The sequence below is a fragment of the Hydrocarboniphaga sp. FW305-C-57 genome (assembly GCF_058783045.1).
This window is the reverse complement of sequence record NZ_JBYSYG010000018.1, coordinates 57,672-108,256: the sequence shown is the minus strand read 5'-3', so window position 1 is coordinate 108,256 and position 50,585 is coordinate 57,672. Positions and strand designations below refer to the sequence as shown.

General features: G+C 61.0%; 36 protein-coding genes (1 of these 36 only partly in view). 28 read left to right on the top strand and 8 right to left on the bottom strand.

The window, feature by feature from the left end; translation table 11 throughout:
- Positions 1 to 416: 416 nt before the first annotated feature.
- From AC3WUM_RS23990 to AC3WUM_RS23970, 5 genes are all read left to right on the top strand, one after another.
- Positions 417 to 4,304 (top strand): tetratricopeptide repeat protein, encoded by a 3,888-nt coding sequence (locus tag AC3WUM_RS23990; protein WP_492413677.1) that lies wholly within the window; start codon positions 417 to 419, stop codon positions 4,302 to 4,304.
- 366 nt (positions 4,305 to 4,670) lie between these two features.
- Positions 4,671 to 5,207 carry a hypothetical protein gene (locus AC3WUM_RS23985; RefSeq protein WP_492413676.1) on the top strand — a complete coding sequence of 179 codons (537 nt, stop codon included), beginning with the start codon at positions 4,671 to 4,673 and terminating at the stop codon, positions 5,205 to 5,207.
- A 552-nt stretch (positions 5,208 to 5,759) separates the two neighbouring features.
- Positions 5,760 to 7,004 carry a hypothetical protein gene (locus AC3WUM_RS23980; RefSeq protein WP_492413675.1) on the top strand — a complete coding sequence of 415 codons (1,245 nt, stop codon included), beginning with the start codon at positions 5,760 to 5,762 and terminating at the stop codon, positions 7,002 to 7,004.
- A 130-nt stretch (positions 7,005 to 7,134) separates the two neighbouring features.
- Positions 7,135 to 7,221, top strand: coding sequence for a type II toxin-antitoxin system ParD family antitoxin (locus tag AC3WUM_RS23975; protein ID WP_492413681.1), 87 nt, complete (start codon positions 7,135 to 7,137; stop codon positions 7,219 to 7,221).
- Positions 7,208 to 7,507, top strand: a complete 300-nt coding sequence (locus AC3WUM_RS23970) for a ribbon-helix-helix domain-containing protein (protein ID WP_492413673.1) — start codon at positions 7,208 to 7,210, stop codon at positions 7,505 to 7,507. Before AC3WUM_RS23975 ends, AC3WUM_RS23970 begins: the two co-directional genes overlap by 14 nt.
- Before the next feature lie 277 nt (positions 7,508 to 7,784).
- On the opposite strand, the gene AC3WUM_RS23965 is transcribed toward AC3WUM_RS23970, so the two are convergent.
- Positions 7,785 to 8,486: a TetR/AcrR family transcriptional regulator gene (locus AC3WUM_RS23965; protein ID WP_492413672.1), complete on the bottom strand. Its 702-nt coding sequence runs from the start codon at positions 8,484 to 8,486 to the stop codon at positions 7,785 to 7,787.
- Positions 8,487 to 8,561: 75 nt separating this feature from the next.
- On the opposite strand from AC3WUM_RS23965, the gene AC3WUM_RS23960 reads away from it, so the two are divergent.
- Genes AC3WUM_RS23960 through AC3WUM_RS23940 form a run of 5 tightly spaced genes read left to right on the top strand, consistent with a single transcriptional unit; the run spans position 8,562 to position 15,078 of the window.
- Positions 8,562 to 9,566 carry an HlyD family secretion protein gene (locus AC3WUM_RS23960; RefSeq protein WP_492413671.1) on the top strand — a complete coding sequence of 335 codons (1,005 nt, stop codon included), beginning with the start codon at positions 8,562 to 8,564 and terminating at the stop codon, positions 9,564 to 9,566.
- The gene (locus tag AC3WUM_RS23955) at positions 9,563 to 11,320 is read left to right on the top strand and encodes an ATP-binding cassette domain-containing protein (RefSeq protein ID WP_492413669.1); all 1,758 of its coding nucleotides are present in this window, start codon (positions 9,563 to 9,565) and stop codon (positions 11,318 to 11,320) included. Before AC3WUM_RS23960 ends, AC3WUM_RS23955 begins: the two co-directional genes overlap by 4 nt.
- The gene (locus AC3WUM_RS23950) at positions 11,317 to 12,447 is read left to right on the top strand and encodes an ABC transporter permease (RefSeq protein WP_492413666.1); all 1,131 of its coding nucleotides are present in this window, start codon (positions 11,317 to 11,319) and stop codon (positions 12,445 to 12,447) included. Before AC3WUM_RS23955 ends, AC3WUM_RS23950 begins: the two co-directional genes overlap by 4 nt.
- Before the next feature lie 3 nt (positions 12,448 to 12,450).
- Positions 12,451 to 13,566 (top strand): ABC transporter permease, encoded by a 1,116-nt coding sequence (locus AC3WUM_RS23945; protein WP_492413664.1) that lies wholly within the window; start codon positions 12,451 to 12,453, stop codon positions 13,564 to 13,566.
- 15 nt (positions 13,567 to 13,581) lie between these two features.
- Positions 13,582 to 15,078, top strand: a complete 1,497-nt coding sequence (locus AC3WUM_RS23940; protein WP_492413662.1) for an efflux transporter outer membrane subunit — start codon at positions 13,582 to 13,584, stop codon at positions 15,076 to 15,078.
- 86 nt (positions 15,079 to 15,164) lie between these two features.
- Here the strand turns inward: AC3WUM_RS23940 and AC3WUM_RS23935 are convergent, their stop codons facing one another.
- The 3 genes from AC3WUM_RS23935 to AC3WUM_RS23925 are packed head-to-tail and all read right to left on the bottom strand — an operon-like array spanning position 15,165 to position 18,479.
- Positions 15,165 to 16,265: a 3-hydroxyacyl-CoA dehydrogenase gene (locus tag AC3WUM_RS23935; RefSeq protein WP_492413660.1), complete on the bottom strand. Its 1,101-nt coding sequence runs from the start codon at positions 16,263 to 16,265 to the stop codon at positions 15,165 to 15,167.
- Complete coding sequence (locus AC3WUM_RS23930) at positions 16,235 to 17,008, bottom strand: alpha/beta hydrolase (RefSeq protein WP_492413658.1); 774 nt, start codon at positions 17,006 to 17,008, stop codon at positions 16,235 to 16,237. Before AC3WUM_RS23930 ends, AC3WUM_RS23935 begins: the two co-directional genes overlap by 31 nt.
- Positions 16,998 to 18,479 carry a flavin-containing monooxygenase gene (locus AC3WUM_RS23925; protein ID WP_492413656.1) on the bottom strand — a complete coding sequence of 494 codons (1,482 nt, stop codon included), beginning with the start codon at positions 18,477 to 18,479 and terminating at the stop codon, positions 16,998 to 17,000. Before AC3WUM_RS23925 ends, AC3WUM_RS23930 begins: the two co-directional genes overlap by 11 nt.
- Positions 18,480 to 18,595: 116 nt before the next feature.
- On the opposite strand from AC3WUM_RS23925, the gene AC3WUM_RS23920 reads away from it, so the two are divergent.
- Complete coding sequence (locus AC3WUM_RS23920) at positions 18,596 to 19,609, top strand: AraC family transcriptional regulator ligand-binding domain-containing protein (protein WP_492413655.1); 1,014 nt, start codon at positions 18,596 to 18,598, stop codon at positions 19,607 to 19,609.
- A gap of 10 nt (positions 19,610 to 19,619) precedes the next feature.
- Here AC3WUM_RS23920 and AC3WUM_RS23915 read toward each other — a convergent pair whose 3' ends face one another.
- The 3 genes from AC3WUM_RS23915 to AC3WUM_RS23905 all read right to left on the bottom strand — a co-directional run bounded on the left by AC3WUM_RS23915 (position 19,620) and on the right by AC3WUM_RS23905 (position 26,024).
- The gene (locus tag AC3WUM_RS23915; protein WP_492413653.1) at positions 19,620 to 22,274 is read right to left on the bottom strand and encodes a LuxR C-terminal-related transcriptional regulator; all 2,655 of its coding nucleotides are present in this window, start codon (positions 22,272 to 22,274) and stop codon (positions 19,620 to 19,622) included.
- 211 nt (positions 22,275 to 22,485) lie between these two features.
- Complete coding sequence (gene choxAB / locus AC3WUM_RS23910; protein ID WP_492413652.1) at positions 22,486 to 24,129, bottom strand: cholesterol oxidase; 1,644 nt, start codon at positions 24,127 to 24,129, stop codon at positions 22,486 to 22,488.
- Between the two features lie 278 nt (positions 24,130 to 24,407).
- Positions 24,408 to 26,024 carry a fatty acid--CoA ligase gene (locus tag AC3WUM_RS23905; RefSeq protein WP_492413651.1) on the bottom strand — a complete coding sequence of 539 codons (1,617 nt, stop codon included), beginning with the start codon at positions 26,022 to 26,024 and terminating at the stop codon, positions 24,408 to 24,410.
- Positions 26,025 to 26,316: 292 nt separating this feature from the next.
- On the opposite strand from AC3WUM_RS23905, the gene AC3WUM_RS23900 reads away from it, so the two are divergent.
- Positions 26,317 to 26,760 carry a hypothetical protein gene (locus tag AC3WUM_RS23900; protein WP_492413649.1) on the top strand — a complete coding sequence of 148 codons (444 nt, stop codon included), beginning with the start codon at positions 26,317 to 26,319 and terminating at the stop codon, positions 26,758 to 26,760.
- A gap of 21 nt (positions 26,761 to 26,781) precedes the next feature.
- Here the strand turns inward: AC3WUM_RS23900 and AC3WUM_RS23895 are convergent, their stop codons facing one another.
- Entirely contained in the window at positions 26,782 to 27,804 is a 1,023-nt protein-coding gene (locus AC3WUM_RS23895; RefSeq protein ID WP_492413647.1) for an AraC family transcriptional regulator, read from the bottom strand.
- Positions 27,805 to 27,928: 124 nt separating this feature from the next.
- On the opposite strand from AC3WUM_RS23895, the gene AC3WUM_RS23890 reads away from it, so the two are divergent.
- From AC3WUM_RS23890 to AC3WUM_RS23815, 16 genes are all read left to right on the top strand, one after another.
- Entirely contained in the window at positions 27,929 to 29,341 is a 1,413-nt protein-coding gene (locus AC3WUM_RS23890; RefSeq protein ID WP_007186520.1) for a fatty acid desaturase, read from the top strand.
- A 159-nt stretch (positions 29,342 to 29,500) separates the two neighbouring features.
- Positions 29,501 to 31,954: a DUF1302 domain-containing protein gene (locus AC3WUM_RS23885; RefSeq protein WP_492413645.1), complete on the top strand. Its 2,454-nt coding sequence runs from the start codon at positions 29,501 to 29,503 to the stop codon at positions 31,952 to 31,954.
- Between the two features lie 27 nt (positions 31,955 to 31,981).
- Positions 31,982 to 33,337, top strand: a complete 1,356-nt coding sequence (locus tag AC3WUM_RS23880; protein ID WP_492413643.1) for a DUF1329 domain-containing protein — start codon at positions 31,982 to 31,984, stop codon at positions 33,335 to 33,337.
- Between the two features lie 52 nt (positions 33,338 to 33,389).
- Positions 33,390 to 35,996 carry an efflux RND transporter permease subunit gene (locus tag AC3WUM_RS23875; RefSeq protein WP_492413641.1) on the top strand — a complete coding sequence of 869 codons (2,607 nt, stop codon included), beginning with the start codon at positions 33,390 to 33,392 and terminating at the stop codon, positions 35,994 to 35,996.
- On the top strand, positions 35,993 to 36,973 hold the full coding sequence (locus AC3WUM_RS23870) for a WD40/YVTN/BNR-like repeat-containing protein (protein ID WP_492413639.1): 981 nt from the start codon (positions 35,993 to 35,995) through the stop codon (positions 36,971 to 36,973). Before AC3WUM_RS23875 ends, AC3WUM_RS23870 begins: the two co-directional genes overlap by 4 nt.
- Before the next feature lie 101 nt (positions 36,974 to 37,074).
- The gene (locus AC3WUM_RS23865) at positions 37,075 to 37,278 is read left to right on the top strand and encodes a hypothetical protein (RefSeq protein WP_492413637.1); all 204 of its coding nucleotides are present in this window, start codon (positions 37,075 to 37,077) and stop codon (positions 37,276 to 37,278) included.
- A gap of 194 nt (positions 37,279 to 37,472) precedes the next feature.
- On the top strand, positions 37,473 to 38,543 hold the full coding sequence (locus AC3WUM_RS23860) for an HlyD family secretion protein (RefSeq protein WP_492413635.1): 1,071 nt from the start codon (positions 37,473 to 37,475) through the stop codon (positions 38,541 to 38,543).
- A 5-nt stretch (positions 38,544 to 38,548) separates the two neighbouring features.
- Entirely contained in the window at positions 38,549 to 40,714 is a 2,166-nt protein-coding gene (locus AC3WUM_RS23855) for a peptidase domain-containing ABC transporter (RefSeq protein ID WP_492413633.1), read from the top strand.
- On the top strand, positions 40,714 to 42,147 hold the full coding sequence (locus tag AC3WUM_RS23850) for a TolC family protein (RefSeq protein WP_492413680.1): 1,434 nt from the start codon (positions 40,714 to 40,716) through the stop codon (positions 42,145 to 42,147). Before AC3WUM_RS23855 ends, AC3WUM_RS23850 begins: the two co-directional genes overlap by 1 nt.
- A gap of 273 nt (positions 42,148 to 42,420) precedes the next feature.
- Positions 42,421 to 44,163, top strand: a complete 1,743-nt coding sequence (locus tag AC3WUM_RS23845; protein ID WP_492413631.1) for an acyl-CoA dehydrogenase family protein — start codon at positions 42,421 to 42,423, stop codon at positions 44,161 to 44,163.
- A 116-nt stretch (positions 44,164 to 44,279) separates the two neighbouring features.
- Complete coding sequence (locus AC3WUM_RS23840; protein WP_492413629.1) at positions 44,280 to 45,182, top strand: lysophospholipid acyltransferase family protein; 903 nt, start codon at positions 44,280 to 44,282, stop codon at positions 45,180 to 45,182.
- Positions 45,179 to 46,567: a wax ester/triacylglycerol synthase family O-acyltransferase gene (locus tag AC3WUM_RS23835; RefSeq protein ID WP_492413627.1), complete on the top strand. Its 1,389-nt coding sequence runs from the start codon at positions 45,179 to 45,181 to the stop codon at positions 46,565 to 46,567. The genes AC3WUM_RS23840 and AC3WUM_RS23835 overlap by 4 nt, the downstream gene beginning before the upstream one ends.
- 26 nt (positions 46,568 to 46,593) lie before the next feature.
- Positions 46,594 to 47,061 (top strand): MaoC family dehydratase, encoded by a 468-nt coding sequence (locus AC3WUM_RS23830; protein ID WP_492413625.1) that lies wholly within the window; start codon positions 46,594 to 46,596, stop codon positions 47,059 to 47,061.
- 8 nt (positions 47,062 to 47,069) lie between these two features.
- On the top strand, positions 47,070 to 48,749 hold the full coding sequence (locus tag AC3WUM_RS23825) for an alpha/beta fold hydrolase (protein ID WP_492413623.1): 1,680 nt from the start codon (positions 47,070 to 47,072) through the stop codon (positions 48,747 to 48,749).
- Positions 48,746 to 49,648 carry an alpha/beta fold hydrolase gene (locus AC3WUM_RS23820; RefSeq protein ID WP_492413621.1) on the top strand — a complete coding sequence of 301 codons (903 nt, stop codon included), beginning with the start codon at positions 48,746 to 48,748 and terminating at the stop codon, positions 49,646 to 49,648. The genes AC3WUM_RS23825 and AC3WUM_RS23820 overlap by 4 nt, the downstream gene beginning before the upstream one ends.
- Positions 49,649 to 49,700: 52 nt before the next feature.
- On the top strand, positions 49,701 to 50,585 hold the 5' portion of the coding sequence (locus AC3WUM_RS23815) for an AraC family transcriptional regulator (protein WP_492413619.1). It continues 117 nt past the right edge of the window; 885 of the gene's 1,002 nt are visible here — the first part of the coding sequence; the start codon lies at positions 49,701 to 49,703; its stop codon lies beyond the right edge, outside the window.

Genomic DNA, 50,585 nt, shown 5'->3' with positions numbered 1-50,585 from the left:
CGCCGAACTCATCAGGCGCTACAACCAAACAGCGATTGGCTGCATGACTGAGGCGACAACTATCTTGACGCGCGCCGCTGGTTGCGAAGGCCAGGCATGCTAAAAACTGGGACCGAGAGCAGCTTGCGATCAAGATTCGCATCAGCCCTGAGGTGCTGGCCGATTTCGAACAAGGAGTGGCTGATATCCCTTTGCAAACGGCTCTAGAGGTGCTTGCCGCAACAGGTCTAGTTGTTTCAATTCAGCCACATAGCCCGCCGACACAGACAGACATCCTGCAGGCAATCGCCAAAGAGGAATGGGCACCTGAGCCTAATGACCCTCTCAGTTGCAAAGCGTCTAGCGGGTGATAGGCCTCCTTCCCTGGATTTAAACTCAGGGAAAGGCGAGGCCTCTCTCGCGGGGTGGAGGTTCCTGTGGGAAATGTTGATGGAAAGGGCATTGATGTCCCAGCCAATGAACAAGTGTGGGAGAGCTGGATTCAGCATCTGCTGGGGAAGAAGTATGGCAACTCCGCGAAAGCCTACGGCAGCCGCGGGCACAAGCAGCATGGGATCGATTTCACTGTTTTTGACGGCAGTGTGCGCCTCGGAGTCCAGTGCAAGTTCGTCTCCCCTGATAGCAAGCTAAACGTCCCCAAGGTCGCGGAAGACATTGAGGCCTCGCGTGCTGTCAACCCTCGTATAGGTCGATTCCTTCTCTATAGCTCGGCGAAAAGCGAGCCGAAAACTTCAGATGCTCTAGATGCCCTGAAGATCGAGGCCGCTACTCGTGGAATTGAGTTCGAGTGGTTTCTCCGCCGGGAATTCGAGGAGGAGGTCCGAACGTATGACCTGTTCGATCGGCTGAATGGTCTGGGTGGTTTAGCGCCTGCTTCAACGCCGGCGCAGGCGCCCGGCCAAGCCGCGACTCGCCCCACCCAGGAGGCGACCAGTGTGGTGGTGCAATCAGCGGCGCCTGTTCAGGCGGCCGCGTCTGTCTTTTACTCGCAGATGTTGGACGAAGTGAAGGAGCTTCTCGGCGCCAGAGACAGTGCAGGCGCGATGGCACTGGTGGACGCGGTGTTGAAACGCGCAAGTCAGGTGCCCAGTACCGAGTTGGCTAGGGCTTACGCAACAAAAGCGATTCTCATCAGTCGGGCGGGGCAGATCAGCGAGTCCGCAAAATACTGGCGATTGGCCGCAGAAATCGAGCCTGACCCAAATTTGCGGCACGGTCGAAGGGCTCAGGCGTTCCTCAGTGAAGATCGATTTGAAGAAGCATTAGAGGCTGCGCTGCCAGGTCTGGGTGTTGATCCACCCTCCAGCTTGTCGGCACTCGCGGCTCTTTCGGCCGGACAACATCTAGGTCGGCGTGCAGAGATCGATGTTCGTCTCAATGCGCGACTAAAGGCAGAACGCGACATTGGCCTCATCAGAGCCCACGTTGCCTTGGCAGACGGTGAACTGGCAATTGCAGAAGATTTGGCTGATATCGTCGATAAAGCTTACCCAGATGATGCAGATATCACTTGCCTGCGAGCAGACATACTCCTGCACAAAGCTTTAGGTGGCTCAGGACGGCTTCGTGCCGAAGTGATAACCGGAGCTGAGTTGATCGCTCTCGAGTCCGCGTTGCCGTTGTATCGCCGATCTTTGGCGCAGCGCGATCCGCATCGAGATCGGGCTGGATGGGAGCCATCTGCACTGAACTATCTGTCAACCCTGAAATTACTCGAACGGCATGAAGAAGCTGGCGACCTTGCGCTTGAAATTACCAATGCGTTCGGAATCGATGCCGACGATATCGGGCGCGTCCTGTTGGCTCTGGCTGAAGGTGGAAAACAGGCGCGCGCGTTGGAACTAGCGGGTCAGTTGCCCGATGGCGGCGTGAAAGTTTCGATGGCACGCGCGAGTGCTTTTTTGCATCAGGAGCGCTTCGGTGAAGCCGAAAAGCTCCTAGAGGAAATACTGGGTGAAGCCAGTGGGCAGGACGCCGACAACATTGCCTGGATGCTCGTTGCCGCCCGAATGCAGACCCGCCCCGGTGCGAATCTCGCTGAACTCGCGAGTGTTTTCTACGATGCTGCGGACAACAAATTGGCTGCGTGCGCTCGGCTGGTAGAGAACGCAACGCGACTTGGCTATCCGCAACTCACCGAAGAGTATGCGGCGCGTGCCTTGGCGTTATATGAGATGGATCCTGTCACTACCTTTCTGCCACTCGTTGCCGACTCGCTATTAGCGCTAAAGCGTTACGACGACGCCATACAGCTTCTGCTTCCGCAGGTCGACCTTGAGAACCCCCAAGGTGGCCCCCTCGAGGAACGACTGGCTTTTTGCTTGTTGCATCGGCATCGCATCGAGTCGCTCGGCAAGCTTTTGGCGGGCTTGTCTCCTAGCGCTCCAGATGCCATTCGATTCGACCCGTACCGAATTGACTACGCATTCGCTCGCGGTGATCGCCTTGCGGCACTTGCAGCGATTCACGAGGCAATGAAGCGGAGACCGGGAGATCTCAAGTTAAATGCGCTCGAGATCGCACTGCTCCGAGAGCAGGACTGCCGTGAAGAGGCTGAGAAAAAGTTGCTGGCTGCGGAGTTTCAGCTAGATGCGCCGCTACGCGCAGTAGCACTCTTTGTGCATGAGGCACGAGAACTACACCAAGATGATCTGGCCGATGACTTCGCCTACCAGTGGATCCGAAAGCGCGGAAGTGACACTGAAAGCGCTGCATGGTTTCTTACTGATTTCCTTGCGAGTAGACGCAAGCGAGAGCCTCTCCAGCCTTTACCTGAAGTTAGCCAGCGCTGCGGGGTCTGCTTGGTGCCTAGCGACAGCTCACAGAAGTCACGATGGGTCGTAATTGATGATCGCTATCCTGAGAGCACAGCTGCTGGATGGTTCGCTCCGCATTCAGAGCGCATACCCGACCTCATCGGAAAGACGCCTTCTTCCGTCGTCGACTTCAGGGGATACCCCGGAGGGCCATTCACCATCGACGTCATTCTCTCGGTGGCTGACGGAGCTTTCAAACTAATACAAAGCCGCTACGGTAGTGAAGTACCTATGGCGGACTCTCTTCGCTACTTTTCGCTAAAAGGCGAAGGAGAAGAGATGGATCTCTCGCCGATATTCAAAATGCTGGATGACAGCAAAGAGGCGGCAAAGCGGGCGTTGTCGATATATGCGCAGGCGCCAATGCCGATTGGTGTCGTGGCCCACGCCATGCAACGTGACCCCATCGACTTCTGGGCTGGCTTGGTTGGGTCCGAGCACTCCGTGCGCGCGATGTCTGGTGACACTGCAACCGCATCAGTTTTTGCACGGCAGCTTGAAGGTGGCCCTCCCAATATTGTGCTGGACCCTGTGACGCTTATGGGCTGGGAGGCGTTCGGGCTTTTGCACACCGCGCGGCGAGCCGTAAGCACGATTTCAATGCCGGTGTCAGCCGTCGATTTGATCAAACGCAAGCGCGATGAGCACGAGCCCGGCGACTCGCCCAAAATGGTTCTGTCTGCGAGCGAAGAGGCGGGAAGATACCTGCGCACCGAAGTGACGCCCGAAATGCGAGCTGCGGAGCGGCAAGTATTCGATCGAGTAATTGAATGGATCGAAAACAATGTGCAAGTGGTGCCTACGCCATCGAGCGGGTTGCCCGAAGAAGTGTACTCAAGGATGAGCCAAGGATGGCCCGCCTACATCGCTGACTCGTTACAACTTGCTGCGTACGATGGGCGCGTTCTGGTCGCTGACGACATCGGGCTGGAAGCACTATCGGCGGCATCCCGCGTCATGCAGGTTCCCACGGCGGCATTATTGCGCGCGGCGTCTACAGCCAAAAGCATCACGCGTGCGGAGTTCTCTCATGCGTTGCGTGAGCTTGCCGCGGCGAATTATGAATTTATCTCCTTCAACGCAGATGACCTGTGGGCCGTAACCGATACGAAGGCCTTTACAGTCACGCCAGACGTGGCGGTGATGCTTCGCTATTTGCGAATCAAGTCGCTCAATGTCCCCAGTGGTCTGCATGTAGTCCGCCAGTATCTTAGGAAGCTTGCGGAGAGTGGTGTTGCAACAAGATTATTTGCAGGCTGTATGACTATCGCGTTGTCGTCCGTATCGCGTCATGCAACACGAGACACAGAGCTGGTCTTCTGTGCGTTGGCTCGAACTTGTTTGCTGGAGGTGCCGCAGATCTATTCTCAGGCAGCATTGACCTCGCTTCTTTGCTGGCTTCGGGGGCATTTTTTGACGCGAGCTGATGTCGGCATTGCTGCAAAAGCAGAGCCCCCCAAGAAGAGGCAGAAGAAGCGCCGGAGGTAGGGGGGCTGCATATCGGTGCTGTCGATAGGAACTCTCCTGTTTCGCTGCTTCATATTTGGCGTTGTGCAAACGTCTGAACGATCTAGTTGCCTCGAAATGGTTTAGCGCGAAAATTGTTAGTACTACACGGGGTGGCGAGACAAGGGGAAGCGAACGGCTGTACGCGTCCAGAAAGGATCTAGCTATCGATGTAAAGGCTGATTTTTATGTACGCGTGCGCGAGATGAAGTGTTCGCTAGGGGGAGTTTAAGATGCCGGGCGACGGGCATAACACGATGCTTGTTGAGCAAAACGCGACTGGCCGATCGGTAGCCACTGCATGACTAGGGAAGAATTTACTGCCGTTACTTCAAGGGAGCAGAGATAGTGAAACTTTCATCAGCGTCAACTCGAAAGTACAGCCGTTTACTTCTCGTATTGAGTTTCGTTTTGATTTTTAAACAGGCCGGCGCGAGCCAAGTTGGCGGCGAGTTGATGACGGGGCTAGCAATGGGGCGGTCAACGGAGCCACAGAAGGTTTTGGTGTCAACAAGCTTTGAGAGTTTTAAAGGGTGCATGACTGTTGGAACGGCCACCCTTGCAGATGGGCGTGTCCAAATCGCTCTGGAAGAGATGACATGTAGCGACGGCGCTAGCTACTACGTTTATTCGATCGATGGGTCGTACGTCATGGACAAAGAGCGTGCCGTTGGTATTAAGGCAAAGCATGTTGGGCCGAGTAAGCAGCTCCTTGCCTCACTAAAACCCGTCAAGAGAGCCTACGAACTCATCGGCGATGAGCATGGTCTCGAGACTATCCGCGACGCAGAGCTTGGTCACTGGGATATTGAGGCCGGTATAGGCGTTGCCATAGTCTTCAAGAATCGTCCGCTTCTGAAGCAAAAGGTTGATTCGGAGAACTGACCTGTTGAATTGCGCAGCTCAGAGCTGCTCTAACGAGCTGCTCAACCAGCCGGCCCCGAAATCCGGGGCCGCCGCTATCAGAGAATTTGCGATCAGCAGAGTCAAGGTCAGTGCCACTTGTGCTTCCTATCAAGGGCTAGCACTAGCGATTCATTCAAGCCGATGCCGCTTTGGGGCACGGCTTAGTTCATGTATTGAGGTATGAATGGCGCGCGCATCTACATCGCTTCGTAGAGCTCCGATAAGCATGCGCTGTGCTAACTGCCGCATAGAGCGGCGGCTATCAGTCTGGTCGGGTTTCGCCTCTCGAGATGTAAGTCCTAATTTGGTGCATCACACTCAGGACAGTTCATCAGAGTTTTACGGTATTCACTGCTCATGTGGGCACTACACTAGCTTCGGCCGCGATCCAATGCTCACCTGGGGGCTTTCAAAATGAAGCGCGTCACTCCAAACGAGGTACTCCAGCAGCCGGCTTAGCTGGGCGTTATGGATGTCGGTTCCATGCTGAAAGGTGAGCGGATAGACAATGTCCCCTAAAGAGAAATTTCCATGTCCTCGTCGGAACTCATCGCTTGGTACCAATCGAAAAACTGGGAGGTTGTCGGGCGGATGAAGGGGCTCACCGGCAAGCGATTCATAATCGCATCTGCCAGAGGGAGTTCAGATGGAGGCGATAAGCAGGAACGTTACTTCTTTGTCGGAAACATTGATGCACCCGATGACGACCTCACCAAGCTGGTTTTCTCCGTCTCCAATTCTGCTCTATCGACTGCGCACGTCAAAAGATTGGTCGGGGCGGACCGAGAAGCGTTTCTGCTGAAGGCAGGCCTTATGCGTGTGAGGGAGGCTCTTTCGGAGGATGAAACTCCCCGTAATATCGAGATTCAGTTGCATAGCCAGTCGCCGGCCGCCGAATTTCGTGTTCCAAGCACGAGCGAGCTTCGTGAAGAACGCAAGCAGGTCAGTAAGGAAATTTTGGAGGTACTGTCGAATCGCCAGTTTCGCGGACAATGGGATGCTGAGTGCTCGCGAGATGAATTGCTGGACGAGGTTTGCACTACCGATGCGATGCTTGATCTCGCGATAAACAATCTGATCGATCGCCGCTTCATAGAATTTGTCGACAAAGATGGGGGCATGCTCATCACGTCAGATGGCGAAGACGAACTCAGCCGGATTCAATCCGAAGAGGAAACTATGTCCGTATTCTCCCGCGTAAGAGACATTGTGGATGTCGTGAAACCGAATGGCGAACGCCATTCGAACCTGAAGGCTAGCGTCGATGGCAATCGCATCTACATGGAGGCGGGTTCGTTTCCCATCACTCGCGGCGACATGCTTGTTCGCCGGATGTCCAATGGGCAGGAAGAACGCTACGAAGTGCTTGATCCCGGATTTCAAGAGAAACATTCACGGATCCCCGCGCATTACCAAATGAAGATCAAGAACCTGGGCCTCCCCGAGGCAGCACCCACGGTTGCGAGCGTCACGAATAACTATCATCTCATCGGGAATAATTCGCGCGTCAATCATCATTCGACGGACAATTCAACGAATCTTGTTCATACCGACACGCGCGTGATCCAACATCTGGAGAGCTTGCGTTCGGTGATTCGGGAACTGTCGTTGCCGGAAGAACAAAGAACTGAAGCGCTGGCAACGGTTGATGACATCGAAACAGAGGTGAACTCTGGGTCGCCCAGAAAGCGAATGATCAACGCACTTCTGAAGTCATTGCCGCAACTAGAATCCGTGGCAAGTATTGCGGCTTCGCTGTCGGATATTTTTAAGTGAATGAGATATCGATGGTTCGTTCGCAGCTAGGCTCGAATCGTGTGCCTGTAGATATTCGTTTGCCTAGCTCATTGAAGCAGCTATCCGGAAAATCGGATTGATTCAACGTGGGTAAGCGCAGGTGCATTTGATGACGATGACCAGCTTCAGTCTCAGGGAGCACGAGGACGTCTTTATTCGCAGCGAAGTCTCCAGTGGGTGCTATGGATCAGCATAAAGTCGTCCGTGACACGCTGCGCTTGCTCGAAGAGCGCGAGATCAAGCTAGAGGCCTTGCACGCCCACCTAGCCGAAGGCGCAGCGCAAGCGGCACGGGGCGAGTTCGTGGAGAACTATTCTTTGAGCAGGCTTATCGCCGGCGCAGATGCTGGCGGATGGAAATCGTCGTTTCGGATCACGACACTAGCCTTCGACAATCTGAAAAAATCGCACGCGACACCGATCGGCAGTGGGGTGAGGAGCGGAGGAACCGTTACTCGTGCTCAGAATGGCCGTTTCGGGTGACTCGTTGAGCGCCGTCACAGCTGCAAGCATTGTCCTGATTTCGTGACGGCTACCTCTGCTTTCTGAAAGGCGTTCCTGATCTTCTATCTTCTGCGAGCCGAGACAGACGATATCTCGGCGTTCCGCACAAGTGTGGATGTACTGCTCTATGGCATCTGTGAATGCTCACGCAAGCCTTAGCAGGTACAAGGCGCTCTGATCACGTAAAACTGAGTAGGCGCCAAGTTTCTCTTCGAGACAATCGAAGGGGGATACCTGGAGTGCTCCGGGGGAATGCTCAGGGGCGCTCGCCGGATTCCTGCGACCGAAGCACGTACTCGCGACCGATCGCCTCCAAACCCGCGACGGAAAACGCATACAGGTGATCCACGATGACCTCGTGCGGCAGTCGTAGGATGCCCTGTACAGGAGTAGGCGCTCCGCGCGCGCTGAGCTGCATCAGCAGACACGGCGCCGCCACGCTGAGCAGACAGCGCAGGAGCGCCGGATCGTGCGCCGGAATCGCCGTGATCTCGCTGAGCATGCCGATGACCAGCGAGACCTTCTGCGGCACGACCGTCTGAAATAAGGCTTGAATGTGAGACGACGGAGCCAGCATTTCCGCCGCCAGCACCGCCATGTGCCATCCGTCCTTGCCGTTCGCGGCTTTGACCACCAGCAAGCTCAGCAAGGCTTTGAATCGCGCGTGCGCCGACACCGGGTTTTGGGCCAGCGCCTGCAGGTCGGCGAGGTCCATGAATCGCCGGTGTGCCTCGACAAGCACCGCTTGGTACAGACCACTACGGCTGCCGAAGTGGTAGTTGATCAGGGCCAGATCGACGTCGGCACGCGCGGCGATGGCCTTGCTGGTGGTTTCCGCGAATCCGGTGGAGGCAAACAGCTCTCCTGCTGCCTCGAGAATACGAGCCCGAGTTGCTTCGCCATCGCCGCGCTGAGCGCGAGCACTTCTGGTCATCCCATCCTCACTCAGTAGTCGCAACCGCAATTCTTGTTGAATTTAAATTTAAATTCAATTTAATGTATTGCCCCCACTGCAGCTCCACCCCGGTATGCCATGAAGAAGTCTTACCTCCTGCTCGTGATCACGGCCGCCGCGATCCTCGTCGCCCTGGTGGTGTGGGCCCGACACGACCCTGCGCAAGACGACCGAACGCTGGTTTTGCACGGCAACGTCGAGATCCGGCAGGTTTCGCTCGCCTTCGACGGCAGCGGCCGCGTGGTCACGCTGCGGGCGGAGGAGGGCGACCACGTCCCTGCGGGCAGCGTGCTGGCGGTTCAGGACACGCAGACGCTCGCCCTGCAAGCCGAGCAGGCAATGGCACAGATCGAGGTGCAGCGGCAGGCATTGCTGCGACTGCGCAATGGCGCCCGCCCCCAGGAAATCGCGCAAGCGCGCAGCCGACTGGACTCAGCCCAGGCCGACGCCTCGCGCGCCGAGCTGGATTGGACCCGCCTGCAGCAGATCAACACCGAGACGCAGGGTCGCGGCGTCAGTGCCCAGGACCTGGATCGGGCACACAACAGCGTACAAGTGGCGCAGGCGACGGCGACCCAGCAGCGGGAAGCGCTGCGCCTGACCGAGCTTGGCCCCCGAACCGAAGACGTGGCCGGTGCCGAGGCGCAGCTCAAGGCCTCGCAAGCCGAGCTGGCCTTGTTGCAGCACCGGATCGCGCAGGGCGAGCTCCGGGCACCCGACGACGCCGTGGTGCGCTCGCGCCTGCTGGAACCCGGCGACATGGCGACACCGCAGAAACCGGTGTACGCACTGGCCCTGCTGCACCCGAAGTGGATTCGCGTCTATGTCGGCGAGCCCGATCTCGGCAAGCTCAAGCCGGGCCTGCCGGCCCGCGTCACCACAGACAGCCACCCGGACCAGGCGATCGAAGGCCATGTGGGCTACATCGCGTCGGTCGCCGAATTCACCCCGAAATCGGTTCAGACCGAAGACTTGCGCACCAGCCTCGTCTACGAAGTGCGGATACAAGTCGACGACGCCGGTGACACCCTGCGGCTGGGGCAGCCGGCGACGGTGCGACTGGCCCTCGACGCAATGTCATGAGCGCCGTCGGCACGACGGTGGTCGCCGAGCGTCTGCACAAGACGTTCGTAGCGCCGCACGGCCAGCCCCTGCACGCGATCCGTGACGTGTCCCTGTCGGTCCGGCCGGGCGAGCTCACCGCCCTGGTCGGGCCTGACGGCGCTGGCAAATCCACGCTGTTGCGCATGATGGCCGGACTCATGAAACCGGACCGCGGCCGTCTGCAGGTGCTCGGCATCGACGTGTCGGTCGATCCACAGTCGGTGCAGGATCGCATCAGCTACATGCCGCAGCGCTTTGGCTTGTACGAAGACCTGAGCGTGCAGGAAAACCTCGATCTGTATGCCGATCTGCACGACGTGCCACAACGCGACCGTCGGGCACGCTTCGCGCGGATGCTCGAAATGACCGACCTGGCACGCTTCACCGACCGCCCGGCCGGCAAGCTCTCGGGCGGCATGAAACAGAAACTGGGGTTGGCCTGCACGCTGGTACGTGCACCCGATCTTCTGCTCCTCGATGAGCCGAGCGTGGGCGTCGATCCGCTGTCGCGTCGCGATCTGTGGACGATCCTGCAACAGCTGATCGACGACGAGCAGCTGAGCGTGATCGTCAGCACCGCCTACCTGGACGAGGCCGAGCGCTGCGCGCAGGTGTTCGTGTTGCATGCGGGTAAGGTGCTGGCCGAGGGCACTCCGCAATCCTTGAGTGCGCGCGCCCGCGGCCTGACGTACATCGCGCAGCCGGCCCCCGGTCAGTCGTCACGCGCGTTGCAAGCCCGACTGATCGATGCCACCACCTTGATCGTCGATGCGGTACCCAAGGCCGGCGCCGTGCGGTTCATCCGCCAGGCGCACACCGATGTCGACAGCTTGCGCTATCTGTTGGGCCCCATCGCCTTCCAGCCTTGCCAGGAAGCGCTCGAAGACGCCTTCATGATGGTGCTTCGGCAACAACACCCTGCGGCGACCACATCATCCCCCCCTGTGGTGGCCCCGCCATCTGCCACCGAAGCGGATCTCGGAGCCCCGATGATCGGGGTACGCGATCTGGTGCGACGATTCGGCGACTTCACCGCCGTGGCCCAGACCTCGTTCGAGGTCGCACGAGGCGAAATCTTCGGGCTGCTTGGCCCCAATGGGGCCGGCAAGACGACGACGTTCCGCATGCTGTGCGGGCTGCTGCCCGCCAGTAGCGGGCAATTGGACGTCGCCGGACTCGACCTGCGGACCGCTGGTGCACAAGCGCGCCGGCGCATCGGTTACGTCGCGCAGAAATTTGCGCTCTACGGCAATCTCACGGTCCGCGAAAACCTGGCGTTCTTCGGCGGAGCCTATGGCTTACGTGGAACGGCATTGCGCCAGCGCGTCGCCGCGGTCACCGCGCAATTCGATCTCGAACCCGACGCAGTCAGTGGAGACCTGCCGGGCGGCTACAAGCAGCGCCTGGCGATGGCAGCGGGCTTGCTGCACGAGCCCGACATCCTGTTTCTCGACGAGCCCACCAGTGGCATCGACCCGCTGGCCCGGCGGGCGTTCTGGCGCACCATCACCTCGCTCGCCCAGAACGGCGTCACCATCGTCATCACCACGCATTTCATGGAAGAGGCGGAATACTGCGATCGCATCGCGATCCAGGACGCCGGCAGGATGTTGGCGCTCGGCACGCCGCACCAGGTCCGACTTCAGGCCAGTGCCGATCCCGGCCTCGACATGAGCGCTGCCTTCATCGCGATCGTCGAGCAGGGGCGCGGCGTCGTCCGGAGCGTGGCATGAGGCCCTCGGGATTTTCGCAGCGCTTCATCGCGCTATTGCGCAAGGAAGTGCGCCAGCTCTGGCGCGACAAGAGCAATCTGGCCGTCGGGCTGCTGCTGCCGATCACGCTGATTCTGCTGTTCGGCTACGGCCTGTCGTTCGACGTGAAGCATGCCCCAATCGCTGTGGTGATGGACGATCGATCGCCCACGGCGCGCGAGGTCCTCAGCGGCCTCTATGGCTCGGCGTACCTGACTCCCATCGCCGAGCTCGACCTGCAGCAGGCTGAGCGTCGCCTGCGCGCTGGCGAAGTGGTGGGCATTGTGCGACTGCAGTCGGACTTCTCCAATCGACTGGCCTCCGGTGACGCTACGGTTCAATTGATCCTCAACGGCGTCGATACCAGCACCGCTTCGGCGGTTGAAGGCTACGTCAACGCCGCGATCGGGCAATGGGCGCAAGCGCAGATCGATCGCAGTGGAAGCCCGTCGCCGGAGACCGGCGGCATCGAGATCGTGCAGCGGATGTGGTTCAACGAAGCGGCGAACAGCACCTGGTATCTGGTGCCCGGTTTGATCGTGCTGATCCTGACACTGATCGGCGCCTTCCTGACGTCGCTGCTGATCGCGCGCGAATGGGAGCGCGGCACGCTGGAATCGCTGTTCACCACCCCGGTCCGACCGCTTGAACTCGTATTGGCCAAGCTCGCGCCGTATCTGGCCATCGGCGCCATCGATCTGGCGCTGTGTCTGCTGGCCGCCCAGTGGCTGTTCGAGGTGCCGATTCACGGCTCGCTGCTGATCATCGTTCCGGCCTCGATGCTGTACCTAACTGTCTCGTTGCTGATGGGACTGTTCATTTCGGGCAAGACGCGCAACCAATTCCAGGCCAGCCAATTCGCGCTGCTGACCAGCTTCATGCCCGCGATGATGCTCTCCGGCTTCGTCTTCGATCTGCGCAATGTCCCGATCGTGATCCAGGTGATCAGCCAGCTGCTGCCGGCAACGCATTTCATGAGCCTGACCAAAACCCTGTTCCTGGCAGGAAACCACGGGCCCACGATCCTGCGCAGCACCGTGGTGTTGCTGCTCTACGCGCTGCTGCTGACCTGGGGCGCCCAGCGCACGCTGCGCAAGACGCTGGACTGATCGATGACGCCCTTACTCACCGCCGTCGCGCAGATCCTCGCGCTGGTCCGCAAAGAAATCCTGGCGATCGTCAAAGAGCCGACCAGTCGCTCGTTGCTGCTGCTGCCCGCCCTGATGCAGTCCCTGCTGTTCGGCTATGGCGCGACCTACGATTTGAAGCACGTTCCCTACGCCGTGCTCGATCAAAGCCACAGCGCCGCTTCGCTGGATCTGCTGGCCCGCCTGGATGGCACCGGCGTCTTCGAGCGCGCTGCCCTACTCGAGTCCACCTCGCAAATTGCCGACGTGATCGATGCGGAAAAAGCCCTGCTCGTGATCAGCATTCCGTCCGATTTTCAGCCACGGCTGAGTACCGGGCAGAGCGCGCCGCTGCAGGTGATCCTCGACGGACGCAACTCATCGACGGCTGGATCGGCCGCCGCCTACGTCACCGCGATCGTCTCCGATTTCAATCGCGCACAAGGCCGCACCACGCGCGGAATTCGCATCGAACGGCGGGCCTGGTACAACCCCAATTTGGAATCGCGCTGGAACATGATGCCGGGCCTGATCGCCGCGCTCAGCATGCTCCAAACCTTGTTGCTCGCGGCGCTATCGGTTGCGCGAGAACGCGAGCAGGGCACCTTCGATCAGTTGTTGGTCACCCCGCTCACGCCGATGCAAATCCTGATCGGCAAAGCACTACCCGCGATCCTGATCGGCCTGGCGCAATCGAGCGTCATTTTTCTGATCATCCGCTTTTGGTTTCAGATCCCCATGAACGGATCGGTGGGCCTGCTCTATCTGGGGCTCATCACGTTCACGATCGCGGCGGTTGGCGTCGGGCTGTCGATCTCGGCGCTCTCGCTGAGCATGCAGCAGGCGATGCTCTACACCTTCTTTCTGATCATGCCACTGATGCTGCTGTCCGGCCTGATGACGCCCGTGCACAACATGCCCGAGCTGTTGCAGCTGGCCACCTACGTCAATCCGCTGCGCTTCGGCATGAGCATTGTGCGACGCGTCTATCTCGAAGGCGCGGGACTGGGCGATGTCGCACTCGAATTCATTCCGCTGCTGATCCTGGCCGCGCTCACCCTGCCATTGGCGGCGTGGCTATTCCGCAACCGCCTCTCATGAGCATGGGGTTTCCCGATGTCCTGCCTGATTGTTGAGTGTTTACTTCGCTGGAAAGCGGCCGGATCCTGCCTGCTGGCGCTGGGATTGATCGGCTGTGCGGCTGGACCCGATGTCGTCAAAGTCGCGACCGTCGCGCCCGAGGATTGGCGCAGCTGGGGCAGTGCGGATGTCTCGCTGCGCCTGCCGCTCGAAGCCACCCAGACGATACCCGTTCGCTGGTGGCAAGCGATCGGCGACGCGACGCTCGACCGCCTCGAAGCCAGGGCCTTCGACAGCAGCCCGGATGTGCGCACGGCGGCGCTGCGTTTTGCGCAAGCGCGCGTGCAGCGCATCACGGTCACCGCACAAAGAACTCCTGAGATCAGTGCCAGCGGGAGCGCCACGCGTCAGCGCCAGAGCGAGAACGGGGCCAGCACCCGCCTGTTCGATGTCGTCGGCGGCAATCGCGACGATCTGGCCCGACTGCTCAGCGAGCCGTTCGATCTGTATCAAGCGGGCTTCGACGCCTCGTGGGAACTCGACCTCTGGGGCCGCATCGGGCGATCCATCGAGGCGGCCGATGCCGATATCGCCGAGCAATCGGCGCTGCTGGCTCTCGCCAGACTGACGATCGCAAGCGATGTCGCTCGCAACTATTTCGAGCTCCGCACGATTCAGCGGCAGATCCAGCTGTTGCGCAGCGAAATCGCCGCGTTGGAAGAGCGCCAGCAGCTGATGACGGCGCGCGTGAAGGGCGGCCTGGGCACCCACTTCGATCTCGATCGGCAGGATGCGGAACTGGCGGGCCTGCGCGCGCAGTTGCCCGGAAAACTCGCGCAAGAAGGCGCCAGTCTCAACCAGATCAGCCTGCTGCTCGGCGAACCGCCCGGCGCACTGCGACCCGAGCTCTCGGCGGCGACCGAAGCAACGGCGACGGCGTTGCCGGACCTGCGGCTGGGGCTGCCTTCCGAAGTCGCCCTGCGACGTCCCGACCTCCGCGCCGCCGAAGCGCGCCTGCACCGCGCCACCGCCAGCATCGGGATCGCGCAGGCGCAGTTGTATCCGAGCGTGCGCATCGGCGCCCAGTTTGGATACGAGTCCTACACCGGCAGCGAGCTGACGGCCTGGGGTAGTCGCGCCTGGTCGGTCGGGCCGAGCCTGGATCTGCCGCTGTTCGATCACGGCCGCCGAAAGAGTGTGGTGCAGCTGCGCGAACTCGAACAACAGGAGGCCGCCGTCAACTACCAGCAGACCGTACTCAAGTGCTGGCAGGAAATCGATGATGCCTTGAGCGCATACGTCGCCGAGCAGCAGCAGGCCCAGCAACTCGAAGCCAAAGTCGGCAGCGCCGCTCACGCCTACGAGCTGGCGCAAACCTACTACCAAGCGGGCACCACCGACTATCTTGCGGTTCTCGACAGCCAGCGCAGCTACCTGCTGGCGCAGCAGGACTTGGCGAGCAGCCAGGGGCGCCTGCAGACTCGCTACGTGACCATCAACAAGGCGATCGGCAACCTGCCGTCCGCCTCATAAGCCCAGCTGGATCGCGCTACCATCCCCATACCAGCGCGGCGTGGCGGTCGTGCTTCATGCCATGGCCCCACGCAATCCCATCGACGTCATCCCCGATCCGGTCGCACGCGTTCGACGATCGAGGCCACCGCACTGATGTCCGGCACATCCAGAAAGCCAGGCTGCTGATACGACGGCGACGGATAGTCGTAATAGCCCGCACCCACCCCGATGCCACTGCGTCCCTGGTCGACCAAGTGGCGTTGCACGTAGGCCGCATTGCGTAGCATCTGTTCGTCCTGATTGACGCTGCCCCAATGGCGCAAGATGTTCATCACCGTGTTGGTGCCCACCACGTCGATGATGCCGAAGGGCCCGACTTTGGCGCCCAAGGCCACTTTCAGAAACGTGCGATCGACATCCTCGAACGTGCCGACTCCATTGGTGACCAGCGTCTGTGCGGAGTTCAGCAGCGATACCAGCCAGGTATTCAGCAAGTAGCCGTTCTGCTCCTTCTGTACCGCGATCGGCACCATGCCGGTTTCGATGACGAAGCGCGTGGCCAGCGTCAGTGTCGCATCGCTGGTGGTGCGATGCGCCATGATCTCGACGAGGTTCATTGACCAGATCAAGTTCGCATAGTGCAGCGAACAGAACTGATCGGGTCGGCCAGTGGCCTCCGCGAAATCGCCCGCCAGCAAGGTCGAACTATTGGTGGCGATCACGGTGTGGGCCGGCAACAGCGGCGCCAACTCGCGGTAGAAACGATCCTTGATCTCAGGCACTTCCGGCACGGCCTCGATCACCAGATCGGCGGCGACCACCGCATCGGCCAGGTCCGTGGAGTACCGCAACCGAGCCACCGTGGCCTCGATATCGGTGTCCGATGCGCCGACCTCGTTTTTGTAGATCGCGGCGTAGTGCGCGTGCATCTGTCGGCAGTGTGCAATCGCCGCATCGCTGATGTCGTACACCACCACGATTTTGCTTTTGTAGGCGCTGTGCCAAGCGATCTGCCCCCCGAGCACGCCCGAGCCTGCAACCGTCAGATGTCGAATCGTTTCCATGCTGATCTTCTCCTCACGCGGGCCTTCGGCCCTTGTCATCCACATGCATTGTTCTGTTTTGAGCGCGGTGCGCACCGGCGTAATCGCGTCCACCGCGGTTTGATCGATCGTTATGCGAATCCGGGCAGTGATTTGACCCACGCCGACAGGTCGTCGGCGACGCGTTCCCAACCCGTATCGAGCGGAAGACTGTGCGCCATCGCCGGATAGATGTGCGCGGAGACGCCGTAGGCCCTTGCGGTTGCGGCAACCGCAGCCGGTGGGAAGATCACGTCCAGTTCGCCGCCAACGATCCACTTCGGCAATCGAGGATCGACCCGCTTGGGGTCCGGAAGATCCAAGGCCAACATGTCGAGAAAGGCGCGATAGGACTCGCTCTGCACTAGCTTCCAGTTCTCGGCTACCGCCTGCCGCGGAAAGTCGGCGGTGTAGAACAGCGAGTGCGCGATCGCGGGCGTTCGAACCAACTGGAACAAGTCGAACGTCAGCGCGGCGCGCAGCAGACGCAGCGGATGCTTGGCGAAGATGCGCAGCACCGCGTCGCGCGTTCCGGCCGGCGGAACCGAGGCCACCAGAGCCGCTCCCGCAAGTTGGGGTAGTCGGCGCTCCATGATCTTCTGCGTGACCAGGCCACCCATCGAATGCCCGACCAGAACCACCGGACGATCGCTGCTTGCAATGACCTTCTCGACGGCGTTGGCGTAGTCGCGCACGCTGTACCACGGAATGCGCTTCGAGCCCGCTTGACCGTGCCCCGGCAAATCCATCGTTTCGACCCGATGACCCAGCTCGCGCAGGCGCGGCGCGAACAGCTTCTCCCAATACCAGGCACCGTGCCAGGCGCCGTGGATCAGCAGGATTTTCGGCTGCTTGTTACGCGGCATGGCGCGTGACCTTGCTTTGGCGCGGCGATTTCGGCGAACCCATCTCGAGACGTGCGTCCTCGATCGGAGTTTGCATCATCATCTGATGATCTTCTTCGTAGTTGTGGTGAACACACCAGGGAGCATCGCGCCCTTGCCGCGGCAGCAGATGCTTGGCGCGTTCGATATAGCCGGCGCTGAGCGCATCAAGAACGCTTTCCTCGAGTGCGGCATTGTCGTGATCGCGGGGAATCACCACCGCCTGGTTGTGTTGCTTCATGTGCTTGAACAGTCGGCACAGATACAGGCTCGACATGTCGGCCTTCATCGTCCAAGACAAATTCACGTAGCCGAGAATCCACGCGAAGTTTGGAAGGTCCTGGAGCAACACGCCCTTGTAGATCATCTTCTTCGAGACATCGTAGGGCGCACCGTCGACGCGGATTTGCATGCCGCCGAACATCTGCAGCTCCAAGCCGGTGGCCGTCACCACGATGTCGGCGTCAAGGTGTCGGCCGGACCGAAGCTCGAGGCCGTTGGTGGTGAAGCGCACGATGCCGTCGGTCACGACATCGGCCTTACCGGCGGCAATCGACTTGAACAAGTCCGCATCCGGCACGGCACACAGACGTTGATCCCAAGGCTCGTAACTCGGGTTGAAATCTTCCATGCGGAAGCGATCGCCGATGTGGCGCTTGGCTTGGCCAACGAAGAAGCGTCGCATCGCCTTCGGATAGCGCTGGCAGAGCTTGTAGGTGGTGCGCCAAATGAACAGATTGCGTCGGCGCGCAATCGCGTAACAGCGCTCGGCCGGCAAGACCTTGCCTAGCACCTCGGTCATGCGATCCCAGCTCGGCAACGAGAAGATATACGTCGGCGACCGCTGCAGCATGGTGACGCGCGCCGCGTGCTGCGCGACCGCCGGCACCACCGTCACTGCCGTGGCGCCGCTACCGATCACGACAACCTGCTTGCCCGTGCAGTCCAGGTCCTCGGGCCAATGCTGCGGATGTACGATCTGGCCCTTAAAGGCCTGCTCGTTGGTAAACCGTGGGCGATAGCCTTGATCGTAACGATAGTAGCCTTGGCCGCTGACCACGAAACGGGCAGTCCACTGCCGCGTTTCGCCGCTCGATTCATGTGTCGCCGTGATCGTCCACAACTGGCGCTGGCTGTCCCATTCCGCAGCCGTGCAGTGCATGCCGTATTCGATCTGTTCGGCGACGCCGAAGTGACGAGCGGTTTCATCCACGTAGTCGCGAATGCTGCCGCCATCGGCCAACGTGCGACAGTTGGACCACGGTCGAAACTGAAAGCCGTACGTAAACATGTCCGAGTCGGAACGCACGCCGGGATAGCGGAACAGATCCCAGGTTCCGCCGGCGCGCTGACGCCGTTCCAGGATCACGAAACGGTGATCCGGGGCCTCCACGCTCAAGCGACTCGCCATTCCAATGCCGGATACGCCGGCCCCGATGATCACGACATCCAAAGGCTTTCCCACGCGCACTCCTCACCTTGTTCGGACAGCTTTTATGTGTGACCAGCATGCGAGGATTCGATGGCCCGCTCTTGTCTTCTGAAGACAAGAACTTTGTAATTGGAGACATGACGACCTTCGTACGAGCCGCAGGTATGCGCGGCACCGCCGAGCTGCTGCGCGAACTCGGCGTGGGCATCGAAGCACTGTTAGATGAAGTCGGAATTCCACGTACCGCCTTGTCCGACGAAGAGCTGCGCATCTCGCTACCGGCGATCTGCCAGCTACTCGAATTGGCCAGCGAACGGACTGGATGCGGAGATCTCGGGCTGCGCATCGCGGAACGTCAGGACATCGGCATCCTCGGCCCACTGGCGATCGCGATGCAGAATGCGTCGACCATCGGCGATGCGATGGCGGTGCTGAGTCGCTATTTGCACTCGCATAGCACCGGCATTCGGATGAGCATCCATGCGGACTCGCCGAAGAAAGCCCATACCAGTCTGCGCCTGAGCCTGATCACGCCGAGCTGGTTGCCGCGTCGCCAGGTCACCGATCAGTGCATGGCCGACCTCTATCATTTCCTGGTCTGGCTCCCGAAGGCTCAACCGCTTTCGCTCGATGTGGCGCTACCGCATCAGCCCGTCGCCTCCGCGAAGCGTTACCAACAGGTGTTCGAGCGGCCCGTGTCCTTCGGCGAGCCTCACGCACAGATCACCGTGCCGAGCGCGTTTCTGGACAACGAACTGGTGGGTGGCGAATCGAGTCTGCATCAGCTCAGCCTCGACTATTTGCGGCTTGTCTTTCGTCCGGGAAACCAATCCGTCAGCGAACAGGTGGAAGACATCCTGCAACGTGCGCTTTCCAGCACACGCGGTCGACGTGATGTCGTTGCCAAGCTGCTCGGTTTGCATCCTCGCACCCTGCAGCGCCGCTTGGAGGCTGAAGATCGACAGTTCTCCCAAATTCTCGACGCGGTCCGCCGCGAGCAGGCCAGTCGCTGGCTCGTGGAATCGAAGATTCCGCTGGCGCACATCGCCGACATTCTCGGCATGGCCGATCAATCGGTGTTGTATCGGTGTTGCGAGCGTTGGTTCGGCCGCTCGCCGTCCCAGATCCGGCGCCAAGGACTTCCGGACTAAGTCAGCCGATTCACGACAACGACATTCCGGCCTCGCGAACCGCCCGCAGCAAGGACGTGCGGTTGCCTACGCCGAACTTCTCGAACAGATGGTGCAAGTACCATTTCACCGTGCCTTGCGAAATAAAGCAGCGCTCCGCCAACTGGGTGTTGCTCAGACCTTCGTTGAGCAAGGCGATGATCTGTCGTTCGCGTTTGTTGAGCGAGACGGTGGTGCGAGACTCGCGGACTTTCTCGCTCGTTTGACGGGTTTGAGCGAATAGTTTTCTTGCCAGGAAATCCGCCGGCCGACTGCGTGCCGCATTGGGCAGCGCGAGGAATCGCTCGATGAGCGACTGCACGGCGCTGCCTTCATCGATGAATAGCCGCACATAGCCCTCCACATGTCCAATTTCAAGCGCTTCGCTGAGCGCTGTCATCGCGAGCTTCGGGTGTCCATTCTGCTCTTCGATAATGGCTTGCAAGGTCAGCGCTTCACAGAGTCTGGCGAACCGCCCACGCTGGCGCGACGCGAGGAGTGCTTGCGCATTCATGCGATGGGCAGCCGCCCAATCGCCGTTACCGATCAGCAGCCTGACCCAGAACAACAGATGGCCGAGGTTCGCTTCGGTTGGGGCGGGCAGGGCATCGGCGATCGCCTGCGCTTGCGTAGGTGCGCCGCTGCGTAGCAGCAGCAGTCCACGCTCGGTGCGCAGCGCCAGCATCAGACGTGGGTAGTGCTGATGCAGACTGATCTGCTCGCCCTCCGCCAGGATGTCGAGCGCAGTGCCGATATCGAGTGCGTCCGCGCGCTCGCGGGCGGCAGCGGTGTAGCCCAGCACCAGCGCATCGACCACACCTTGATCCGCTAAGGCCGGCAGCGCTTCGGAAAGTATCTCGCGCAACTTCGAGACTTCATTGCGTTCGTAGCGCAGGAAGGCTTCGATCGATCGCAGGATCGCGCGCACGGGCCGGAATGTCGGTTGCATCGAGCACTCCAACAAGCCGCGCTCGACACGCGCCAACGCCGATCGATAGTGACCGGCCTGCAAATCGGTTACAGCACCCACGACCTGGACCCAGGCCATCGCATAGGTCGACTGCGACTCGCCGAACAACTCCGTCGCGTCTTGCAACGCCAGATGCGCAAGATCGAATCGATCCGTACACCGCTCACTGAATGCCTGTACGGTTTTCGCGACGCCCATCAGGTAGCTGCGGCATTCACCGTTCTGCTTGATCCATTCGCTCACCAGCGCGTTCGCACTCGAAAAATCGTCCTCAAGCGCGTGCAACACGCTGCGATGAAGCGTGGTCGACAGCTGCGCGGCTTCGATGCGCTGCAAGCGAGCGCGTGCGGCCGATGCCTCGCGGCGGAAGATCAAGGCCCAACTCATCAGATCGTCGATGGCTGCATCGGTGGTGCCATTGCGCCGTTCCCATCGATCCGCCAGCTTGATTGCGGACAGGTGCTGGGCGTCACGAAAGATCAGTGCAGGACCGATTTGCACGAGTCGATCGCGCACCACGGGCGGGGTATCGCCAAAACCAGATTCGAGCAGTACCTGCGTCGATTCGATGTTCCAGCCGTGACGCCAGTACCAGTCGCTCGCCGCTGCGACTGCGATGTCTCGGGCGGTCTGGCGATCCGGCGTCAGCAGGGTGGCCGCGGCACTACGAATCAACGGATGCAAGCCGATCATCGAGCGCTCGCCGTGCTCGAAGTCCTGGATCAATCGCAGCTGCCGAAAATGCCGCAAGGCATCATCGACCGCCTGCGCACCGGGCTCGAGTGAGCCCAGCAGGGAAATTGGGGCGCGGCCCAGGCAGCACAGCATCCAGAGAACGTCGCGCTCCGAGACGCTGAGCTCGGAAATGATCCGTTGATGGATGTAGCAGCGTATCGCGCTGATGCTCGGCACCGCATCGAGTCGAGTGACCTTGGGATCGATCGGGGTGGCCAGTGCGATCTGCGTCAGCACCGGCCAGCCCTCGGTCATTCGGTAAATCCAGTCCAACGAGCTCGCGGACGCATCGTGACCGCACACTCGCACGAAAGCGTCCGACTCGGCGCGCGTGAACGCCAGTTGCGGTGCCCCGATCCAGCTGAGACGCCCGTCGGCTGCATACGGATTCAGACCCAGACGCGCGGACTCCACGGCAGTGGTGATGCAAAGCCGTTTGCGCAATGAAGCCAGCTGCAGCAGTTCGCGGAAATAGGCTCGTGATTCCGCGTCGGCATCCGCCAGCCAGTGTGCATCGTCGAGGACCAGCGACTGAGGACCCTGCGACTCTCCGAAATGCGAGGCGATCACGCCAAACAGTTGGCGGCGGCCCGCCAGCGTTCCGATCTGCCGCTCCGACAGCACGCTCGTATCGCTGCCGATCCCGCGCCAAAGCTGCTGTATGAAGGCCGCGGGTTCGCAGGCTTCGCGCGTCAGGCCGATCCAGCCGACAGTGGCCTGCAGCGATTGCTGGCGCTCGAGCCAGAGTTCGGCGAGTACCGTCTTGCCGAATCCCGCAGGTCCCTCGACGACGAACAACGGCAGCCCGCGATCGGCTCTCAGCAGTCGATCGCGACGCAGCAGGAAGGGGCGGGTTGAATCGGGCAATTCACCCAGCAGTTTCCGGGGCGATGGGGTGTCCATGTCGTGGGCCAGTGGCAGTGCCTGCAGGACATCGATCAACGAACGCCGCTTCAATCCTCATTGAGCGGGCGATTCGGCCCGGCGACGCGGTGGAGCGCAGCGCCGATGCGGATGTCGAAGTGCAGGCAGGATGCAGCGCCCGTCCGGACTCAACTGGTTATTTTGCGCCAACCTCTGGTCAAAACACGCCACCGATCTGATGCCCGGGACGTCGTCCGCGGGCGCATCGCCGCGCCTTGGTGATGCGGTGTCAGGGCTTTGGGGGAATGAAGGACATCGCGCGCTCCGCCAGTGCCGTGATGGTGAGGCTCGGATTGACCCCGAGATTGGCGGCGATCATCGAGCCGTCCACGACGTAGAGATTCTGATAATTGAACACGCGATTCTGAGCATCGATGACGCCATCGTGAGCCGACCGCCCCATCGCGCAACCGCCCATGCAATGCGCCGTCATCGGCACGTTGAAGAAGATTTCAAAGAAGGAACTGCCGCCGATGCCGCCTGTGGCTTTGGCGGCTACCTCCGCGAAGCGATTGGCTTCGGGAATGAAGGTCGGGATGCGATCGCCTTCACTGACCAGCGTGCGCGAGAATGGCCAGTACCAGCGGCGCCGGAGTTTCATGTTGATGTGGCCGTCGATGGTCTGCATGCACAGCAGAATGACGGTCTGCATCGCGAAGCCGAACGGCAACAGGAAACGCAGGGCCTTGAGCGGGTGACGCAGCAGCAGCGCGATCATCGCCACCACCCAGGACAAGGGCCGTGACCAGCCGGGCTTGCCGTGGGTCAACACGGTGAACAGGCTGCCCATCATGTCGGAGCCGGCGGGGTAGCGAACCGCCTCGATATGCGTGTGCTCGTCGATGTAGATGCCCGAGCCGATCGCGATGCCCTTGGACAGATCGTGCTTGGATCCGGGATAGCGGATCGTCAGGATCGACTCGGCGTTGGTGCGCACCTTTCGGCCGAGCTGCTCCGAAATGTTCGGTAATGAGCCGTCCTCTCGCAGACGGAGCAACAGTTCCTGAGTTCCCAAGGAGGAAGCCGAAAACACCACATTCCGCGCGGTATAGCGCCTTGCGCCGGCCGAGCTGCCATACGTGGGACGGACGTGGACGGCGTAGCCCTCGCGGCCATCGCTCGACAGGCCCAAGGGGTGGACATCGGTCACGCGGGTTTCGGCGAACACGCGCGCTCCCAGGCGCTCCGCGAGGTACAGATAGTTCTGGTCGAGGGTGTTCTTCGCTCCATGCCGACAGCCGACCATGCAGCCGCCACAGCCCATGCAGGCCCGTCGTTCGGGTCCCTTGCCGCCGAAATAGGGGTCGGGGTGCACGCTGCCAGGCTCAGCGCCAGGCGGCCCGAAAAAGACGCCTACGTCGGTGGCATAGAAGGTGTCGCCCACGCCGACCACATCCGCCATCTGGCGAAGCCGCAGGTCACCTGGGCCCAGCAAGGGGTTGCGCGTTACCCCCAGCATGCGTTTGGCCGTGTCGTAGTGCCCTGGCATGACATCAGTCCATTGGTCCAGGTCGGCCCAGGAGCCTTCCGACCACACGCGATCCGGCGGCACCAGCAGCGTCTGGGCGTAAGTGATCGAGCCGCCGCCGACGGCGTTGCCGTGCAGGATCATGACGTGCTTGAACAGGCGCAGGCTCAGGAAGCCGCGCAGGCCCGCGAAGGGAGCCCACAAGAAGCGACGCAGGTTCCAGTTGGTTTTCGGCAGCGTCTCGGGTGACCACCGGCTGCCCATCTCCATCACCGCGACGCGATAGCCCTTCTCGCTCAAGCGCAGGGCCGACACGCTACCGCCGAAACCAGATCCGATGACCACGTAGTCGAAATCGAATTCCGCGCCCATCTCGGATTCTGCAGGCGGCAACACGGTCGTCATACCCGTAACCCAACAAGGTGATGGCCTGCCAGTGCGCGATACAGCGCGGGTGGGCTGTCGCTCGTCGAGAACGCGAGCGGCCACTCATCGCATCCTCCGATGCGTTCTTCTCTGTCGGGCCTGGCGGCTGGAAGATGCGAAAAATGCTCGCGCGCAGCGCGCTGCGGCGCACCTATCAATAGTTCGGAAGTCCCGCACTCAGGCGGCGAGCTTTTCCCAACCTGCGGGCAGCCGGATCCAACGCCCCTTTGCACGTTCGAGGCGTTGGATCACCGACGTTACGAAGCGAAACGAGTGCGCAGCACCTTCTTGTCGAGCTTGCCGACGCTGGTCTTTTCGAGCGCGTCGACGAGCTGAAACTTCGACGGAATCGCGTAACGCGAAATCAGTCCCTGCACGACGAAGTTCATCAGAAAATCGCGCAGTTCGGATTCGTTGAGCACACCGGCGGTGCGCGGAACGATCAGAGCCACCGGCCGCTCTCCCCACTGGGTATCCGGCACCCCAATGACCGCCACTTCGGCGACGCTGTCGTGACGCGACAGCAAGTCTTCGACCTCCAGCGACGACACCCATTCGCCGCCGGTTTTGATGACGTCCTTGATGCGATCCGTGATTTTCAGATAGCCGCCCGTCAAGGCACCGATATCGGCCGTGTGTAAGTAACCGCCTTGCCACAGCGCTTCGGATGCCGATTCGTTGCCGGCATAGCCCTGCGTAAGCCACGGCGCGCGCACCACGATTTCACCGCCGCTGGTGACGTCCTTGAAGCCGCTATCCACCGTGCGCAGATCGACCAACGGAACCGGCGCACCAGCGCGACACCGCAATGACAGTTCTTCGGCTTCGCGCAATCCGTCATGCCGCGGGCGAATCTGCGCGAGCGTGAGGATCGGGCACGTCTCCGACATACCGTAGCCCGCGAAGATATCGATGCCCAACGACACGGCCTTGCCAGCCAGGGCCTCGGAGAGCGCCGATCCGCCGATCACCACCTTCCATCCGCGAAGATCCACGGAGCGGGCCGCTGCGGCGGTGAGCACCATTTGCAGCACCGTCGGCACGCAGTGCGAGAACGTCACGCGCTCTTTCTGAATCGACTTCACCAAGGCATCTGGAATGTAGCGCCCCGGATACACCTGCTTCACGCCCATCTGCAAGGCGACATACGGCATGCCCCAGGCGTGGACGTGAAACATCGGTGTCAGCGGCATGTAGACATCGCCCGTGTGGAAGCGCTGCCCACTCGCAGGACTGGAGATTGCTGCCATCGTAACCAGCGTGTGCAAGACCAGCTGGCGATGCGTAAAGAACACGCCCTTCGGCAGTCCCGTGGTACCGGTGGTGTAGAACGTCGTGGCGACAGTGTTCTCGTCGAAGTCTTCGAATTCGAAGTTCGGATCGCTATCCGCCATCAGGACTTCGTAGTCACCTGCGGTATCGGATGGCGCTGGCACCCCGTCGTCGCTGATCCAGACGACGCGTTGCACGCTCTCCAGTCGTCCACGAATCTCGTTCAACATGGGCGCGAAATCCGAGTTCACCAACAGCACTTTCGGACGCGCGTGATTCAGGGTGTAGAGAACCTGATCCGGCGACAGGCGAACATTCACCGTTTGCAGCACGGCGCCCATCATCGGCACCGCATAGAAACTTTCGAGGTAGCGATGGCTGTCCCAATCCATCATCGCCACGGTGTCGCCGAACTGGACGCTGAGTTCTTGCAGCAGGCTCGCGAGCCGACCCACACGCTCGCGCAATCCACGGTAGGTATAGCGGACCTGATCGCGATACACGATCACCTGATCCGGCGAATGCACGAGCGGCGCATTCCAGAGCTGACGGATCGTCAGTGGAAAGGCGTAGGCGTTTGCGGCTGGAGCGCGAGTGCTCATTGGTCTGGGAGGTCTCGTCGTTGATCTATAGAGTGGCGCTGGCGGCGACGTTCGATGACGCGCCGCAGCGCGTCTGCAGGCTACAGATCGTTGAGCCACCCTTCACCAACCGAAAGTTGGGAAATGATTGGAAAGGCTTCGACGCAGCACTGCACCGACAATTTGATAGGTTCATTCGCGCACCCGGCCTGCAAGGATAGCGATCCGAATCCTGCCAAACACACCAGCCGTTCGAAACCCGTTGATGTGGGCCGGCATTCGGAAGTCAACCTCATTGCTGGAGAATCGTGTGTTGGAAGCTGACGCGCAGCAGCTCGTGTGTTCGAGCGCGGCATCGTGGATTCAAAGTCGGTTGGGGACCAGCCCAGCAGCCATTCTCGGCGCGAGCTTGGCAACGAAGAGGCCCGGACCGATGCGCTTCGACTGCGCATGCAATACCCCGATGCGCTCGGATCAGCTGCTCGCGCTACTCGAGGCGGTCGGCAGTTACCTCGCCAATATCGAGGGCGGCTTCGAACATCCACTGCGCATGCTTGAGGTCAAACTCACAGTGCCGTTGGCGATCGAGACCTTGCGAGGCGCGTTCAAGATCGATGCGAAGAGCTTGTCGGCAGGATCGCAAGACGTGTACGTCGATATGCTGCTCAAGGATCGTCTGGGCACGGTCTACGCCTCGGCCGTGGCGCGTCTGATCAAGCCCGGCAATCGTCGGCCAAGATCGCTTCGCCGACACTAACAATCCGTCGAGACACTCGCTTCAGACGCGAGCGCGATAGACACCCGGACTGCAGCCTTCACGGCTGCGAAAGGCTCGGGTGAAATTGGACGTGTCGTTGAATCCGAGCGAGTAGGCGATTTCAGTGACGCTCATGTCCGTAGTAGCCAAACGCTCGCAGGCAAGCTCGTGATTCACGCGTCCCGCGATTTCACGAAAGCTCGTCCCCTCTCGCTCCAAATAGCGGTTGAGACTGCGTGCGGACATGTTCAGCATGCCCGCTATTTCCGGTAGTGTCGGCAAGCCGTCGCCGACTTCGCGCAGCGTCATCGCGATCCACTCGCCGAACTGACGAACCCCCACCACCTGATCGACGAGGGCGCGACAACGCTCATCGGCGACCTTGAACGAATTGGGGTCGAACATCATCAGCGGATGCGCCGTCAGGCCGGTGGCGAACCGCAAGCGCGTACCGAATCCCCATTCCGAACCAAAGCTCGTACGCACGTCCTTGAGCTCGGAGTAGCGCGCGACATGCGGCGGCGGCGGCATCGAAATCTGCAGCCGACACGGCGGCCGCGCGCCCGCGAACATTTCGTGCAAGTTCCGCAGTGCTGCGGAGCCAATCAGTTCGAGGTGAAACAGCAGGCACTCATGGCCCATCGCCGTGGTCGGCGTGAAATGCAGCTCCGCATGTTCCGGCGTCAACGTATATCGCAGCTGGAACGTTGGCATTACGAGCCGGAAATATCGCGACACGAAACGAATCGCTTGTCCGACATCAGCACAACTCAACATTCCGAAACCAACGATGCTGTGAGCGCTGACCGACAACAGTCTGCCGAGCTCGAGACCCAGATCGGTTCGCCCGCTTTCTTTCAGCGCCGCACTAACCAAACGCTCCACGGTTGAGAACGGCAACAAGGCATCGGGTTCTTGCAGTTTTTCAGGCGAAAGCCCGACGCTGGAGGCAATGCTCAGAATGTCGACGCCTTGCGGTCGCAACACATCATCGAGTCGAAGGTAGTAACGCGCCGGAACACGAACGTCTTTTGATTTGGCCATCGGTTTCTCCTCCGTGACTGGCGCATTATGACCATAGGTTGGCTGAATTTGACAAGAGCGAAATAGGGCATGTCGGTAGTATGTGCACGCTGCTAAGCCTTACTAGAGAGAGAGGAGAATTCAAATGGATGGCATTGCTCGCATGCCGACCAACAACACGTGGGTTGACGGTAAACGCTACTGGTGGTTACTGAGCCCCGCATTGCCGCTGATTGCATTGGGGTCAGTCTTTGCTTCGCTCTACGGCGCTCCGGCCTGGACGCTGTGGATTTTGCCGGTCGTTTTCTACTGTGGCGTTCCGTTGTTCGATTGGCTGATTTCGGAAGACCGCGTCAACGCGCCGGAATCGGCGGTGGCCGGACTCGATCAGGATCGCTACTACCGTCGGATCGTTTATCTCTACATTCCGACGCAGTACGTGATCACGATTCTGGGTGCCTGGTACGCCGTTCAAGGCACGCTGGACATCTGGGGGCTCGCCGGCCTGACCATCACGGTGGGCATGATCAACGGCGTGGGCATCAACACCGCACACGAGCTGGGTCACAAGACCAATTCGCTCGAGCGTTGGTTGGCGCGCATCACGCTGGCGCCGGTGGCCTACGGCCATTTCTTCATTGAGCACAACAAGGGTCATCACAAGAACGTTGCAACGCCGGAAGATCCCGCGAGTTCGCGAATGGGCGAGTCGTTCTGGACGTTTTTGCCGCGATCGGTGATCGGCAGTGCCCGCTCGGCCTGGCACATCGAGGCCGAACGTCTCAAGCGTATCGACCGTCCGGCCTGGTCGATGAAGAACGAAAACCTGCAGTCTTGGGCGATGACGGTAGTAATGTTCGCCGCGCTCACCGCGTGGCTCGGTTGGGGCGCTCTGTTGTTCCTCGTCGTGCAAGCCATCTACGGCTTCTGCCTGCTCGAAGTCGTGAATTATCTCGAGCATTACAGCCTGGCACGAAAGAAGGACGCCAATGGACGCTACGAGCGGTGCCAGCCGCGTCACTCGTGGAACAGCAACCACGTCGTCACCAATCTGCTGTTGTATCAGCTGCAGCGTCATTCGGATCACCACGCCAACCCGACGCGCCGCTATCAAGCGCTGCGTCACTTCGAAGATAGCCCGCAGCTGCCATCAGGTTACGCCGGCATGATCCTCGTGGCCTACTTTCCGCCGCTGTGGTTCAAGCTCATGAATCCTCGCGTCGTCGCGCATCACGGCGGTGATTTGCTCAAGGCAAATCTGCATCCGCGAGCCCGCGAACGCTTGCTCAAGCGCTACATGCCGAACTACGTGCCGGAACGCGAAATGGGGACCGTCAAGAAGGCTGAAAAGCCGACCGCTGAACAAGCCAAGCCGGTGAGCGCGACGGATCGCTACGAGTGCCCGAATTGCCAGTACATCTACGTGGAATCCGTCGGTTGCCCGGCTGAGGGCTATCCAGCAGGCACCACTTGGGCTTCGCTGCCAGCGGACTGGCCTTGCCCTCAGTGTGCGGTGCGCGAGAAGCCCGACTTCAAGCCGGTTCCGGCACAGCAGTAACTCGCGGCACACCGCAGCAGTACCTAGAAAAGTAGAAAAAGCAGCCCACGCCGACAGCCTGTCGGCGTAGGGAGCGTGCGGCTCGCGTTCGCAGCGCGAAGTCCAACAAGTAAGCCGGCGCAAGCACCGGCGTTTCATGCGAGGGAGGAAACTATGGTGATGCAGACGGCGCCTCGCGCGCTCAAGCGGTTCGCGTCAATCGTGGCGTTCGGCATGCTCGGGGGGCTGAGTAGTGTCGATGCCGCATCGTTCAACGTTCCGGTGTTGGGCGAGAACATCAACGTCAATACAAACTCGACCGTGATCGTCGGTGCGGCGATTCGTTCGGAACCCCGCGCTGATAGCGCCATCGGCAAGAACAATCTCAACCCGGAAGTCTGCGGGCGCACCAACGAGAACGTCAGCTACTACCAGGCCTGCCAAGGTCTGTTCACCGAACAATACTTCGCAGCGCAGCATCTGGCGGAAGCGCCAGGATCGTTCAGCACCAACTTCGATCACGGCAACCTCAACTACGATCAGTGGGACTTCACCCAGGCTGCCGTTCGCTTCAATGGCGACCTCACCGCCACCTGGAAGGACTGGTCGTTCTTCGGAAAGATCATCGCGATCTACGATCCGGTGAACTACGACTTTCAGGAGACGTATCCGAACCTGATCACCAAGGACAACTACCAGCAGGTCGGCTATCGCACCCTGCCCGGCAGTATTGCGCTGCCGGTGCTCGGCGCACGTACGGACTCGGTGCCCTGCCCGGCGAACCGCAATCCGCTCGGCCTGCCGTGCGGCATCGTCTACGGCCCCGGCGGCCGCGTGAAGCAGAAGCGCACCGACTCGAAAACGCTCGAAGAAATCGGTCTGGGCGTACAGCTGCTCGACTTCAACATCTCCGGCAACATTGAGCTTCCCTACGATCAGGATTTGCAGATTCGTGTCGGTCGCCAACAAGTGATCTGGGGTGAATCGACGGTCGAGTTCTTCGACTCGATCAACGTGCTAAATCCGCCGAACCTCAACAACTTCTTCCGCATCGGAGGCAACGGTCTCGACGATTTCTATCAGCCCGTCAATGCGATTTCGTTCGGCATCACGCCGGTCGATGGCATTAACTTCTCGGGTTGGTATGCTCTCGAATTCCGTCCGGTCGAATTACCGGCCGAGGGCGGCTTCTACTCGCCGGTGAACCTGGGCACCGAGAACGAAGGCCCGGACTACATCACTGTCGGCTTCGGTAATCTGACACCTGATCCGGATAACGTCGGTCGTCTGATCGACAATCCGCTGACGCTGATCACCAACACCGGCACGCGCGCTCAACGGCTGCGTGACGACAACCCGAAGAACATCGATAACAACTTCGGCTTGAAGTTCGCATACGCCGCCGACTGGCTCAACAACGGCACCAATTTCGGCTTCTACTTCGCGAACTACACCTCGCGCATTCCGATCGTCAGCATCTACTCGACGGAAGAGTCCTGTGCCAAGCACGCGACCAACACGGTCGAGTTCCTGGCGATGTGCCCGGACATCCCGTTACTGCATTTGCCGGCGAACGATCCGGCAGGCGCGACGGACAGCGCACTGTCGCTCGATGGCATCAAGGCTCAGCTCGAGTATCCGCGCAACATCAAGATGTACGGCATCAGCTTCAACACGAGTTTCGGCGATGTCTCGGTGCAGGGTGAAGCGGCCTTCCGTCCGAACGAGCCCTTGCAGGTCGACGTGGTGGATCTGGTCTTCGCTGGCCTTGGCCCGTCGTTGACGAACTGCCACATCGCACCGGGGTGCTCAGGCAGCACGGTGGGGTCGGGAACGCAAGCCGATGGCAGCACGGGCATCTATGGCCCCAGCGACTATCAAACGGCCGATGGTGCCGGTGCTTACAACGACACCTTCGATCTGATCGTCGGACATCTTCCGGGCTCGGGCCGCTCGTTCCCGAACTTCATCATTCCGTATCGCGGCGGCGTGATCGGCACCAATCCGGCGAACTCCTACATTCGCGGCTGGGAACGCTTCCAGACGCTGTCGCTGGACTTCGGCGCCACCTACGTGGAAGGCAATACCGACTTCACGCCACGACTGCTCGGCGCCGACCAAGTCATTTGGCTGCCGGAAGTGGGCTTCCGCGGCATCCTCGATCTGCCGCCGCTCGATCAACTGGCGCTCGCGGTTCCGGGCACCACCACCAGCCCGACCGCGGGTGCGGACGGCTCGGGTGCCGACGGCTCCCGCCAGGCTTGCTCGACCAATGTGGCCTGCCAATACGGGCCTGATGGACTTCGCTTCAACCCGCACCAGGCGAACCTCGATCTGTATCCGACGAAGTGGTCGGGCGGCATCGGCCTCGTGTTGTTGATGCGGTGGGAGAGCGTGGCGCCGGGTATCAGCATCAACCCAACTTTCATTTTCAAGCACGACGTCTTTGGTCATTCCCCGGGCTACCTCTCGAACTACGTCGAAGGTCGCACCTTGTGGGACACCAACATCGAAATCCGCTATCGCGAAAAGACGTCGTTGAACATCGGTTACCAAATGTGGGCTGGTGGTGGTGCTGCCAACCTGTTCCGCGACCGCGACACCATCAAGGTGTTTGCGAAGTATTCGTTCTAACTAGAGTCAGCACAGAGGAGCTTAATCATGAAGTCCAATCGTCTGTTGTTCGAAGTCTTGCTAGGTGCGAGTGCGCTCGCCCTCACATTCAACGCCCACGCAAAAGCGCCAGCCGATCAAGTGGCCAAGCTGGGCAAAGAACTGACGCCCGTGGGTGCCGAAGCTGGCCCAAGTGCGGATGGTCTGGTGCCGAAATGGACACCGGCCAAACAGCAGGGAAAGCTGTCGGGCGAATTTGCTTCCGACCCAACGATCGAAGCTGAAAAGCCGCAGTTCACCATCACAGCGGCAGAGCTCGCCAAGTACGGCGACAAGCTCAGCGAAGGCCACAAGTACCTGCTCAAGACGTTCAAGACCTACAAGATGCAGGTGTATCCGAGCCATCGCAACGTCGCCTGGCCGGAGTTCATCTACAAGTCCACGGCGGAAAACGCTGTGAACTGCACGCTCGAAGGCACCGATAATCCCGACAACTGCAAACAGGGTTTCCCGTATCCGATTCCACAGAACGGCGCGGAAGTCATCTGGAATCACCGACTGAAGTGGCGCGGAGATTCCGTTCGTCGTCAGAACGACCAGATGATCGTTGAGGCCGACGGACGCTTCCAGCTCGCACAGCTCGTCGAAGACGTGAAGTTTCTGTACGCCAATGAAAAGGATCCGGTGCCGTTGACGCAAGGCAAGGGCCTGTTCCTGTACTACCTCTCGAAGATCATCGCGCCGACGCGTACCGCAGGCACCATGATTCTGGTGAACGAAAGTGCAGGCACCGGCGCAACCGGTCGCGCCGCATGGCTCTACGCACCGGCGCTCAAGCGCATTCGTCGTGCTCCGGCAGTCTGCTGCGACAACCCGTACGAAGGCACCGACGGTCAGCAGTTCTATGACCAAGTCGATATGTTCAACGGAGTGCTCGAGCGCTACACCTGGAAGCTGGTTGGTAAGCGCGAAATGATCGTGCCGTACAACAACTTCAAGGCCTCACGCACCAAGTACGCCGAACTCGCCAAGCCGAACCATCTGAACACCGACGTGCCGCGTTATGAGTACCACCGCGTCTGGGTGGTCGAAGCCACGCTGCGTCCGGGCGAGCGTCACACCTACGCCAAGCGCGTGTTCTACATCGACGAAGATTCCTGGAGCGTGCTGATGGTCGACTGCTACGACGGCCAGGGCAAGCTGTACAACTTCCAGGAAGGCATGGCGGCCCCGCAGGCTAACGTGCTCACGCATTTCACTGTGCCGGAAATCATCTATCACTTCGATTCCGGTCGTTACTTCGTGACGGCGCTTCAGGCCGAAGGTGCGCCGAACGACTACAGCGTGCGTTACCCCGAAGGCTTCTTCTCGGACAACGCTGTTCAGCAGCGCGCCTCGAAGTAAGAGCTCTCCCGCGATGGCTGCGGGCTGACATCAGTCAGCCCGCAGCACCCAATTGGAATCGCCCATGCACAGTGACTCTCGCGGCTGGTTCTCGACGCTGTTCGTCAAGATTACCGAGCCTCTGATTTTCTCGAAGCGCCCGCTCACGCTCACCGTGATCGCGCTCATGACCCTGCTTCTGGGCCACCAAGCGTCACAGCTCCAGCTGGACTCTGGCTATGAGAAGCAGCTGCCCAAAGATCATCCCTACATTCAGGTTCTCAAAGAGCATCAGCAGCAGTTTGGTGGCGGAAACTCGGTCCTGCTGGCTGTTTCACAGAAAGATCCCGCCAAGAACATCTACGACGGCCCCTTCCTCGACACCCTGAAGTCCGCGACCGATGCGGTGTTCTTCCTGCCGGGTGTCGATCGCACGCGTGTCAGCTCGCTGTTCACCCCGAATACTCGCTTTCTGGAAGTCGTCGAAGGCGGCTTTCAGGGGGGCAACGTCATTCCGTCGGGCTTCACGCCTTCTACTGAATCACTCGCAACGGTGCGGGACAACGTCGCAAAGGCGAGCATCGTCGGCCGTTTGGTATCGAACGATCAGCGTTCCGCGATGGTGGTAGCCGAACTTGTCGACATCAATCCGCGAACTCAGGAACAGCTCGACTACATCAAGACGGCGCACTTGTTCGAAGACATTCGTTCGCGCTTCACGCGTGACACGCTCTATGAGCTGAGTCTCAAATCCGACCATCCGCCGCTGAAGGCCGGCACGATCATCGCGCGCACCTACGAGGATCCTCGTGGTCTGCTGTTCCGATTCAAGCCCATTGCCGGATCGGCGACCGCGGAGGATGGCGAAGCCGTTGAGGGCCGCTACTTCGGCGGCTCGCTCGATGTCGCAGCCAAACCCAATCCTGACTACAACCCCAACGTCGATGTACAGATCATCGGCTTTGCGAAGGTCATCGGCGACGTCGCGGACGCTTCGTTCGAAGTGGTGGGCTTCTTCGGCTTGACGGTGTTCCTGGTCTGGCTCGTGCTGAGCTGGTACATGGGCTCGTTCGTTATCGCCCTATATCCGCTGTCCTGCGGTCTGCTCGCGGTGATCTGGGAGCTTGGCATCCTGCATTTGGCGGGCTACGGACTCGATCCTTTCGCGATCCTGGTTCCGTTCCTGGTTCTGGCGATCAGCGTCTCGCATGGCATTCAGATCACCAGTTTCTGGCTGCTGGAAGTCGCTGACCACGGCCTGTCGAGCTTCGACGCGTCGCGGGCCACCTATCGCAGGCTCGTCATTCCCGGCATCACCGCGCTGATCACCAACATCATCGGATTCGGAACGATTCTGCTGATCCCAATCGGCATCGTGCAGGAAATGGCGATCAACGCCATGTTCGGCCTGGTCGCTGTGGTGGTGTGCAAGAAAATCTTGCTGCCCTGCTTGTTGTCCTACGCCAAGATCGGGAATCCCGAGCGCTTCCGTCGCTATCAGAACGAACGCGATCGCAAGCTCAAGCCCGTGTGGTGGAATCTTTCCGTCCTGACGCTCAAGCCGGCCGCCGTAACGGTGCTGTTGCTGGCCGCGACCACCTGGGCAGGAGCCTGGTGGGTTGCACGCGACCTACAGATCGGGGAGTTGCACGAAGGTGTTCCAGCACTGCGCCCCGACTCACGCTACAACACCGACTCAGCCTTCATTGCCGGCAACTACTCGATCGGCGTCGACATCCTGCAGGTCTATGGCCGAACGCAGAAGGACGGCTGTATCGACTACGACGTGATGAATCGCATCAACCGCTTCGGTTGGTTCCTTCAGAACACGCCGGGCGTCGTGTCGACCGCATCGATGGCGCAGCTCGATCAGGTGGTCTGGGGCAAGTACAACGAAAGCAATCCACGATGGACACAGTTGCCACGATCGCCCGATGGCCTGGTATTGGCCGGTCAGCAGTTCACCACCTCGACGGGGCTGCTCAACGAAGACTGTAGCGTGATGCCGACGTATGTCTTCACCAAGGATCATCGGGCCACCACGATCGATGGCGTGATCGCGGCGATCAACCAGTTCAACGCGGATGCCAAGTCGGACGATCCGGTGCGCTTCGAACTCGCGGGCGGTAACGTCGGCGTGCTCGCAGCAACCAACGACGTCATCAAGAAAACCGAGTTCACGGTGCTGTTCTGGCTCTATGCCGCGATCATCGTTTGCGTGGCAGCTTCGTTCCGAGGACTGGCCGGCGTCATCTGTGTGGTTGTGCCTCTAGCTGCGGTGTCCGTGTTCACGTACGCGATCATGGTGTTCCTCGGTATCGGTCAAACCGTCGCGACACTGCCCGTTGCGGCTTTTGCAGCCGGTATCGGCGTCGACTACGGCATCTACATCTACAGCGTGCTCGAAGAGAACGTGCAGTCGAAGGGCATGACAATGCGCGAGGCCTACGCCGACACGCTGCATCAAACCGGCAAGGCGGTGGTCGTGACCGCTCTGGCGCTGTCAGCCAGTGTCGCAACCTGGATGCTGTCCGGCCTGCAGTTCCAGATCGACATGGGCATCCTGCTGACGATCATGTTCCTCGCCAATGCTGCGGCGGCCTTGCTGATGCTGCCGGCGTTCTCGACGTTCCTCATCAAGCGCAGTGCGCCTAAGTCGGCGGAGGTCTACGCCTCATGAAACGCATCCTACTGATCAGTCTGATCACATCGTCGGCGTTGTCCTCGACCTACGCGTGGGGAGCTGAAAGTGCGGCACAGCCTCCGAAAGGGGCGGGGGTTGTGCCGGCGCTGCAGGTGGCCCACGCCGAGCGTGGGTTGTTGCTCGACGTGGCCCAAGCCGGCAATCAAGTGGTAGCCGTCGGTGGATTCGGATCGATCCTGCAATCGACGGACGGAGCCAGCTGGAAGCAGGTCACCAGCCCGGTGGACGTCGCGCTAACCTCGGTGCGGTTCGCGGATGATCGCAACGGGTGGGCGGTCGGGCACGACGCGGTCATCCTGCACACCACCGATGGCGGTGCAAGTTGGAAACTCCAGAGCCGCGAGCCCGAGCTGTACTCGCCGCTGTTCTCGATCGAGGTCATCAACACCAGTCAGGCGATAGCAGTCGGCGCATTCGGCATCATCAAGCAGACGCAGGACGCAGGGGCCACGTGGACCGATGTGGTGGCACCGGCGATCTCGGATGACAAGCTGCATCTGAACTCGATCACCAAGCTCAACGGCGGCGGCTTCGCGGTGGCGGGTGAGCGTGGACTGCTGGGCTGGTCGGCGAATGGCGTCGAATGGAAGCGAGTGCCCAGTCCGTATGAAGGGTCGTTCTTCGGGATCGTTCCGTGGGGCGAGAAGGGCGCGATCGCGTATGGCATGCGTGGCAACGTCTATGTCGCCACCGACGCTTCGACGGGTCCGTGGAAGAAGATCGAAACGGGTACCACCGCCAGCTTCTTTGGCAGCCACTTCCTCTCCACCGGCGCACTGATGCTGATGGGAAGCGATGGACATGTTGCGATTCTGTCCCAGGATCTGAGCGTGTCGCGCTGGCCCGCGAAGACTGAAAAGTCGCCGAACGGAACCGTCACCGGCGGCACGGTGCTCGCGGACAAGGTTGTATTAGTCGGAGACAGTGGCGCGTTCAGCGCGAAGCTGCGCTGAGCGTTGGCGGATCCATCCAATGGCTGACTTCGCGAATGGGCGAAGTCAGCCATTGATCCCGTCTTTATCGTGGTACGTGCAGGTTCACTAGAGGAGACATCATGGCCATTCAAGAACTCAATTCAACCGAAGCCAAAGCCGTGTCTGGCGGCTTGATTCCGGTGGTCGATGGATTGCTGAACTCGCTGACCCCGCTGTTGCAAACGCCCCTGGTCAGCGGACTCATCAACACCGGGATGGGAATGTTGAGCGGTGTCGTCAAAACGCTGTACAGCGGGCTCATCGTCAAGCTCAAACGCAACTGACGCCACGCCCGTTGTTGACCCTCGCAGCGCAGGTCTAAAAGCCCGCTGCGAATCATGCCAGTCGCTGCAGATTGGCCGCCGATATAAGCGCCAATGACGAGCTCCTCCTTGTCGTGGTCGGCGGCTCCTTTTTTCTGCTTAGGCTTGAGGATCATGGGCGATCCTGATGGATCGCCAGAAGCGGGGATCGTCGTATGGCCCTATACCGCAAGGCGGCGCTCGAGGCTCAGGCGGCGAGCCCATACGGCAAGATTCTGCTGACGCAGCCTGCGTCGATGCTCGTTCCGACGCTGTGCTGCTGCTTATTCGCCGCAGCGCTGATTTCATTCCTGGCCTACGGCAGTTTCACGCGCCATCAGACCGCACGCGGGCATCTGGAGCCCGCTTCCGGCTTGGCAAAAGTGTTCTCGCCTCACGCGGGACTGGTCATCGAGCAGCGGGTCCAGGAAGGCCAGTCGGTTGCCAAAGGCGACGTGCTGTTCGTGGTGTCCAGCGACTACGCCCTTGGCCCCGACGGCTTCAATCCGCCCAGCAACGGCAAAGATCAGACCGTGTCGAAGGTCGCCGAGCTGCGCGGTCAGCTGGTGCTACTCGATGAGCAGATCGCCAGTCAGCGCGCCCGGCTCAGCTTGAGCCGGCAGTCCCTCGATACCTATCGCGATTTGCTGCGCAAACACTATGTCTCGACCGAGCAATTGCAAGCCAAACAGGCCGATCTGCTCGAGCAGGAAGGTCGACTCAAGGCGTTGGATCGGGAACGCCTGGCCTTGTCCCGCGCACTTACCGAGCAGTTCGTCTCCATCACTGCCACGCAGTCCGGCACGGTGACGGCCTTGTCGGTGGCGACTGGCCAGCACGTCGACCCGGCGCGACCAATGCTCAGCATCGTGCCGAAGGACTCGCCGCTACAGGTCAGTCTTTACGCCCCGAGTCGGGCGGTGGGTTTTGTCACCGCCGGCGATCGCGTGCTGCTGCGCTTCGATGCGTATCCGTATCAGAAATTCGGACAGTACGGCGGTGTGGTGTCCTGGGTTTCCCGCACGGCGTTGTCTCCGCGGGAGATCGGTGCCCTGGGCGTGAGCCAGGAGGCGATCGAGCCGCTCTACGAAATTCGGGTCCAGCCCGACGCGCAGGTCGTTCAAGCCTATGGCGCGGCGCACCCGTTGCAACCGGGCATGGCGGTGGAGGCCGACATCCGCATCGAACGACGTCGACTCTACGAGTGGATCCTCGATCCGCTCTACGCTCTGAGCCGCAGCACCTGACGCCGATGCTCGATCAACTGTCATTCGCTTTCGGGCGGCGACTGCCGATGCTGCTGCAGACCGAAGCGGCCGAATGTGGCCTGGCCTGCGTCGGCATGATCGTGGGCTACCATGGCATGCGCTTCGATCTGTACACGCTGCGGCAGCGCTTCTCGATTTCGTTGAAGGGCACCACTTTGCATACCCTAGCCCAGCTGGCCGAGAGCCTGGGGATGATCTCGCGCCCGGTGAAACTCGAACTCGATGATGTGCCTCAGTTGCGAACGCCGTGCGTGCTGCACTGGAACTTCAATCACTTCGTCGTGCTGAAGGCCTGCGATTCCCGCGGGGCGACAATCCACGACCCGGCCTTCGGCGTTCGTCATCTGAGCTGGAAGGAGCTGTCAGACGCCTTTACGGGTGTCGCGATGGAGCTGTGGCCCGGGCCGAGCTTCGAGCGAATCGCGCCGCCACCGGCAATCCAGATTCGACAGCTGATCGGACCGATCGTCGGACTGTATCGGGCGCTGGGTCAAACACTGCTGTTGGCGGCGGGTATCGAGGTGTTTGCGATCACCGCTCCGCTGTTGTTGCAATGGGTCGCGGATTTCGTGCTGGTGTCCTGGGACCAGGAGCTGCTGAATCTGCTGGTGATTGGATTCGCCCTGCATCTGTTCATGCAGCAGTTCATCGTCTTTGTGCGCGGCTGGCTGCTGATGATTCTCGGCACGACCATGAAGATGCAGTGGCACGCGAACGTCTTCTCCCACTTGTTGCGGCTGCCGCTGCCGTTCTTCGAGAAGCGGTATCTGGGCGATATCGTGTCGCGATTCGGAGCCATCGAGACGATTCAGAAGACGCTGACGACGTCGCTGCTCGAAGCGATTCTCGATGGCCTCATGTCGGTACTGACACTGACCCTGATGTTCGTGTACAGCCCACGTCTGGGCGCGATCGCGCTCGTCGCGATGGTTCTGTATGCAATCGGTCGCTGGCTCTGGTTCGCGCCGCTGCGCCATGCGACCGAAGAGCAGATCGTGCATGCCGCCAAGCAGCAGAGCCACTTCCTGGAGACGATGCGCGGAATCCGCACGATCAAGCTGTTTCAGCGGCAGCCGGAGCGCCAGTCGGCCTGGATCGGACTGCTCGTCGATCAGACCAATGCGGAGCTGCGCACCAACAAGATCGCGATGGTCTACCACGCCTTCAACGGCGTGCTGTTCGGCATCGAACACCTGGCGGTCATCTGGCTCGGCGCACACCTGGTGATGGACCAGCATTTTACGATCGGCATGCTGCTCGCGTTCCTTGCGTACAAGAGTCAGTTCGACCTGCGCGTCAGCTCGCTGATCGACAAGGTCGTCGAGCTGCGCATGCTCGGACTGCAGGGCGAGCGACTGGCCGACATCGTGCTGACCCCGACCGAAGCGGATCACGGGACCGCAACGCCCAGCGTAGGGGAGACACAGCGGCCGCCGTCCATCGACGTTCGCGGATTGCGACTGCGTTACTCCGACGCCGATCCCTACGTATTGGATGGCGTGTCGCTGTCGATCGCCGCAGGCGAATGTGTGGCTGTCGTCGGCCCCTCGGGCTGCGGCAAGACTTCCTTGCTCAACGTATTGCGGGGCCTGATTCCCGCCACCGATGGGCAGGTTCTCATCGACGGTCGATCCCTCGATCAACTCGGCCTGAATGCGTTGCGGCAGATGACCGCATCGGTGCTGCAGGATGACGCGCTATTCGCCGGCTCCATCGCCGACAACATCGCGTTCTTCGACCGTCGTCCCGATCGCGAGCGCATTGAGCACTGCGCCCGGCTCGCCGCGATCGACGACGAGGTCAACGCGATGCCGATGGCTTACAGCACGATGATCGGCGACATGGGAGCAGCGCTCTCGGGAGGTCAGAAGCAGCGCCTCCTCCTTGCCAGGGCGCTGTACAAGCAACCTCGCATCCTGATTCTCGACGAGGCGACGAGCCACTTGGATCTGGACTGCGAGGAGCGCGTCAACCGCGCGATCGCGCAACTGCATATGACGCGCATCATCGCGGCGCATCGACCGCAAACGATCGCCTCGGCCGATCGCATCATTCGCATCGAAAACGGCCAAGCCTTCGAAGTCCGCCGTGATGTCGAGACCGGAGTCGACGTGGAGATGGAATCGGCCGCCGGTAGACCTCCACCGTGATGCGCATCGGCCGCCTCCTGTCGCCGATACTGGCGGGCTTATGCCTGGCGGCAGCCAACGCGCAGGGCCAGCCGACTACGTCGAGCACACCCGCTGCATCGTCATTTACACCAGACGATGCCCCGGACAGCCCGGACGCGCTGGAGCTGGCGACAAGCCAATGCGGCCGGCCCGGTCACGCGACGCCGCTGAGCTTGCTGGACGCCACGCGCAGGGCGCTCTGCGCCAATCCGCGCACGCGGCAGGCCTGGGCCAGCATCGAGGCGCAGAAGGCCGCTGTAGGCGCTCAGAAGGCCGAATACTGGCCGACGGTCACGGCCGGCGCGGCGCTCGGTCGCGTCACAGCGGATTCGAAGTTCCCGGACAACTCGGACTTCAACTCTTCGTTCAGTGGCACGAGCAATGAGCTACGACTCGACGTGAATTGGCTGCTGTTCGATTTCGGAGTGCGGGATGCGAGCGTGGAATATGAGGTGGGGCTGCTGACGGCGGCATTGGCATCGCTCGACAGGGCCGTGCAATCCGTCTTCCTGGAGACGGCAGAAACCTACTTCGAGGCGCAGGCGGCTTTCGCCGCCCTGAACTCGGCCACGCAAGCCGAGCAGCTGGCGCGAGACATCTTCGAGGTGGTCCAGACCAAGGTTGGGGCGGGTGTGGGACTGGAATCGGACCGGTTGCAGGCGCGAACCGCGTGGGCCCAAGCCTCGCTTGAGCGCGTCCACGCCGATCGCCGCTACCACGCTGCACTCGGCGTGCTCGCCATTGCTCTGCATTTTCGACCCAACGTGAGCCTAGTCCTGGCGCCGATGTCCTCGAACATCGCTCATGTACCGGAGACCCTCCCCGAAATCGAAGCCCTGATCGGACGAGCTTTGAATGCCAACCCCGGAGTTTTGGCGGCGCGGGCCCGACTGGAGGCGGCGCGACGTGCCGAGCAGGTCGCGCATGCTTCAGGACGTCCTCGCATTTCGCTCGTCGCAGCGGGTGTGCGCAGCGATACGCCGGTGGATCGGGTCGCAACGCGGCAGACGATCGAGACCACCAGCGTGGGCGTTCAGCTGAGCGTTCCGATCTTCGATGGCCAGCGTCGGCGCTTGCGCATCCAGCAATCGCACGCAGAAGCACTTGATCGGGATGCCGAGCTGTTCTCGGCCAGCCGGCAGGTCGAACGGGACGTGTGGGACAGCTACGTTGGCATTCGCAGCAGCTGGGATGAACTCGCGGTCTGCCGCGATCTGCTGGACGCCGCCGACGCGTCCTATGCACTCGCACTCGGACGCTACAAGAGCGGCGTCGGCGGCATTTTGGAATTGATGTCCGCCCAAGCCAGCCTCGCATCGGCACGCACACAGCAGTTCGATGCGATCTCGCGAGAACAAGTGATGCGAGTGCGCCTCGCAACAGCACTCGGCGCGATCGACTCGACACCGTAGCGAGCATTACCAATCGTGATCGACGCACTGCCGCGCAAGCCGATCTGCCGCCAGAAAAAACCAATCAAAGGGTAGGTGAGAACGGCGTCACCCTTGGCTACATTCGGACTCCAAGGCGCAATCGACGGGTCGTTCCGACCGCTCCACTCGTGGCCTGAATCGTACGAAGACCGCGACCAGTGGCGTTCGAGAGCATCCGATTGAGTTGGCGCCCGAGCCGAGTCTGGCTCGAACCATCGTCCACGCATCGCTCAGAGATCAAGATAGTTCCGCATGGCAAGCTACAGCGCACCCGTATCAGAAATTCGCTTCGTCCTCGACGACGTTCTCGACATCGGTCGACTCAATGCGCTGCCGGCCTTCGCCGACGTCGGCCTCGACACGATTCATGGTGCGATCGAAGAGGCAGCCAAGTTGCTCGAAGAGCAGCTGGCACCGCTGCATCGCAGTTCCGATCAAGGCTGCACCTGGGCCTATGGCGAGGTGTGCACGCCGCCCGGCTATCGCGAGTTCTACGAGCGCTTTCAGCAGGGCGGATGGATCGGTATCTCGCAAAGCCCCGAGTACGGCGGTTCCGGCTTCCCCTATGTGGTCGGAAAGGTCATCGAGGAAATGACGTGCTCGGCCAACGTCGCATTCGCTCTGTATCCGACCTTGACCACGGGCTGTTACGAAGCCATCGAGTCCTGCGGAAACGAAGAGCAGCATCGCCTCTACTGCACCAAGCTCGCGACCGGTGAGTGGGGCGGCACCATGTGCCTCACCGAACCCCAAGCCGGATCGGACGTGGGCGCCATCAAGACGCGCGCACTGCCGGAAGCCGACGGCTCCTATCGGATCGACGGCAACAAGATCTTCATCAGCTCGGGCGAACACGATCTGACCGAGAACATCATCCACTTGGTGTTGGCGCGACTGCCCGACGCCCCGCCGGGTGTTCGAGGCCTGTCCACCTTCGTGGTGCCCAAGTTCCTCGTCAACGGCGACGGAACGCCCGGCGAACGCAATTCAGTTCGCTGTGTGTCCATCGAGCACAAAATGGGACTGCACGGCTCGGCGACCTGTTCGCTGGCCTTCGAAGCCGCCAAAGGATGGTTGGTCGGCAAGCCCGGTCACGGCATTCAGAACATGTTCGTGATGATGAACTTCGCGCGAATCGGCGTCGGAATCCAGGGTCTCGGCCAATGTGAGCTGGCCACCCAAAATGCGATCCGCTACGCGCGCGATCGCAAGCAGGGCAAGTCCGAGTCCGGTAGCGAGCTGATCGTGGATCACCCCGATGTGCGCCGCATGCTGCTGCACATGAAGGCGATCACCGAAGGGGCGCGCGTGTTGGCCTACGAGACAGCCACCTACGTCGACATCGCCCGTAACCATCCAGATCCTGCCGTGCGCGAGGAAGCCCAGGATTGGGTGGAGCTGGGAACGCCGCTGACCAAATCGTTCTGTACCGACAGTGGCTTCGATCTCGCATCGATGGCACTGCAGGTCTACGGCGGTCACGGCTATGTGCAGGAGCACGGCATCGAGCAGATCGTTCGCGACGCCAAGATATTCTGCATCTACGAAGGCACCAACGGCATCCAGGCACTCGACCTCGTGCGCCGCAAGCTGACGCTGCGCGACGGCCGATTGCCGTCACGCTTTTTCGCCGCCGTTCGACGCGAGCTCGAAAGCAGCGAGGATTTCGGTTTCATCGGATCGCCTCTGTCCACCGCGCTAGAAGCGTTGGAACACGCCACCATGGATATTCAGAAGCTCGGCTTGCAAGCCGCGACCGACACCGCGTTCGGCAGCACCGACTACTTGCGCGCGTTCTCGCTGACCTGGCTCGGATACAACTGGCTCCGCATGGCAAAGGCCGCCGGCAAGCAGCCGCAGAGCCTGATGGCGCAGGCCAAGCTCGCCACCGCCAAGTACTTCGCCAGCCGCGTGCTGACGAGCGTTCCGTCGCTCTGCGCCAACGCCACGATTCCGGCCGCATCGTTGATGGCGTTGCCGGCCGAAGCGCTTTGAAACACAACTGAAACGCACGCCGATTGCAAAGCCCACGCGTTCAACGAGGTAGCACATAACGAAATCGCAGCGGCGCTGTACCCCAGCCCGAGCTGCCGTGCCTGAGGAGAGCCACTATGCGCAAGAGTGGAGCGGGTCCACATGGACGTAAAAAAAGCAGTCAACCGGACGACAAGAAAGAGGTTCGCGAACTCATTCGAGAGCGTGCACAGACGGATTGGTCGGTTCGTGGGGCCAACCCAGAGTTCATGAAGCGCATTGAGCCCTTCGTCGACTTCACACTGGACCGCTATTTCCAAGTCGAAACCAGCGGCTGGGAACACCTGCCAAGCGGTCCGTGCTTGCTGGCCGGCGTGCACTCGGGCACCTGGCTGACGATGGATGCCTGGTCGTTCGTGCTGTCGTGGTGGCGCCAGTTCGGTCCCGACCGCATCCTGCATGGCACCGCACATGATGCCCTGATGGCGTTTCCGGGCGTCGGGCCGTTCTTCCGCAACGTCGGGGTCATACCGGCTTCACGTGAGCCCGTCACGGCGGCGCTGGCGGCGGGCAATAGCGTGATCGTATGGCCGGGCGGCGAAGTCGATGCCATGCGCAGCTGGCGCCGACGCAACGAAGTCGTTCTCGGCGGTCGCCGCGGCTTCGTCAAACAGGCGATCGCCTCGGGCGTGCCGATCGTTCCGGTGGCTACCATCGGCGGCGCAAACACCGTCTTTGTGCTGTCCGAAGGTCGTTGGCTCGCCAAGCTGCTGCAGCTCAAAAAGCGGGTGCGTTCGGAAAATGCCCCGATCGTGGCGGGACTTCCGTTCGGCATCTGGGTCGAGCTACTGCCGTCGCACATTCCACTGCCAGCCAAGATCGTCAACGAGATCCTCGACCCGATTCCGGTAAGCAACGATCCGAAGGCAATCGAAGACTGCGCCTACGTCGACGAGATCTACGGCAAGGTCGAGCGTGCGATCCAAACCGGTGTCGATCGGCTAACCGCGAGACGCGGCAAGCGGGTTCGCAGCCGATGACAGCATTCGGAAACCCCGAGCCGGAAGGCCTGCGCCGCCTGTCGCTTGTCGACGCAGCGTTCATCAATCTCGAACGCCGAGAGACACCGATGCACGTTGCGGGGCTGATGATTTATCAGCTGCCGCCCGATGCCGGTCCGGACTTCATCAAAGGCCTGGTCCGTCGGTTCCGATCGCCGGTCAAGTTGGGGGCTCCTTGGAATCAAGTCCTGGCCAAGGCGCCGCTGTCGCGACTCGCACCCGCGGTGACCGCCGTCTCGCAGATCGACTTCGACTACCACGTGCGCCACTCGGCGTTACCGGCTCCCGGTGGAGAGCGCGAGCTTGGCGAGCTGATTTCGAACCTGCATGGGGTCTGGCTCGATCGGTCCCGCCCGCTATGGACGTGCCACATCGTCGAAGGCTTGGAGCGCGGCCGTTTCGCGATCTATCTGAAGATCCACCACGCGCTGGCCGACGGTGTGCGCTGCATGCGGTTCGTTGAAGCCTGCCACGCCACAGCGCCGGGACAAGCGATCCGCGCACCGTGGGACGACACCCACACCAGCAAACGCAAGTCGCGCGCAACCGTTCCTGCGAGAAGACCGAAGTTCGGACTGAGCGATGTCGCGGCCGCCGTCAAACACACCGCGACGTCGATGAGCTGGTCCCGCGATCACGATCCTGAGCGCATCAGGCCATTCTCGGCACCGCGCTCCAAACTCAACAGCTACGTCACCAACGCGCGCCGCGTTGCGACACAGCAGCTCGAGATCGATCGACTCAAGCGGATCGCTCAGCTCGCCGGCGTGTCGTCGAACGACGTCTACCTCAGCGTCATCGGAGCGGCCTTGCGTGCCCATCTGAAAGCACAGGACGGGCTGCCCGATCGCAGCCTGATCGCCGCAGTTCCCTTTAGCCTGCGTCAGCTCGGAGACGACGCGAACGGCAATCAGGTCGCCTTTAGCTGGGCCACCTTGGCGACCAACATCGACGAGCCCGCAGTCCGGCTGAATCGTGTCCACGCCTCGACGCTCGCGGCCAAACGTCACATCCAGACGATGCCAGCACCGCTACGCCCCTTTCTTACCGCAGCGCTGGCAGCACCGGCCACGCTGGCCGGCGCTGCCGGGCTCACCCGGTGGCTACCGCCACCGATGAACCTCGTGGTCTCGAATGTTCCGGGGCCCGCTTCAACGCTCTACCTCGGCGATGCCAGTTTGGAAGCGCTATACCCGGTCTCGATTCCGATGCAAGGCCAGGTTCTGAACATCACCGGCGTGAGCTACGGCCGGCATTTGAATGTGGGCTTCACGGGCAGCCGCGATGCGCTACCGCACCTGCAGCGACTCGCCTTGTTGTCCCGCGCCGCGTTGGACGAACTCGAACGCGCCTACAACAACTAGAGACCCACGACGGGGAGGAACGACGGATGATCCAAGACAACCAGTACAGCATGTCCACCGTTGCGCAGTTTGTCGGCAACGAACTCGGGGTGAGCGATTGGGTCGAGGTCGGCCAGGATCGCATCAATACCTTCGCCGACTGTACGGGCGATCACCAGTGGATACACACCGACGTCGAGCGTTGCCATCGCGAAAGCCCGTTCGGTGCGCCGATCGCTCATGGATTTCTGAGCCTGTCGATGCTGGCCAAGCTGTTATTCGATGTCGGTGTCGTTCCCGGCGACGCCGGTCGTGCCATCAACGCGGGGCTCAGCGAGGTTCGGTTCCGCGCGCCGGTGCGCGCGAGCAGTCGCATTCGTGCCCGTGTGAAGCTGGAGTCCGCTGCTCCGAAGTCCGAGGGTCGACTGCTTCTGCAAGTCTCGGCGGTACTTGAGATCGAGAACGAGAAAGAACCGGCGCTGCAAGCGCAAATCGCTGTCATGTTGTTGCCGTAGGAGGCGCCATGACCGATTCCACCGAACGGTTGGCCGCCCACAGTGCCGACGCGATTCTGGGCCCCAATCCCATTGTCGGATTTCGCGCTCGCGATGTGTTTCGTGAAGGCATGCGAACGCTTCGAGTCGCCGCCGCTCAACCCTATCTGACTGCCAGAACTGTCAGCCATTTTGCGCAGGAGATGCGCAAGGTCCTCACCAACGCGTCGAAGCTTGAACCATCGCCGCGTGACCGACGCTTCTCCGATGCTGCCTGGAAGAGCGATCCGCGCTATCGCCACTGGCTCCAGAGCTGGCTTGCACTCGAGAAGTCCTTGGCGGAATGGGTCGAGGGGCAAGACCTCAAACCGCACAGCCGAGCACGGCTCGAATTCATGTTGTCGCTGCTGACCGACGCGGTGGCACCGTCAAACTTTCCCTGGCAGCCCGAAGCCGTGCGCCGCTTTCGCGACAGCGGCGGACTGAGCGCATTCGAAGGTTTGCGCAACCTCGCGCGCGACCTGCGCGAGAACAAGGGACTTCCAGCTCAGGTCGACAAGCGCTCCTTCAAAGTCGGAGGAAACCTCGCGACCACGGCAGGCGACGTCGTGCTTCAAACCGAGGTGATGGAGCTGATCCAGTACCGGCCCACGACGGCACAGGTACACGAGATCCCGGTGCTCATCGTGCCGCCGCAGATCAACAAGTTCTACATCTTCGATCTGACGTCCGAAAAAAGCGTAGTGCGCGGGCTGCTAGATGCCGGCATGCAAGTCTTCATCGTCAGCTGGCGAAACCCGACTGCCGCCTGCGCCGACTGGGGCCTTGCTGAGTACGCAGCAGCGATCGACATGTCGATCGCCACGATCTGCCAGCTGGCGCACTCGTCGCGTGTGAACCTGATGGGCGCTTGCGCGGGAGGCATTACGCTCGCCGCGTATGTCGCCGCACGGGCCGCTGCGCGCGATCTGCGGGTCAACACGCTGACGCTGCTGGTGAGCGTGCTCGATGTCGGCGAACTAGGGGAAACGCCACTGGGCCTGTTCGCAACGCCGAGTGCGATCGAAGCAGCACGAAAGAAATCCGCCAAAGCCGGTGTGCTCGATGGCCGCGCGATGGCTGCTGCCTTCGCCTGGTTACGACCCAACGATCTGATCTGGAACTACTGGATCAACAACGTGCTGCTCGGCAATGCGCCTCCGGCGTTCGACATCCTGTATTGGAACAACGACTACACCCGCCTGCCAGCGCAGCTGCACAGCGAATTCATGGACGTGTTCTCGAACAACTCGCTGAGTCAGAACGGCGTGATGCGCCTGCATGGTGTGCCGGTCGATCTACGCAAGATCACCTGCGACAGCTATGTCCTGGGCGGCACCACCGACCACATAACCCCGTGGAAAGCCTGTTATCGCAACACTCAGCTCTTCGGCGGCAATCGCAGCTTCGTGCTGGCCAATGCCGGACACATGCAAAGCATCCTGAGCCCCCCCGGCAGCAAGAAAGCTGAGTTCTGGACCGGCGGCACGCTCGCCGACACGGCAGATGCCTGGCGAGCGTCGGCGGAGCACCACGGCGGAAGCTGGTGGCCACACTGGCATAGCTGGCTGCACGAACGATCGGGCGCCTTGCGAGCAGCCCCTGCTTCATCCGGGAACGAGGACTATCCCGTTCTCTATAACGCGCCAGGACGATACGTCTACGAATGAGTTCCGCTCGCACCGAAAGAAGTAAAAGCGGTCGTCCTTTGCGCGCACGCCTGGATCGTCATGCCGCGCCGGTCTCCAGCGGCGCACTGGAGGTCGGCTATCTGCATGTCGACGGCGTACGTCTGCGTTACGCGCGCTCCGAAGGCACGGGCGATCCGATTTTGATGTGCAACGGTATCGGCGCGAACTTCGAACTCTTGTTGCCCTTCGTTGAATCGCTCAAGGGACGCCGCATCGTGTTGTTCGACGTGCCTGGCTGCGGGCAATCCGAAGCGAGCTTGTTCTGGCCGACCTTGAAGCGTTACGCGAAATTCGCAGTGGGCTTGCTGGATGCGCTCGGGCACACCGGCGCCTTCAGCGTCGCCGGCGTTTCCTGGGGCGGCGGGTTGGCACAGCAGATCGCCCGCGACTATCCGGATCGCGTGAAGCATTTGATCTTGATGGCGACGAGCCCAGGCATCCTGATGGTGCCGGGTCGAATTTCGGCGCTGCTGTTGATGATGTCCCCGATTCGCTACTTCTCGCCGCGATTCATGGCGCGCAATGCGAGCACCATCTACGGCGGTGAAATGCGGGGTCACCTCGGGCGCGCCGCGCGCTATGCCTCGAAGGCCCGGCCGCCGGCGGTTCACGCGTATTTTCAGCAGCTCTACGCGATCTTTCGATTCACCAGCTTGCCGTGGCTACACAAACTCAAATGCCCGGCGTTGATTCTGTGCGGAGACGACGATCCGCTGATCCGGCCCTCGAACGCCTACATCCTGGCCGCTCTGCTTCGCGACGCAAAACTGCATTTCATCCGCGGGGGAGGGCACCTGTTTCTGGACATGCAATCGGATGAAACCGCTCGAGTCGTTGAACAGTTTCTCGTCGAGAAGACCCCGAGCACCCAGCGATGACAGCTCAGTTCGTTCTGTCGTGCGCCTGCCTGACGGAAGTTCGAATCACCCCATGAACGATTCACCGGAGCTTCGCGACATCGTTTACACCGGCTTGCAGCGCGCCGGCGTCGACGTGTCGGCCGTCAGCCAGCGATTACGCTACGAAGTCGCACCGGGCGTGGAGCTTCCAACGCGATTCCCGCATGCCCAGCAGCCAGATTTCTGGCTGGCAGTGGAATCGATCGCTGGCGATGGCGATATCGGGCTGCACATTTGTCCGCACATGCCCGAGCTTCGAGCGGGCGTGCTGGCTTACGTGATGCTGAGCTGTCCCACGTACGCAGACGGATTCGAGCTGTTCTGCAAGTCCTCGCGATTGCTGTCCGATGCGCTTCGGCTATCGATCCGCCGCTTGTCTCGGGATGCAGAGCTCTCGCTGCAGTCCACCGACGTTGTTGCACCGCAGATGCGCCACACCGAAATCTGCATGACGTTCGCGCTGCTCCGATTCTTTCGGCAAGTGACTGACGGCGCGTTCAAGCCGACATCGGTTTCTCTGAATTGCACGCAACGTGCGCCGCTGAGCCACTACGAATCGGTGTTCGATTGCGAGGTCGGTTTCGGCGCTCAGCGCAGCACGATCGAGTTCGATTGCGCGCTCCTTGATCGGAAGTCGCCCCATCACATAACGGAACTGTGGAAGGCGCATCGCAAGGAAATCGACAGGCGGCTCCTGAAATTGCATCGCTTGGATCTCGAGGAGCGAGTCCGACAGGTACTGGTGGCCTATCTTCCGCATCGACGCTGCAGCTTTGATCAGCTCGCCGCCGAACTGCAGATTCCCAACCGCACCTTGCGCTTGAGGCTGGATGCGCTCGGCACCACCTTCTCCGATCTCCAGGAAGGCGAGTGCCTGCGCATCGCCAAGCGCATGCTCAGGCGAGAGCGCAGCCGC

Excerpts from the sequence above, each read along its gene's own strand:
- AC3WUM_RS23980 (WP_492413675.1), top strand. The coding sequence starts at position 5,760 with ATGTCCTCGTCGGAACTCATCGCTTGGTACCAATCGAAAAACTGGGAG.
- AC3WUM_RS23975 (WP_492413681.1), top strand. The coding sequence starts at position 7,135 with ATGACGATGACCAGCTTCAGTCTCAGGGAGCACGAGGACGTCTTTATT.
- AC3WUM_RS23970 (WP_492413673.1), top strand. The coding sequence starts at position 7,208 with ATGGATCAGCATAAAGTCGTCCGTGACACGCTGCGCTTGCTCGAAGAG.
- AC3WUM_RS23960 (WP_492413671.1), top strand. The coding sequence starts at position 8,562 with ATGAAGAAGTCTTACCTCCTGCTCGTGATCACGGCCGCCGCGATCCTC.
- AC3WUM_RS23955 (WP_492413669.1), top strand. The coding sequence starts at position 9,563 with ATGAGCGCCGTCGGCACGACGGTGGTCGCCGAGCGTCTGCACAAGACG.
- AC3WUM_RS23950 (WP_492413666.1), top strand. The coding sequence starts at position 11,317 with ATGAGGCCCTCGGGATTTTCGCAGCGCTTCATCGCGCTATTGCGCAAG.
- AC3WUM_RS23945 (WP_492413664.1), top strand. The coding sequence starts at position 12,451 with ATGACGCCCTTACTCACCGCCGTCGCGCAGATCCTCGCGCTGGTCCGC.
- AC3WUM_RS23940 (WP_492413662.1), top strand. The coding sequence starts at position 13,582 with ATGTCCTGCCTGATTGTTGAGTGTTTACTTCGCTGGAAAGCGGCCGGA.
- AC3WUM_RS23930 (WP_492413658.1), bottom strand. The coding sequence starts at position 17,008 with ATGCCGCGTAACAAGCAGCCGAAAATCCTGCTGATCCACGGCGCCTGG.
- AC3WUM_RS23920 (WP_492413655.1), top strand. The coding sequence starts at position 18,596 with ATGACGACCTTCGTACGAGCCGCAGGTATGCGCGGCACCGCCGAGCTG.
- choxAB (WP_492413652.1), bottom strand. The coding sequence starts at position 24,129 with ATGACGACCGTGTTGCCGCCTGCAGAATCCGAGATGGGCGCGGAATTC.
- AC3WUM_RS23905 (WP_492413651.1), bottom strand. The coding sequence starts at position 26,024 with ATGAGCACTCGCGCTCCAGCCGCAAACGCCTACGCCTTTCCACTGACG.
- AC3WUM_RS23895 (WP_492413647.1), bottom strand. The coding sequence starts at position 27,804 with ATGGCCAAATCAAAAGACGTTCGTGTTCCGGCGCGTTACTACCTTCGA.
- AC3WUM_RS23890 (WP_007186520.1), top strand. The coding sequence starts at position 27,929 with ATGGATGGCATTGCTCGCATGCCGACCAACAACACGTGGGTTGACGGT.
- AC3WUM_RS23885 (WP_492413645.1), top strand. The coding sequence starts at position 29,501 with ATGCAGACGGCGCCTCGCGCGCTCAAGCGGTTCGCGTCAATCGTGGCG.
- AC3WUM_RS23880 (WP_492413643.1), top strand. The coding sequence starts at position 31,982 with ATGAAGTCCAATCGTCTGTTGTTCGAAGTCTTGCTAGGTGCGAGTGCG.
- AC3WUM_RS23870 (WP_492413639.1), top strand. The coding sequence starts at position 35,993 with ATGAAACGCATCCTACTGATCAGTCTGATCACATCGTCGGCGTTGTCC.
- AC3WUM_RS23865 (WP_492413637.1), top strand. The coding sequence starts at position 37,075 with ATGGCCATTCAAGAACTCAATTCAACCGAAGCCAAAGCCGTGTCTGGC.
- AC3WUM_RS23860 (WP_492413635.1), top strand. The coding sequence starts at position 37,473 with ATGGCCCTATACCGCAAGGCGGCGCTCGAGGCTCAGGCGGCGAGCCCA.
- AC3WUM_RS23855 (WP_492413633.1), top strand. The coding sequence starts at position 38,549 with ATGCTCGATCAACTGTCATTCGCTTTCGGGCGGCGACTGCCGATGCTG.
- AC3WUM_RS23850 (WP_492413680.1), top strand. The coding sequence starts at position 40,714 with ATGCGCATCGGCCGCCTCCTGTCGCCGATACTGGCGGGCTTATGCCTG.
- AC3WUM_RS23845 (WP_492413631.1), top strand. The coding sequence starts at position 42,421 with ATGGCAAGCTACAGCGCACCCGTATCAGAAATTCGCTTCGTCCTCGAC.
- AC3WUM_RS23840 (WP_492413629.1), top strand. The coding sequence starts at position 44,280 with ATGCGCAAGAGTGGAGCGGGTCCACATGGACGTAAAAAAAGCAGTCAA.
- AC3WUM_RS23835 (WP_492413627.1), top strand. The coding sequence starts at position 45,179 with ATGACAGCATTCGGAAACCCCGAGCCGGAAGGCCTGCGCCGCCTGTCG.
- AC3WUM_RS23830 (WP_492413625.1), top strand. The coding sequence starts at position 46,594 with ATGATCCAAGACAACCAGTACAGCATGTCCACCGTTGCGCAGTTTGTC.
- AC3WUM_RS23825 (WP_492413623.1), top strand. The coding sequence starts at position 47,070 with ATGACCGATTCCACCGAACGGTTGGCCGCCCACAGTGCCGACGCGATT.
- AC3WUM_RS23820 (WP_492413621.1), top strand. The coding sequence starts at position 48,746 with ATGAGTTCCGCTCGCACCGAAAGAAGTAAAAGCGGTCGTCCTTTGCGC.